At 56.4% G+C, this 51,075-nt stretch carries 45 protein-coding genes and 2 pseudogenes; 35 read left to right on the plus strand and 12 right to left on the minus strand.

Annotated features, from left to right (window positions below; genetic code table 11):
* Positions 1–75: 75 nt before the first annotated feature.
* Together HVA01_RS15640 and HVA01_RS15645 are read right to left on the minus strand one after the other, a co-directional pair.
* Positions 76–282, minus strand: coding sequence for an RpnC/YadD family protein (locus tag HVA01_RS15640; protein ID WP_146876343.1), 207 nt, complete (start codon positions 280–282; stop codon positions 76–78).
* 53 nt (positions 283–335) lie between these two features.
* Positions 336–515, minus strand: a pseudogene (locus HVA01_RS15645) (IS630-like element ISHsp2 family transposase); the annotation flags it as partial.
* Between HVA01_RS15645 and HVA01_RS15650 the strand changes: the two are divergent.
* The 3 genes from HVA01_RS15650 to HVA01_RS15655 all read left to right on the plus strand — a co-directional run bounded on the left by HVA01_RS15650 (position 514) and on the right by HVA01_RS15655 (position 3,238).
* Positions 514–1,263: an Rpn family recombination-promoting nuclease/putative transposase gene (locus HVA01_RS15650; protein WP_146876344.1), complete on the plus strand. Its 750-nt coding sequence runs from the start codon at positions 514–516 to the stop codon at positions 1,261–1,263. The pseudogene HVA01_RS15645 and the gene HVA01_RS15650 sit on opposite strands and share 2 nt — an antisense overlap.
* A gap of 16 nt (positions 1,264–1,279) precedes the next feature.
* Positions 1,280–1,423, plus strand: coding sequence for a hypothetical protein (locus tag HVA01_RS17415; protein ID WP_170243532.1), 144 nt, complete (start codon positions 1,280–1,282; stop codon positions 1,421–1,423).
* A gap of 390 nt (positions 1,424–1,813) precedes the next feature.
* Entirely contained in the window at positions 1,814–3,238 is a 1,425-nt protein-coding gene (locus HVA01_RS15655) for an MBL fold metallo-hydrolase RNA specificity domain-containing protein (protein WP_146876345.1), read from the plus strand.
* 54 nt (positions 3,239–3,292) lie between these two features.
* On the opposite strand, the pseudogene HVA01_RS15660 reads toward HVA01_RS15655, so the two are convergent.
* Positions 3,293–3,424, minus strand: a pseudogene (locus HVA01_RS15660) (IS630-like element ISHsp2 family transposase); the annotation flags it as partial.
* Positions 3,425–3,499: 75 nt separating this feature from the next.
* On the opposite strand from HVA01_RS15660, the gene HVA01_RS15665 reads away from it, so the two are divergent.
* Positions 3,500–4,273 (plus strand): Rpn family recombination-promoting nuclease/putative transposase, encoded by a 774-nt coding sequence (locus tag HVA01_RS15665; RefSeq protein ID WP_146876346.1) that lies wholly within the window; start codon positions 3,500–3,502, stop codon positions 4,271–4,273.
* 396 nt (positions 4,274–4,669) lie between these two features.
* Here the strand turns inward: HVA01_RS15665 and HVA01_RS15670 are convergent, their stop codons facing one another.
* Together HVA01_RS15670 and HVA01_RS15675 are read right to left on the minus strand one after the other, a co-directional pair.
* The gene (locus HVA01_RS15670; protein WP_146876385.1) at positions 4,670–5,185 is read right to left on the minus strand and encodes a FlgO family outer membrane protein; all 516 of its coding nucleotides are present in this window, start codon (positions 5,183–5,185) and stop codon (positions 4,670–4,672) included.
* Positions 5,186–5,264: 79 nt separating this feature from the next.
* Positions 5,265–5,930, minus strand: coding sequence for a hypothetical protein (locus HVA01_RS15675; RefSeq protein WP_371860162.1), 666 nt, complete (start codon positions 5,928–5,930; stop codon positions 5,265–5,267).
* Positions 5,931–6,188: 258 nt separating this feature from the next.
* On the opposite strand from HVA01_RS15675, the gene HVA01_RS15680 reads away from it, so the two are divergent.
* The 3 genes from HVA01_RS15680 (at position 6,189) to HVA01_RS15690 (ending at position 9,885) form a co-directional block, all read left to right on the plus strand.
* Positions 6,189–7,163 (plus strand): OmpA family protein, encoded by a 975-nt coding sequence (locus HVA01_RS15680; RefSeq protein ID WP_146876347.1) that lies wholly within the window; start codon positions 6,189–6,191, stop codon positions 7,161–7,163.
* A gap of 566 nt (positions 7,164–7,729) precedes the next feature.
* The gene (locus HVA01_RS15685) at positions 7,730–8,668 is read left to right on the plus strand and encodes an HAD-IIB family hydrolase (RefSeq protein WP_146876348.1); all 939 of its coding nucleotides are present in this window, start codon (positions 7,730–7,732) and stop codon (positions 8,666–8,668) included.
* Entirely contained in the window at positions 8,665–9,885 is a 1,221-nt protein-coding gene (locus HVA01_RS15690) for a glycosyltransferase family protein (protein WP_146876349.1), read from the plus strand. The genes HVA01_RS15685 and HVA01_RS15690 overlap by 4 nt, the downstream gene beginning before the upstream one ends.
* Before the next feature lie 146 nt (positions 9,886–10,031).
* On the opposite strand, the gene HVA01_RS15695 is transcribed toward HVA01_RS15690, so the two are convergent.
* Positions 10,032–11,648, minus strand: a complete 1,617-nt coding sequence (locus HVA01_RS15695; RefSeq protein ID WP_146876350.1) for a methyl-accepting chemotaxis protein — start codon at positions 11,646–11,648, stop codon at positions 10,032–10,034.
* A 177-nt stretch (positions 11,649–11,825) separates the two neighbouring features.
* Positions 11,826–13,592 carry a sugar phosphorylase gene (locus tag HVA01_RS15700; protein WP_146876351.1) on the minus strand — a complete coding sequence of 589 codons (1,767 nt, stop codon included), beginning with the start codon at positions 13,590–13,592 and terminating at the stop codon, positions 11,826–11,828.
* A gap of 223 nt (positions 13,593–13,815) precedes the next feature.
* On the opposite strand from HVA01_RS15700, the gene nrdR reads away from it, so the two are divergent.
* From nrdR to HVA01_RS15770, 14 genes are all read left to right on the plus strand, one after another.
* A complete protein-coding gene (gene nrdR / locus HVA01_RS15705) occupies positions 13,816–14,301 on the plus strand; it encodes a transcriptional regulator NrdR (protein ID WP_146876352.1) in 486 nt (161 codons plus the stop codon).
* A complete protein-coding gene (gene ribD / locus HVA01_RS15710; protein WP_146876353.1) occupies positions 14,298–15,455 on the plus strand; it encodes a bifunctional diaminohydroxyphosphoribosylaminopyrimidine deaminase/5-amino-6-(5-phosphoribosylamino)uracil reductase RibD in 1,158 nt (385 codons plus the stop codon). The genes nrdR and ribD overlap by 4 nt, the downstream gene beginning before the upstream one ends.
* Before the next feature lie 98 nt (positions 15,456–15,553).
* On the plus strand, positions 15,554–16,720 hold the full coding sequence (ribBA, locus tag HVA01_RS15715; RefSeq protein ID WP_146876354.1) for a bifunctional 3,4-dihydroxy-2-butanone-4-phosphate synthase/GTP cyclohydrolase II: 1,167 nt from the start codon (positions 15,554–15,556) through the stop codon (positions 16,718–16,720).
* 61 nt (positions 16,721–16,781) lie between these two features.
* Positions 16,782–17,264 (plus strand): 6,7-dimethyl-8-ribityllumazine synthase, encoded by a 483-nt coding sequence (gene ribH, locus HVA01_RS15720; protein ID WP_146876355.1) that lies wholly within the window; start codon positions 16,782–16,784, stop codon positions 17,262–17,264.
* Entirely contained in the window at positions 17,261–17,755 is a 495-nt protein-coding gene (gene nusB / locus HVA01_RS15725; protein ID WP_146876356.1) for a transcription antitermination factor NusB, read from the plus strand. The genes ribH and nusB overlap by 4 nt, the downstream gene beginning before the upstream one ends.
* Before the next feature lie 36 nt (positions 17,756–17,791).
* Positions 17,792–18,781 carry a thiamine-phosphate kinase gene (thiL, locus tag HVA01_RS15730; protein ID WP_146876357.1) on the plus strand — a complete coding sequence of 330 codons (990 nt, stop codon included), beginning with the start codon at positions 17,792–17,794 and terminating at the stop codon, positions 18,779–18,781.
* On the plus strand, positions 18,778–19,251 hold the full coding sequence (locus HVA01_RS15735) for a phosphatidylglycerophosphatase A family protein (protein WP_146876358.1): 474 nt from the start codon (positions 18,778–18,780) through the stop codon (positions 19,249–19,251). The genes thiL and HVA01_RS15735 overlap by 4 nt, the downstream gene beginning before the upstream one ends.
* Before the next feature lie 111 nt (positions 19,252–19,362).
* Complete coding sequence (locus tag HVA01_RS15740) at positions 19,363–20,616, plus strand: DUF945 family protein (RefSeq protein ID WP_146876359.1); 1,254 nt, start codon at positions 19,363–19,365, stop codon at positions 20,614–20,616.
* 512 nt (positions 20,617–21,128) lie between these two features.
* Entirely contained in the window at positions 21,129–21,557 is a 429-nt protein-coding gene (locus HVA01_RS15745) for an REP-associated tyrosine transposase (RefSeq protein ID WP_146876360.1), read from the plus strand.
* Positions 21,558–22,164: 607 nt separating this feature from the next.
* The gene (gene lon, locus HVA01_RS15750) at positions 22,165–24,657 is read left to right on the plus strand and encodes an endopeptidase La (RefSeq protein ID WP_146876361.1); all 2,493 of its coding nucleotides are present in this window, start codon (positions 22,165–22,167) and stop codon (positions 24,655–24,657) included.
* Between the two features lie 167 nt (positions 24,658–24,824).
* Complete coding sequence (locus HVA01_RS15755; protein WP_146876362.1) at positions 24,825–26,990, plus strand: methyl-accepting chemotaxis protein; 2,166 nt, start codon at positions 24,825–24,827, stop codon at positions 26,988–26,990.
* A 168-nt stretch (positions 26,991–27,158) separates the two neighbouring features.
* The gene (locus tag HVA01_RS15760) at positions 27,159–29,327 is read left to right on the plus strand and encodes a methyl-accepting chemotaxis protein (protein WP_146876363.1); all 2,169 of its coding nucleotides are present in this window, start codon (positions 27,159–27,161) and stop codon (positions 29,325–29,327) included.
* A 110-nt stretch (positions 29,328–29,437) separates the two neighbouring features.
* Positions 29,438–30,493, plus strand: a complete 1,056-nt coding sequence (locus tag HVA01_RS15765) for an oxidoreductase (protein ID WP_146876364.1) — start codon at positions 29,438–29,440, stop codon at positions 30,491–30,493.
* A 10-nt stretch (positions 30,494–30,503) separates the two neighbouring features.
* Entirely contained in the window at positions 30,504–30,698 is a 195-nt protein-coding gene (locus HVA01_RS15770; protein ID WP_146876365.1) for a hypothetical protein, read from the plus strand.
* A 332-nt stretch (positions 30,699–31,030) separates the two neighbouring features.
* On the opposite strand, the gene nudE is transcribed toward HVA01_RS15770, so the two are convergent.
* A complete protein-coding gene (gene nudE / locus HVA01_RS15775; RefSeq protein ID WP_146876366.1) occupies positions 31,031–31,660 on the minus strand; it encodes an ADP compounds hydrolase NudE in 630 nt (209 codons plus the stop codon).
* Positions 31,661–31,738: 78 nt separating this feature from the next.
* Between nudE and yrfG the strand changes: the two genes are divergently transcribed.
* The 6 genes from yrfG to HVA01_RS15805 all read left to right on the plus strand — a co-directional run bounded on the left by yrfG (position 31,739) and on the right by HVA01_RS15805 (position 37,592).
* Positions 31,739–32,413: a GMP/IMP nucleotidase gene (yrfG, locus tag HVA01_RS15780; RefSeq protein ID WP_146876367.1), complete on the plus strand. Its 675-nt coding sequence runs from the start codon at positions 31,739–31,741 to the stop codon at positions 32,411–32,413.
* Positions 32,414–32,445: 32 nt separating this feature from the next.
* Positions 32,446–32,835: a ribosome-associated heat shock protein Hsp15 gene (gene hslR / locus HVA01_RS15785; protein ID WP_146876368.1), complete on the plus strand. Its 390-nt coding sequence runs from the start codon at positions 32,446–32,448 to the stop codon at positions 32,833–32,835.
* Positions 32,836–32,924: 89 nt separating this feature from the next.
* A complete protein-coding gene (gene hslO / locus HVA01_RS15790) occupies positions 32,925–33,800 on the plus strand; it encodes an Hsp33 family molecular chaperone HslO (protein ID WP_146876369.1) in 876 nt (291 codons plus the stop codon).
* Between the two features lie 298 nt (positions 33,801–34,098).
* Positions 34,099–35,655, plus strand: coding sequence for a phosphoenolpyruvate carboxykinase (locus HVA01_RS15795; protein WP_146876370.1), 1,557 nt, complete (start codon positions 34,099–34,101; stop codon positions 35,653–35,655).
* A gap of 157 nt (positions 35,656–35,812) precedes the next feature.
* Positions 35,813–36,310 carry a peptide-methionine (R)-S-oxide reductase MsrB gene (msrB, locus tag HVA01_RS15800; protein WP_146876371.1) on the plus strand — a complete coding sequence of 166 codons (498 nt, stop codon included), beginning with the start codon at positions 35,813–35,815 and terminating at the stop codon, positions 36,308–36,310.
* Between the two features lie 52 nt (positions 36,311–36,362).
* On the plus strand, positions 36,363–37,592 hold the full coding sequence (locus tag HVA01_RS15805) for an alpha-hydroxy acid oxidase (protein WP_146876372.1): 1,230 nt from the start codon (positions 36,363–36,365) through the stop codon (positions 37,590–37,592).
* A gap of 365 nt (positions 37,593–37,957) precedes the next feature.
* On the opposite strand, the gene HVA01_RS15810 is transcribed toward HVA01_RS15805, so the two are convergent.
* The gene (locus tag HVA01_RS15810) at positions 37,958–38,818 is read right to left on the minus strand and encodes a LysR substrate-binding domain-containing protein (RefSeq protein ID WP_146876373.1); all 861 of its coding nucleotides are present in this window, start codon (positions 38,816–38,818) and stop codon (positions 37,958–37,960) included.
* A 121-nt stretch (positions 38,819–38,939) separates the two neighbouring features.
* Here HVA01_RS15810 and HVA01_RS15815 point away from each other — a divergent pair, with 121 nt between their 5' ends.
* From HVA01_RS15815 to rsd, 5 genes are all read left to right on the plus strand, one after another.
* Positions 38,940–39,170, plus strand: a complete 231-nt coding sequence (locus tag HVA01_RS15815) for a DUF1127 domain-containing protein (RefSeq protein WP_146876374.1) — start codon at positions 38,940–38,942, stop codon at positions 39,168–39,170.
* Between the two features lie 79 nt (positions 39,171–39,249).
* A complete protein-coding gene (locus tag HVA01_RS15820; RefSeq protein ID WP_146876375.1) occupies positions 39,250–41,604 on the plus strand; it encodes a Tex family protein in 2,355 nt (784 codons plus the stop codon).
* Positions 41,605–41,762: 158 nt separating this feature from the next.
* Complete coding sequence (gshA, locus tag HVA01_RS15825; protein WP_146876376.1) at positions 41,763–43,406, plus strand: glutamate--cysteine ligase; 1,644 nt, start codon at positions 41,763–41,765, stop codon at positions 43,404–43,406.
* Entirely contained in the window at positions 43,403–43,903 is a 501-nt protein-coding gene (locus HVA01_RS15830) for a disulfide bond formation protein B (protein ID WP_146876377.1), read from the plus strand. The genes gshA and HVA01_RS15830 overlap by 4 nt, the downstream gene beginning before the upstream one ends.
* A 221-nt stretch (positions 43,904–44,124) precedes the next feature.
* Positions 44,125–44,613 carry a sigma D regulator gene (rsd, locus tag HVA01_RS15835; protein WP_146876378.1) on the plus strand — a complete coding sequence of 163 codons (489 nt, stop codon included), beginning with the start codon at positions 44,125–44,127 and terminating at the stop codon, positions 44,611–44,613.
* Positions 44,614–44,854: 241 nt separating this feature from the next.
* On the opposite strand, the gene HVA01_RS15840 is transcribed toward rsd, so the two are convergent.
* On the minus strand, positions 44,855–47,917 hold the full coding sequence (locus HVA01_RS15840; protein WP_146876379.1) for an efflux RND transporter permease subunit: 3,063 nt from the start codon (positions 47,915–47,917) through the stop codon (positions 44,855–44,857).
* Positions 47,901–49,022, minus strand: coding sequence for an efflux RND transporter periplasmic adaptor subunit (locus HVA01_RS15845; protein WP_146876380.1), 1,122 nt, complete (start codon positions 49,020–49,022; stop codon positions 47,901–47,903). Before HVA01_RS15845 ends, HVA01_RS15840 begins: the two co-directional genes overlap by 17 nt.
* Positions 49,023–49,263: 241 nt before the next feature.
* On the opposite strand from HVA01_RS15845, the gene HVA01_RS15850 reads away from it, so the two are divergent.
* The gene (locus tag HVA01_RS15850) at positions 49,264–50,238 is read left to right on the plus strand and encodes a malate dehydrogenase (RefSeq protein ID WP_146876381.1); all 975 of its coding nucleotides are present in this window, start codon (positions 49,264–49,266) and stop codon (positions 50,236–50,238) included.
* Between the two features lie 74 nt (positions 50,239–50,312).
* Here the strand turns inward: HVA01_RS15850 and HVA01_RS15855 are convergent, their stop codons facing one another.
* A complete protein-coding gene (locus tag HVA01_RS15855; RefSeq protein WP_146876382.1) occupies positions 50,313–50,522 on the minus strand; it encodes a hypothetical protein in 210 nt (69 codons plus the stop codon).
* A gap of 112 nt (positions 50,523–50,634) precedes the next feature.
* Between HVA01_RS15855 and HVA01_RS15860 the strand changes: the two genes are divergently transcribed.
* A complete protein-coding gene (locus HVA01_RS15860; protein WP_146876383.1) occupies positions 50,635–50,868 on the plus strand; it encodes a hypothetical protein in 234 nt (77 codons plus the stop codon).
* A partial coding sequence (locus HVA01_RS15865; protein WP_146876384.1) for a PIN domain-containing protein occupies positions 50,858–51,075 on the plus strand: 218 nt, incomplete at its 3' end. The genes HVA01_RS15860 and HVA01_RS15865, both read left to right, overlap by 11 nt.

The following is a 51,075-nucleotide window of genomic DNA, read 5'->3' on the forward strand; positions in this document are numbered from 1 at the left end:
GACCTCAGCTGCACGTGCTTTGGTGGAGACGCAGAGCCCTTGTAGGAGCCAGACTTGTCGGGCGATGGGGTTGGCTCAGCGCTTGAGATCTGCTTGCAACTGGGCAACGTCTTCTACCGATAATCCCGTAGCCTCAGCAATTTGCTCTTTGGTGAGTACACCAAGTGCAAGTAGGTTGCGAGCCGTTGATTGTTTGGCTTCTAATTGCCCCTCTTTACGACCTTCTTGACGACCTTTTTCTTCCCAGCGTTCGGGCCATTGTTTAATGCGTTCTGCCAACATGTTATGTACTTCCTATGGCTTGCCGATAGCGCTCATGCATAGGGTACAGATTAGGACTGCGAGAAACCTGACTCATCGAAGTAGTACAACTCGTGCTCGCCTCGATCTTCTCGCTCCTGGAGCACTTTCAGAAGGCTCTGCGTATTGCGAAATTCGCCTCATCACGCTGGCCCTTCAGTGAGTGCCGGATGCGCTTGAAGCTATCTTGATTTTTTCAATGCCCGGCGCAAGGTGTCGAACATTGAGGCGGCAGAGCTGACCGGCAAGTACATCATCCTTGACGTGTTGGCCCGCGATGGCGAAGGCAACTGCTACAATGTTGAGGTGCAGGTACGCCGTTATGGCGCGTGGCATAAGCGTGGGTTGTTCTACCTGACCCGCACGTTGGGGGGTCAGCTGAGCGCCGGGGAGGACTACGAGGAGCTGCGCGCCTCGGTGGGCTTGCACTTGCTGGACTTCGACCTGTTCACGGAAACAGTGGCCGAGCGCGAGCAGGCAGTATGGCGTTTTGAAATGCGCGATGAACGCCAGCCCAAAATTTCGCTTGGGAACGTTTTGCAGATGAACCTGATCGAACTCAACAAGGCGGATCGCCTGGGCTTGCCAGAAGGCCCTCTGCGCGCCTGGATCACCTTCTTTAAGCACTGGCAGGAGGAACTCACCATGGCCAATGTCGCCCATGAACCAGTCAAGCGTGCCATGAGCCGTATCCGTGAGCTCAGCGCAGATGAAGAGACCCGTCGCCTCGCGTTTGTGCGGGAGAGAGCGTTGCGGGATGAAGTGTCTTTGCTAAATGACGCGAAGCGAGAAGGAGAGATGACAGGAGAGCGTCGCGTTCTACAGCGCCTACTGAGGAAACGTTTTGGTGAGTTACCCGCCTGGGTAGGTGAAAAACTGGAGAGGGCGGATACTAAGCAGCTAGAAGCCTGGACAGATGAGATACTTACTGTCGACAGCTTTGATGAGCTATTCAAGCACTGAGGTGGCCAAGAAATAGATGAGCCGTATTCGCGAACTCAGCGTGGATGAAGAGACTCGCCGACTTGCCTTCGTGCGGGAGCGTGCGCTTCGGAATAAAGTATCGTTTTTGGATGATGCGAAGCGGGAAGGTGAGCAGCTGGGTATCGAAAAAGGGCGATAGGAAGAGCTCAGGAAGCGGAGCAACGTGCGTTAGAAAGTAAACGCAACACCGCTCGTAAGTGTTAATAGCACTGACCGAAATGAATGACCAACTAATCGCGGAAATAGAAGAGTTGCCGGTGGACGAAGTGGAAAAGCGGTGTGCCGAGACGCAGCACTGATCCTGCCTTCCCGCGTGACAGATTCAGCTGTAGAGTTCAAAAACTCAGGTTTAAGCGGCCTTCAACCATTTTAATGGCGTGGGAAGGCCCCCCCGGTGTCAGGTATAGAGCATTGCTGATCGCGCAACAAGTTGTGCTCCTACGACCCCCGCCTGCACCTGCTCTGTCAGGCGCTTTTTAATTTTATATGATACGTTTCTTATTTAGATTTTTTAGATAAGGAAATGCAGATGGATACGCGAGAAACGTGGCCGGAGATACGTCATCATGGTGGGGCAGGCGGGGTAACGGGCAGTTGTCATCAGTTGATTGCCAGCAGTGAGCACTCGCTACTAGTGGATTGCGGGTTGTTTCAGGGGGAAGACGCCGCTGAAGATAGCCTGGCGCAGCTTGAAGTGGGCTTTGATATCAGTACGCTGAAAGCGCTGGTGATTACCCATGTGCACATTGATCACGTTGGCCGTTTGCCTTATTTGCTGGCCGCGGGGTTTGATGGGCCGATTATTTGTTCCAAGCCTACCGCCTTGCTTCTGCCACTTGTCATTGAGGATGCGCTGAAAATCGGCTTTACCCGTAATGCCCGCCTAATCGAACAGTTTCAAGCCAAAGTACAGCATCAGCTGGTGCCACTTAAGTACGATGAGTGGCATAGCGTGGTTGATTCCGCTGATGTGGCGATGCGGGTGAAACTAAAGCGGGCCGGGCATATTTTAGGTTCCAGCTACGTGGATGTGGCGCTAAACGATAAGGCGAAAGGCACCAAGCAGCGGGTGGTGTTTTCCGGTGATTTAGGCGCGCCGCACACGCCGTTGCTTCCGGCGCCTAAATCACCGTATCAAGCGGATGTGCTGGTCCTTGAGTCGACCTATGGCAACCGCAACCATGAAGGCCGTCGCGAGCGGGGCGAGGCGTTGAAAAGGGCCATAGAGCAAGCGCTGACTAACCGGGGAACGGTGATTATTCCGGCGTTTAGTATTGGCCGCACGCAAGAGCTGCTGTATGAGTTGGAAACCATCGTGCATACAGCGCCGCCCTCGTCTGATTGGCGTGCCTTGGAAATCATTGTTGATTCGCCATTGGCGGCGCGCTTTACGCAGGTGTATCGGCAATTGAAACCCTACTGGGATGATGAGGCGCAACGCCGTTTGCGCTCAGGTAGGCATCCGCTGAGTTTCGATAATGTGTATACGGTGGATGAGCATGAAACCCACGAGCAAACCGTGCGCTATCTTGCTGAAAGCGGCCGTCCCGCGGTGGTGATTGCCGCCAGCGGTATGTGTGCGGGCGGGCGCGTGGTGAACTATCTAAAGGCAATGCTTGGCGACCCACGTCATCAAGTGTTGTTTGTGGGTTATCAAGGGGCGGGTACGCCAGGGCGCGATATTCAGCGTTACGGGCCTGGGGGTGGTTGGGTCGAACTGGATGGCGAGCGGGTGGATATTCGCGCCGGTATCACCACCATCAGCGGGTATTCGGCGCACGCCGGGCAGCGCGATTTGCTTAATTTCATCAAGCGGATGCGCCGCTGGCCGCGGGAGGTCCGTTTGGTTCATGGTGATGACCAGGCCCGCGAGGCGTTTAAAGCATCGATTGAAGCAGTGGCCCACAAAGCCGGGCGGCCCATCAGTGTTGTTTTGCCTGTGGTGTATGAGTGATTTTTGGTGGCGGGATAGTTGCTGATCGCGCAACAAGTTGCGCTCCTACGCTCCCGCCTGCACCTGCTTTAGCTTGCCGATAGCGCTCCATGCATAGGGTACCGATGAGGACTGCGAGAAACCTGACTCATCGAAGTAGTACAACTCGTGATCTTCTCGCTCCTGGAGCACTTTCAGAAGGGCTTCGCAAAGCATTACTTCCTCTGCAGACACGTTCCCCGCCTTACGCACAAAAAAGGACAGTCCCGGTGGCTGCCCTCTGTGTATCTGCCTGACATTGCCTCGGTGGAAATTCTCAACCCGAACATTGAGGCGGTAGAACTGACCGGCAAGTACATCATCCTCGACGTGTTGGCCCGCGATGGCGAAGGCAACTGCTACAATGTTGAGGTGCAGGTACGCCGTTATGGCGCGTGGCATAAGCGTGGGTTGTTCTACCTGACCCGCACGTTGGGGGGTCAGCTGAGCGCCGGGGAGGACTACGAGGAGCTGCGCGCCTCGGTGGGCTTGCACTTGCTGGACTTCGACCTGTTCACGGAAACAGTGGCCGAGCGCGAGCAGGCAGTATGGCGTTTTGAAATGCGCGATGAACGCCAGCCCAAAATTTCGCTTGGGAACGTTTTGCAGATGAACCTGATCGAACTCAACAAGGCGGATCGCCTGGGCTTGCCAGAAGGCCCTCTGCGCGCCTGGATCACCTTCTTTAAGCACTGGCAGGAGGAACTCACCATGGCCAATGTCGCCCATGAACCAGTCAAGCGTGCCATGAGCCGTATCCGTGAGCTCAGCGCAGATGAAGAGACCCGTCGCCTCGCGTTTGTGCGTGAACGGGCGCTACGGGATGAGGTGTCGTTTTTAAACGATGCTCGGCGGGAAGGTGAGGCCCATTTACTTTCCAAGCTAGCTAAGATGAAGTTTGGTGAATTACCTGAGTGGGCGCAGCAACGTCTAGAGCAGGCTAATAGCAATCAATTAGATAAGTGGTCTGATAAAATTCTCACTGCTAATTCTCTTGAGGAGCTATTCAAACACTGAGGTGTCAAAGAAAGTGATGAACCGCATCCGAGAGCTCAGCGCGGATGAAGAAACTCGCCGCCTAGCCTTTGTGCGTGAGGCTATTCGTCATCTAATGTGGATTTAAGATTGATCGGCTATTTTGTATCTCACGATTCAGATCGCAACCACTAAGCCAGCTATCTGTTGTGGGGGGCCGCTTCAGCGTGGTCCGACAATTCGGTGGTCCGACATCTCGGCGAAGGGTGCCGGAGGTACCCCTTAGATTCAGCTGGCTGGTAGCCTGCACGGTCGCGAGCTAAAGCTACCTCCCACAAGTAGCTTTTGGCATCAGTGCAGAGTTCAGGCTACCTCCCACAATAATAAGAGCGGTAATCAGGTTGGCAGCCAAATGCATCGCGAGCCTATTGTCAGTCCTCACCAGCTCCCTTGGCCTTCTAACAAACTGCGCGTGTTGTTATTCAACGGCAGGCGGAAATCGGCGCTGCCTAGCACCATGGCGTCGCTTGAGCGGACGACGCGGGCGCTGACATAGATATAGTCCTGGCCTTGTGCATAGGTGCCCATCAATATCGAGCGGGCATTATGCTGGGCGCTTAAACGCTGAACTTGGCGGGAAAGAATCAACTCGCCCACGCTCTCTTCGATAAACATGCTGTCGCGCATTTTGACTTCGCGAACCTGCATGCCCTGGCGGGATAGCGCTGAGGCCATGATTTCCGAGCTGATGCGGCCAAGCGTCGACGATTGGCTGAGATTGTCGATGCTTACGAAGGTGGCGGCAATCATCGGGCTGTAGCGGGTGAGCTCCGGATTGCCGGCAACCATCTGTTCGGCGGCGGCGTGAACCAGTTCAGAAAGATCAGGTTCCGGTTCGGCGGCCATGTTGTTAGCATTGCCCAGCGCGCTACAGCCTGCCAGCAGGAGTAGCATTATGCCGGTCGCCGCCGCACGGGTTGAGCGGTTGATAAAGCGAGCGCGCCATCCAGTAAAAAGTGTCATCAGCATGAAGTTACCAGGTATCAGTAATTGAAACGGACGGTGTTGTCGGCGCCTGAGGCACGCGTTGAGGGGCGTATTGACGGCGATCACCGGCATTGATGTAGTAAATGTTGGAGGAAGAGTAGAGAATTCGTTCGCCATCGATAATTTGCGTGGTCACAATGATCTCTTCGTTACCGGTATGGGTCCAGCTGCCACTGGTGGTGTCGGCGAGCATGGCGGCGGGGATTAACCCCAGGGCAGGCTCGGCCCAATGATTAATGGGGATGGTAGCCACCGCGATACCAGCGGTTAAGGCGGTAAACGCCCCAGCGGGTGGGCGGACAAAATCGCGATCGCGATGCTCGACGACTTCAACATCAATGCTGATGTTAGCGCTGTTTGCCGTGGGGACAGTGGTGAGATTGGCGCCCCGCGATACCAGCTCACTGGTCAGCAGCGTACGAAAGCCCCGCTCAAACTCACCCCCGCTGTAAGCATGTAATGCCTCTTGGTCGGCCGGGTCGATATGTAGATCGCGATTGCGGACGCGTTCGCGTTGCAAAATGCGGGTTGCTTCGTGGCGGGCGAGCACATCCCAGTGGTGGGCTGCCTGCATACGCTGCTGTTCGGTGTAGGGAAATGTTGTGGCGATGGGCGCCTGTGAGGTATTGGCATAAAAGCAGCCGCTGAGCATTAAGCTCGCCAGCCCCAAGCTAACAGGGCGTACGAAATAAGCTAATTGACAAGATAGGGGACGGGTGCGCACCTGCGGGTTCCTTTTTCGCTACAAAACGGCTTTTGATAGACTGTATGGCTTGCTTGGTTCGTAATGCCAGGCTCGCAATGTTTGGTTAGTAATGATTAGTTTGCCACGCCTGATTTGACGTGCCTAATTAGATGTTAATAGCTAGATCGGCCACGAGGTTAAAAACTTGAATGAGCGATAATACCCATGCTTGAAGATCACCGCCGCGGTCCGCGCCATGATTCGCTAATGTCGGCGTATCATGAAAGCGATAATAATAGCGGTTGGATGATCAGCTATCTCGATATCATGACGCTGCTGGTGGCACTGTTTGTAGTCATTCTAGCGGCTGCAGGGGCAACAAACCCTGATTGGCTGGCAGGAGGCTCCCCCGGTGATGATGACCAGCCGTTGCCAGCTACGCTGGAAGTACCTTTGCCTGCGTCATTATCTCAGGCCATGGCCATGCGTGAGGATTCTATGCGTGCCACATGGCGTGGCTCGGGATTAAGCCCGGTGGCGATTAGCACGGCGTTAGGTGTGGCTGGGCTGCCCCGGCGTATTAGGGTGGGTGTGCCGCCGTTATTAGCCGCACCGTCGCGTTCCCTGCCTAAATTGCTGATGCCTGCGGGCAGCGATGATTTTTCGTCGCCCCTTGCTGATTATATGGTGGTGTTAACCGATCGGCCCCCGGTGAATGTACAGGCGGTAAGCGATGAGTCGGTGTCCGGTGCGCTGGCCTTGAATCAGGCGCTTTCCCAGCGTGTTGAAGAATCGGCTTACTTGCCCGACCTGGATGGCGTTGAAGTGTCGCGAGTGGAGGAGGGAATTAGCCTGCGCGTGCAGGATAAACTGCTGTTTCCTTCAGCAACGGCCGAGCTAACCGACGAGGGGTCGTCGTTAGTGGGCAGTTTGCTTGAGACCATTCAGCGCTACGATGGCGAAGTCTGGGTAGAAGGTCATACGGATAGCCAAACGATTAGCACCGATGAATTTTCGTCTAACTGGGCGCTGTCTAGCGCCCGGGCCATTGCCATTGTAGAAGCGTTGGAAGCCGCCGGTGTCGATGCTGAGCGCCTGCGCGCGGTGGGCTTGGCCGCTACGAAGCCATTAGCCAGTAACGATACGGCGGAAGGGCGGGCAAGAAATCGCCGAGTGGAAGTCGTGATCCATGTTGAGTAGCTGGATAAATCGGTAGCAAATAAAGCTACATTTCATAGGGCCTGCTACTTTGACGTTATTTATATAAAAAAGCCGTCACATAAAAAAAGCCCGCCGGGGGAGGCGGGCATCAAAGGGCTTGGCTCACTGCAGCCCGCTGGAATCAGGTGAGGGGGTGTACAGGATCACCAGCGGGTACAATTTCAGTATAGCTATTTATACGGCGCTGCCAAGTGCTGTGTCACTTTTTTTTTACTTTTATCTGTCTTTTTTCGCTTGGCCCTGCGGTAACAAGGTAAACGGCGCGCACCGTTCTGCTTCATGCACTTTAATGGTGCAGTTTGGGCGCCTTATTTTGGTGCCATCGCGTATTGATAAACTAAGCACCGTTTCCAGGGCATGTAACCGCTTGCTGAAAAAGTACTTCTCGGTTTTGGCGTGTAACTTGCTCTGTATAAATTGCTAATTGCTATAGTCAATAAGCAGCGTTAATAGGTAACGTTGGATAGGTAACGTTGATAGGTAATCCCGTTAGGCTGTCTTAACGCCATTTCATAACAGCGTTGCGACCGAAAAGAGGTAGTGCTATGCCTGAATCCGCTAATCTTTCAGTGCTGCTTTCTCCGGCAGACCCTGCTTCGCAGCCGCGTCTGGTCGTCACCGATTTAGATGGCTCGCTGTTGGATCACCACAGCTATGACTTTGCCCCAGCGGCACCGTGGCTCGCCGAACTGAAGCAGGTGGGGGTGCCGGTGATACCGGTGACCAGTAAAACCCGTGCTGAGTTACTCCCCCTGCGTGAAGCGCTGGGCCTCACTGGCACGCCGTTTATTGCTGAGAATGGCGCGGTGATTGGTTTGCCACCGGGCTGGTGCCATGCGCGTTTAGACCGCCCAGGAAGCGGTCGTGATGGCATGGTTATCAAGCACCCTGGCGTTGATATTGGCTTTATTCGTGCCCGTTTGAACATATGGCGTGAGCGTCTCGACGTGCGTTTTTTACGCATGGGCGAGATGCGCTTGCCGGAGGTAATGGAGCTCACCGGGCTTGACGGCGCTCGAGCGCGTGATGCGCGTCAGCGGGAGGGCAGCGAGCCGCTGATATGGCAAGACAGCGATACGGCGTTGGCAGCTTTTCGAGCGGCCTTGGAAGGCGATGGATTGCAACTGACCCAAGGTGGGCGTTTTTGGCATGTGATGGGGCGCTCGGCCGATAAAGGCAACGCCGTTGAGTGGCTGATAAAACGCTTTACCGCTTTACGCGGCTGCCATCCGCGTTCGCTTGGCCTGGGCGATGGGCCTAATGATGTCTCGATGCTTGAGGCGGTCGACCAGGCGGTGGTGATCCGTGGCTGTCACGACTTAGCAGTCGAACCGCGTAATACGTCGCTCTATCGCACGCAAGCAACCGGACCTACCGGCTGGGCTGAGGGGGTGGCCCACTGGTGGGGGCGAGATGACCGCCGTTTAGCGGCGGCGGGAAAAAGGGATAGCGTGATTAATGATTTCAGGGAGTTAAGCGCATGAGTGACTTTCATCAAAACGGTATCATTACCGATTTTCACAACCTGACTCGGCGCTCGGTAGAGGCGCTTGAGCAGGAGCTATGTCAGTTCTCGCGTCGCCGCCCGATGGGCTTGATTCTGCCCTCGCTCTTTTCGGAGCTGGAAGGGCCGGCGTTGTCGGCGATTGTTGATGAGCTGGTTAAAGTGCCTTATCTCAGTGAGATCGTGATTGGCCTGGACCGCGCTGATCGTGAGCAATTTTTATATGCCCGCGATTTTTTTTCGCGGTTACCGCAGCATACGCGCATTTTATGGAACGATGGCCCACGGCTCAGCGCTCTGGATGCGGAGCTGGCAGAACACGGGCTGGGTGCGCAAGAGCCCGGCAAGGGGCGCAATGTGTGGTACTGCGCGGGGTATATGTTGTCCTCAGGCCGCTCGACGGTGGTAGGGCTGCACGACTGTGATATTTTGACCTACGAGCGGGGCTTGCTGGCGCGCTTGATGTATCCGGTGGCCCATCCGAGCTTTCACTACAGTTTTTGTAAAGGCTACTACCCGCGCATCGCGGAGGGAAAGCTAAACGGCCGGGTTGCACGGCTGTTGGTGACGCCGTTGCTGCGTGCGCTGAAAACCGTTTGCGGGCCGCTGCCTTATCTCGACTATTTGGATAGTTTTCGCTACCCGCTCTCGGGCGAATTTGCCATGCGCAGCGAAGTGCTGGAGGGCATTCGCATTCCCGCTGATTGGGGGCTTGAGATCGGCGTTTTGTCGGAGTTGCAGCGCAACTATTCATTGCGCCAGCTGTGCCAGGTCGATATCGCCGATGCCTATGATCACAAGCATCAGCCGGTCAGCGAAGATGACCCAAATAGCGGCTTAAACCGCATGAGTCTGGATATTTCAAAAGCGCTTTACCGTAAATTGGCGACCCAGGGTGTCACGTTTAGCAGCGAAGATTTCCGTACGCTTAAAGCGACCTATTACCGCTTTGCGTTAGATTTGATTGAAGCCTATGACCACGATGCCACCATGAATGGTTTAAAGCTTGACCGCCACAGCGAAGAGCAGGCGGTGGAGCTATTCGCCAGTAACCTACTCGAAGCGGGCAATTTGTTTCTGGACAACCCCCGCGAGCGGCCTTTTATCCCCAGTTGGAACCGCGTACAGGCCGCCGTACCGGACCTGCTCACGCGCATGCATGAAGCCGTTGAGCTGGATAATCAAGGTAAGGTGTAGCGCTTCAGGTTTATCCCAAAAAAGCCTATCTCAATGAAAAGGCCAGCTACCCGAAGGTAGCTGGCCTTTTTAAGGCTCTGTTTCTAATTTTATGACACTTACTTTAAGTGCTTAGCTTTAAGTGCTTGGCGATTAGTAGCTAGGCGCTAGAAATCGCTGTGCTGGTGGGACGCCTGTGAAGCAGCGGGCGCGGCTGGCAGGTTAGCCTGAGCGCGGCTTTCGCTCTGGTTAATGCGGAAGTGGGCGACCAGTTGGCGCAGCTGATCGCTCAGCTGGGCGAGCGATTGTGTCGCCTGGGTGCTTTCTTGCACCAGGCTGGCATTTTGCTGGGTCATTTGGTCCATTTGCGTTACCGCTTGGTTGACCTGCTCGATACCGCTGCTTTGCTCAATGGTGGCGGCAGAAATATCCTGAACCAGCGTACTGAGCTGTTTAATGTCATTCACCATGCTGTTGATGACATCGCCGGTATCGCGGACCTGGCGGCTGCCTTCCGTGACTTTGTTGTCTGACGCCTCGATCAGGGTTTTGATCTCTTGAGCGGCGGCAGCCGAGCGGCTGGCTAGCTGGCGCACTTCATTGGCAACCACCGCAAAGCCACGCCCTTGCTCACCGGCCCGTGCGGCTTCCACCGAGGCGTTAAGCGCCAGGATATTGGTTTGGAAGGCGATACCATCAATGGTGTTGACGATGGTGCTCATTTGCGTGGCACTTTCGTTAATCGTCGCCATGGTGGAAATCACGTTGGACATGGAGTCACTGCCGCGCTGGGCGCTGTCTGCCGTTCGGGTGGCCAGCGTGCGGGCATGATCGGCATGGTCGGCGTTCTGCTTCACCGTGGCGGTGAGCTGTTCCATACTCGACGCCGTTTCGGCTAAAGAGGCCGCCTGTTGTTCGGTACGCGTGGAAAGCTCTTCGTTAACGCCCACGATCTGCTCAACGCCACTGTTGACCTGGTCTGCGCCGTGGTAGATATCGCCAATCGTCTCGGCGAGGGTTTTACGCATGCGGTTGATATCAAACAGTAAACTTTGCTGGTCTTTGGCCGAAAGCTGAGTGACTTGGGTAAGATCGCCATCGGCGATATGCCGCACTACACTGGCGGCGTAGCGAGGGTCACCCCCTAAACGACGAGAAACGTCGCGAATAACCCAGCCCATCAGCAGCGTCACCGGTAGCCCAATAATCAGCAGTATCACAATCGAGCGAATCAAACCGGCAATAAAGGCTTCATTAATGTCGTCGACATAAACGCCCGTGGCGAGCGACCACTGCCACTCAGGAAGATAGGCCACGTAACTGGTTTTCGGCACCTGTTCATCGCCCGTTATACGGCGTGAGTAGTAGTCAACGTGCCCACCGCCGGCTTTTGCAGCCTCACGGAAAGCGGCGTAAAGATCCATGCCACTGGCATCCTGGTAGGCGCTCATGTCTTCACCGCGGGGGCGGTTGGGGTGAGAGACAATTTGTAGGTCGTCGTTGAAGGCGAAAATATATTCTCCGTCGCCAAAACTGACGCTAGCCATATTATCGATGGCGCGCTGCTGGGCTTCTTCAAGGCTGAGTTCACCCGCGGCGACCCGTTCTTGCAGGGCGGCAAGCTGCGCCTGCACGCTTTCTACCACGTACTGAATGCTGTCGCGGCGTTCGCTCTCAATCGTTTGCCGGTTCTCCCAGGCTAGCCAGCCCACTAGCAATAGCATGGCGATCCAGATAATCCCCAGTGTTCCCCACAGCTTTTGTGTCGTCGTTAAGCGTGTCATGTATTTCCTGTTTGGTTTTAGGTGACATCAGTGAGCCGTGCTTGCTCGATTTATCCCACCTATTTCATCGGCCTTTTCGGCAAGGACGTTAGCGAGAAACGCCACATTGCCGTTATTTTTTTGTTTATTGTGTTTTTAACAGCGTTTTTAAGAGCGTTTTTAAATTCCATCGTCCGCTTAGCGAGTAGCTACCAGCCAGCGTACCGCGTAAGGCGGAAGGGCGCCGTTAGCTTCCCACGGGTTAGCGGGGTCGAGTGCTTGCCAGTCGTGTTTGCTAAGCGCTTGGGTCACCGCCTCGCCCACCTTTTCTAGGGGTAGCGGAAGGTCGGTGACGTTATACAGCGCGAGCAGGCGACGTCCATCCTTTAACGGGCCGCGCTCTACGGCTAACAATGCCGGAGAAGAGTCCAGCACTCGCTGAGCCGCATTGGGGTGAAAGCAGGGCTCTTGGCGACGTTGATCCAATAAGCGATTTAACGCGCGGAAAACATCGTGGGTGGGTGTGGAAGGGCTGTCGATGAGTAGCTCTAGCTCGCTGCGCTGCCAGCGCCGCCGGTTGATCGAACGCAGGCGACCGCTGCGCTCAACGCCTTCTACATCGTTCAGCGTACCGGTGAGCGTGTGGATATACAGCGCGGGTATGCCTTGCAGGCTGAGCATAATCGCCTGGCTGCACAGAAAACGAGCGATCTGCCAGGGGTCAGGGCCGCGACGGGTGCCACGCATGGCTTCAAACCAGGTAATGTTAATTTCATAAGGCGTGTCGCTGCCGTCGGGGTTGCTGCGCATGCTGACAAAGCCGCCGAATTTATGCATCAGTTCTAGCAGTGCATCGCGCTCGTGGTCGGGCAGCAAGCCTTCCAGCGGGCGTACGCCAATGCCATCGTGGCTGGCGGTAAAGTTCAGGTAAGTACAGTGGGCGGGCAGCACGGGCAGGCTAGCAAGCCAGGTTTGCAGGGTGCTGGCTTCTCCCCGGGTTAAGGTATGTAGCAGCAGGGGCGGCAGGGTGAATTGATAAATCATATGCGCTTCATCCGGCGGCCCCTTGGGCAGCCGCTGCAGCCCTAAATAACTGATGTTCTCCATATGGGGTACATTGGTTTCGGTCACCAATAAGGTCCCCGGGGCGACATGGTCCACAATAGCGCGTAATAGCCGCACGACGGTGTGGGTTTCTGGCAGGTGGATGCAGGCGGTGCCCAGGCGTTTCCACAGAAAGGCCACCGCGTCCAAGCGGATAATGCGTGTGCCTTGCTCTAGGTAGAACAGTAAAATACCGATGAATTCCAGCAGCACATCCGGGTTTTCAAAGTTGAGATCCAGCTGGTCTTCGGAAAATGTGGCCCATAAATAGCGTGTGCCGCGCCGGGTGGCAACAGGGACTAACAGCGGGTTACTGCGCGGGCGTACTACCTGGGACACATCGGTATTGGGGTCAACTTCGATAAAGTAGTCGCGGCCGGGCAGGCTGCCGCTCAGGTAATCCACGAACCAAAGCGATTCCCGCGAGACGTGGTTGAGGACTAGATCCGCCATCAGGTCGTAGTGGCTGGCCAGTTCGCGGATATGCGACCAGTCGCCTAGCTCGGTATTGACTTCCCGGTAGTGAATGACCGAAAAACCGTCGTCGCTGCTCCAGGGAAAGAAAGGCAGCACGTGCACACCGCTGATGCGATCGCCCAGGCGCTGCTGGAGAAAGTCGCTGAGTACCGCCAGCGGTGGCGTGCCTTCCTGAATAATCGAGTCGCCATAGCTGATGACCCACTGGTCTTTTTCGCTCCATGATGGTGCATTTTTTGCCGATACCTCGGTGGGAGCGGAAGAAAGCGGGGCAAGCGGTTGAAAGTGCTCAAGACGTTGGTTTAAGCGCCGTTGCACCTCGCCAGCTCGATGGCCATAAAGGTGGCTAAGGTAGTCGTGAACGGTCTGCTCGAAAGGGGACATGGATAACTCCTGATAAACAATCTGCCACAAACGCTGCAGCTTGTGTGCCAAATCGTTACAATGCGAGGTTGGTACCGCGTTTAAACGCTGGGCTAGCGTTTTTACTAGTTTAGCATTGGGTGATCATAACCCGTATAAACGCCATTAATAGCACACACATTGATAGGTATAACACGCTAACTCGTGCGGTACACCGACACGGGCTGACAACAGGTTGACCGCTATGCATTGCCCTTTTTGTAGTGCAAACGATACCCGAGTGACTGATTCGCGTTTGGTTGCCGACGGCGACCAAGTACGCCGTCGTCGCCAGTGTGCGAACTGCCAAGAGCGCTTCACTACTTACGAAACCGCTGAGCTGGTGATGCCGCGGGTGGTGAAATCCGACGGTTCCCGAGAGAGCTTTAATGAAGCCAAACTGCGGGCAGGCATGCTGCGTGCGCTGGAAAAGCGCCCGGTCAGCGCTGAAGCGATTGAGGCGGCGGTAGAGCGCATTCGTCAAACCTTGCGCGCGCGGGGCGACCGCGAAATCAACGCCCGTGATATTGGCGAGTCGGTCATGCGGGCGCTTAAAACCCTCGACCATGTGGCTTACATCCGGTTTGCTTCGGTGTATCGCAAGTTTCAGGACCTGGACGAATTTCGCGCTGAGATCGATCGACTTTCTCAAGAACCCTCTCAAGAACCGTCTCAAGGGCCGTCAAAATGAGCGGTGTTTTTAGCCAGGCCGACCATTATTACATGGCCCGGGCGCTGCAGCTGGCGGAAAAGGGCTTGTACACCACTGACCCCAACCCGCGGGTGGGCTGTGTCATTGTGCGCGATGAGCAGGTTGTCGGCGAAGGTGCTCACCTGCGTGCCGGTGAACCCCACGCCGAAATCCACGCCTTGAAGGCCGCCGGTGAGCAGGCCCAGGGCGCGACCGCCTATGTGACCCTGGAGCCCTGTTCGCACACTGGCCGAACCGGCCCCTGTGCGGTGGCGCTGCGGGACGCCAACGTAGCGCGGGTAGTGATTGCGATGGTAGACCCTAACCCCCAGGTGAGCGGTCGCGGTATTGGCATCCTTGAAGAAGGCGGTATCGAGGTCAAAGTGGGTTTGCTGGAAAGCCAGGCGCGCGCGCTCAATCCCGGTTTTATTGCCCGCATGTCACAACAACGCCCCTTTGTGCGCTTGAAAATGGCGATGAGTTTAGACGGGCGCACCGCGATGGGGTCGGGGGAGTCGCAGTGGATCACCGGGCCCGAAGCGCGCTGCCACGTCCAGCGCTTACGAGCGCGCTCCAGTGCGATATTAAGCGGCGTCGAATCGATCATTATGGACGACTCGCGGCTGACGTTACGCGCTGACCAGCTACAGCTCGACAACGCTGAGGAAGTGGTTCGCCGCCAGCCGCTGCGGGTGATTTTAGACACTCGGCTGCGCTTACCCTTGGCGGCGGCCTGTTTGAGCGAGCCGGGGCGCACGCTGATCATTACCACCTCCGACCACGCTGCTGAAAAGCGCCAACGGCTAACTCAGGCGGGCGCCGAGGTCCAGGTGTTGCCCGCCGGTAGCGACGGCCGTATCGATTTAGTGGCCATGCTGCAGTGGTTAGCCGAAAATGAGCAGGTTAACGAACTGCTGGTGGAAACCGGCGCCACCTTAGCGGGCGCCATGCTGGATGCCGAGCTGGTTGATGAACTGCAGCTGTTTGTTGCCCCCACGCTGCTAGGCGGCGAGGCGCGGCCGCTGTTTGCGCTGCCAGGGCTCTCGCGTATGGCCGATCAGCGGCGTTTAATCATTCACGATATGCGGGCGGTGGGGCGCGATTGGCGCATTATCGCTTCCCCTAGCGCAAGCGGCGATAGCAAGGTACCCTGACGCGCTAAATCACCGCTAACGTGACGCCCTTTCGCGACTGCCGTTTTCGTGACAACCGTTCGTGACAACCGTTTGTGAAAACATTAATTGGAGATTCCATGGCGCACCCCTCCTCTAGAGGCCTAGCCCCTATCGCCGAGCTGGTGGACGATATCCGCCAAGGCAAAATGGTGATTCTCATGGACGACGAGGATCGCGAAAACGAAGGTGATATCATCATGGCCGCCGAAATGGTGCAGGCCGAGCATATCAACTTCATGGCCCGTTTTGCCCGCGGCTTGATTTGTATGCCGATGACCCGCGCCCGCTGTGAGCAGCTTAATCTGCCGCTGATGGTGCGCGATAACGGTTCCGGCTTTGGCACCAAATTCACCCTCTCGATTGAGGCCACCGAAGGCGTTACCACGGGCATTTCTGCTGCGGATCGGGCCAGAACCGTCCAAGCGGCGGCCGCGCCCCATGCCAAGCCGACCGACATTGTTCAGCCAGGGCATATTTTCCCGCTGATGGCTGAACCGGGTGGCGTGCTGCGTCGTGCCGGGCATACCGAAGCCGCCTGCGATTTGGCGTCTTTGGCGGGCTGTGATCCCAGCGGCGTGATCTGCGAGATCATGAACGATGACGGCAGCATGGCGCGTCGCCCAGAGCTTGAAGCCTTTGCTCATGAGCACGGGATTAAAATCGGTACCATCGCGGATTTGATTCACTACCGTATCGTTAACGAGCAGACCATCGATCATGTGGAAGCGTCAACGGTGATGACCTCCCAGGGTGAGTTAGCCTTGCACGTGTTTCGCGACCGTATCCAGGGCGCTCACCATTTGGCCCTGGTCAATGGTCAGCCAACGCCTGAGCAATCCACCACGGTACGCGTGCATCTTAGCGATACACTGCGCGATGTGATGGGGTTGATGAAAGGCGAGCAGTGCCGCTGGGACGCCCACCGGGCGCTCGAAGAGATCGCCGGTTCAGCGCCGGGTGTGTTTGTGCTAATCGATGATGCCCGCCCGCATCAGGATTTAAAAGACCAGCTCGATATCTTTTTGGAACGCGTGCGTCAGCCGCGCACTAGCGACTCTGACGGCGCCGGTAACTACTTGACCATCGGCACCGGTTCGCAGATTCTGCGCTATTTGGGCGTGGGTAAAATGCGCTTACTTAGTTCACCGTGGAAGTTCTCGGCGCTGTCCGGCTTTGATCTCGAAGTCGTTGAGCTCCTGGGCCCTAATGACACGGCGTATGAGCCAGCTAATCATCAGGACTAACTGAGCAGAGCTAACTCAACAGAACTAACTTCGCAGAACTAACTCAGCAGGACTAAATTTAATGCAATCCCTTTCTCAAGTTGAAGGTACGTTTGTTGATGTCGATGGCCGCTATGTCATCGTGGTGGGGCGGTTTAACCATCACGTGGTAGATAGCCTGGTGGAAGGCGCCGTCGACAGCCTGACCCGCCACGGCGTGGATGTAGAGCATATCCATATTGTTCACGTGCCGGGTGCCTGGGAGCTGCCGCTGGCGGTTAAACGCGTGCTAAAGGTGATGAAACCCGACGCGGTGATTGCCTTGGGCGCGGTGATTCGCGGTGGCACGCCCCACTTTGAGTACGTGGCAGGTGGCTGCAATACGGCGATTAATCACTTGCAGCTTGAGTTTGATACGCCCATCGCCAACGGCGTATTGACCGTTGAAAGCATTGAGCAAGCGATTGAGCGTGCGGGGACCAAAGCCGGCAATAAAGGTACCGACGCCGCCATGGCTGCGATGGAAATGGTCTCTCTGCTGCGCGCTCTGGGAGACACCCAATGAGCGAGCGCAAAGCCTCTGCCGCTCAGCAGAGCCGCCATGCCGCGCGTGAGTTAACCGTGCAGGGGCTCTATCAGTGGCAGATGACCGGTAAGTCTATTACCACGATTGAAGCCGAGTTTCGTAGCCAAGTCGCCGATGACGATCTGGAAGATCATGAAAACTGGGTAAAAGTGATGGAAATCGCCGATAAGGCGCTGTTCCATGAGCTGCTCCATAACACGGTGCGCTTCAAAGCGGAGCTGGATCGTGATATTTCGCCGCTGTTAGATCGCCGCCTGGAAGACCTTGATGCGGTAGAGCTGGCGATCTTACGGCTTGGCGCCTATGAGCTTTCCCGCCGTATGGAAGTACCCTATCGTGTGGTCATTAACGAAGGCGTTGAGTTGGCGAAGTCATTTGGTGCCACCGACGGCCATAAATACGTGAACGGCATTCTCGATAAGCTGGCGATTCGCCTGCGCAGTGCCGAGGTCAGCGCTCGTCGTCTTTGAACGCGCGCGTCATGACAATGCGTTTAAGGGGCCTTTGTGCTTGCCGAATTTGATTTGATTCGACGCTACTTTATGTCGTCGCAGGAGGCGGCGACCGCGTCAAACGGCGTCACACTAGGATGTGGAGACGATGCCACGCTATTGTTACCGCCCGCTGGCCAACAGCTGGCGGTGAGCGTTGATACCTCGGTGGTCAATGTGCACTTTCCTCACGATGCCCCGGCGTTCGCGGTGGGTCACCGTGCCTTGGCCGTCGCGCTGAGCGATTTAGCCGCCATGGGGGCGACGTCGCGCTGGTGTTGGATGGCGTTAACCCTTGATCAGCGTGAGTTCGCCGACGACGAAGCGACCCACGCTTGGCTGACTGACTATGCGCGTGGTTTTCATGCGCTCAACCAGCAGCACGCCACTGGCTTAGTGGGCGGCGACGTTACCTCCGGCGCGCTTTCCATCGGCGTGACCGTCATGGGCGAAGTCCCGGTGGGCGAAGCGCTGACCCGCAGCGGTGCTCAGGCAGGTGATGTTATTGCCGTCACCGGTGCGCTTGGCGGCGGGGCAGGCGGCCTTGCCCTCTGGCAACGCGGTGAACGCGATCTATCCCATCCACTGCTAAGCCGTTATTTGCTGCCTCAACCGCGTTTGGCGGCTGGCGTGGCATTGCGCGGCCTGGCCACCGCCGCGCTGGATATTTCCGATGGGCTCCTGGCCGACTTGGGGCATCTTCGCGAGGCGTCCCAGGTAGGCGCGGTGCTGGATCTGGACGCCTTGCCGTTGGCCGATGGCTTGGAGGACGCCTTAGGTCGCAACGCGGCCCTGCAGGCCGCGCTGTGCGGTGGCGATGATTATGAGCTGCTGGTGACGCTAAGCGCGGATAATGTATCCGAAGCGCAGCAGCGTTTAGCGGCATTAGGCCTGTCGCTTACGGTCATCGGTCGTTGTCGTCGCACGTTGGGGGTTAGCGCCACCGATAAAACCGATATAAGCGGCTACGTTGGCTGGCAGCATTTTAGTGGGGAAGCGCCATGAATCGTGCACCGAAAAGTGTCTGGCACCGCCCAACGCATTTTTTTGCCTTTGGCTTAGGTAGCGGTACCGTCCCTTGGGCGCCCGGCACCTTTGGTACCCTAGCGGCGATTCCTTTCTACTGGATCATGGCGGATTTACCGCTAGGGTGGTTTTTAGGTATCTGCTTCGTGGCCTTTGTTGTCGGGGTGTGGCTATGCGACAAAACCTCCCACGACTTAGGGGTACACGATCACTCGGGCATCGTGTGGGATGAGTTTGTCGGCTACTGGCTGACGATGGCCGCCGTGCCCTTCTCATGGGAAGCCGCACTATGGGGGTTTGTGGTATTTCGCATCTTCGATGTGTTTAAACCCTGGCCGATACGTTGGGCAGACCGCCGCGTGGCGGGTGGTTTTGGCATTATGATCGATGATGTGATGGCAGGGGCCTATGCCTGGAGTACTATGCACCTGTGGTTCTGGTTGCATTAAGCGTAGATTCTGGCTGCCTTAAGGCGGTTCTCGATAGTATGGATACCAAGCTCTACCGATTGATGGCGCCCTTCGGGTGCGTTGGCTTTAAGGCGTTGGCAAGGAGGTAGCATGCGCAAGGAACGTCTAATTGTCCCCATACTGGCGTTTCTCGCCATTGTCTGGATGGCTGCGCAGCTCCTCTCAAGCGTGCTTTTTGAGCGCGGCCTGCGCCAGGCGCTAGAGGATTTAGAAGCGCGTGGCGAATGGCGCGTCACCCGCACGGAAAGCCAACAGGGCTGGTTAACGTCCCGGGGCCGATTGATTCTATCGCCGCTTTTGGGGCGCCCGTGGCGCCTTGAACTTACCTACAACGCGCGGCACGGTATTTTAAGTACCGATGTTGAAGGCTCGTTATTACCCCGCCTGGATACCGTATTACAGCAAGCCGTTGGTGAAGTGACGGCGCCCTCCGTGCCACGCTGGAAAGGTCGCTACAACACGCTTAGCGGCCACACTGAGCTGCGCCTTTCCCTGGCGCCCTTTGTGATTCAACAAAATGGCCGTGAATTAGCCGTTCGCGGTGGCAGGCTGCGCGTAGAAGGCGTATTTGGTGACTGGCATCTGCGTATGTTGTTAGATCAGCTCACGCTGACCGATGGCATGGCCCAGCTCACGCTGGGGCCAACAGAGCTTGCAAGCCGCTACACTTATATTGATGACGCCTACCACTTTACTCAGCGCGATCATCTGCATATCGAAACGCTGCAGCTGCATTACCCCGCTTATGATTTGCAACTTTCGCCGTTAGATTTGCACAGCCATATGGAACTCGACGAGAGCGAGCTGCGTATAAATGGTGAGTTAGTGGTAGGCGATGTGATGATTCCTTCGGAGGCGCCGGAAACGCCCTTGCTCAACGGCCGAATAGCGATGGAATTGTCACGCTTGAACGCCGATGCGGTGCGCCAGGTGTTTCGGCGCTTGCGCCAGGAAGCCTCATGGGGCGATGCCAGCCTGCCGATGGCGGAAGGGTTGCTAGCCCGCCTTGAGCCAGATTTGCGCCAAATGCTCACCGACTCGCCGCGTTTAGACGTGACCACCATCGCGATAAATAGCCCGCTATTAGGCCTTCGAGTGGATGCCGATGGCGCGCTATTTTTCGATGCCCGCGATTTGGATGAGTTGAGCGTTACCGACTTGGGTGAAGAAAAAGAACAGGCGAAATGGCTTGAGCGAATTGACGGCGACTTCACCTGGCACGACGCGCCCGCCGTCGCAGCGCTCTGGTTAGGACTACCGCTGGGCACCCGCGAATTAGAGTTTGATGTAGTGCGCGGAGTATGGCGAATTAATGGCAGACCCATGCCCGAGCTGTGGCCTTAAATCCATTGATCGCGAGCTGAAGCTCCCTCCCACAAGGACTATCAGCACCCCTGCAGGTTATCAGGTTATCAGGCTAGCAGCCCAACAATTCGCGAGCTAAAGCTCCCTCCCACAAGGGCTGCAACCAAGCAGATGACCATTGTAGGAGGGTGCTTCAGCGGTGGTCCGACATTTCGGCGAAGGGTGCCGAAGGCACCCCTTAGTTTCATCAGGCTAACAGCCCCAACCATTCGCGAGCTAAAGCTCCCTCCCACAAAGGGCTATCAGCACCCCTGCAGATTATCAGGCTAAGAGCCCAAGCATTCGCGAGCTGAAGCTCCCTCCCACAAGGGCTATCAGAACCCCTGCAGGTTATCAGGCTAAGAGCCCAACCATTCGCGAGCTAAAGCTCCCTCCCACAAGGGCTATCAGCACCCTTGCAGGTTATCAGGCTGGAAATCCGAATTTATTCTAGTTAAATTAGAATTTAAAGATGTTGCCAAGTGTGTTTGGCGTTTGGGGGATATAAAAATATGCATAAAAGCCATGCACTGCGTAAAGGAAGGAACTCCATGGCTGGCGGCTATTACTTGGTCACCGTTGCTACGCAAAAACGCTGCCCCCACTTTCTCACTTTTGAGGATGCCTGCTGTGCTTCCAGAAGCTTCTATCATCCCCGTGTTGCTGACTCAGCCACCACGCTTTCATTTGTGGTAATGCCGGATCATATACATTGGCTTCTGCTTCTTAACGGCAAGCTTTCAGAGGCCGTACGATGTTATAAAAGCTATGTCTCTTTAGGAGTGGGTGAGCGTATTTGGCAGGATGGATTTCATGACCGTATGATTCGCCAAGAGGAGGATCTGAAAGCTGTTGCCCGGTACATTGTAGGTAATCCACTAAGAGCAGGACTCGTCTCTAATATTAACCACTACAGTTTTTGGGATGCAGCTTGGCTTTAAAATCTAGTTGGGCTAGAAGCATGAACGGTCGCGAGCTAAAGCTGCCTCTACACAAATGAATATCAGCACCCTTGCAGTGATCAGGCTAACAGCCCAACCATTCGCGAGCTAAAGCTCCCTCCCACAAGGGCTACCAGCACCCCAGTGATCAGGGGCTCAGGACTATTGTGGGAGGCCGCTTCAGCGGGCGAAGGGTGCCGAAGGCACCCCTTAGTTTCATCAGGCTAACAGACCCAACCATTCGCGAGCTGAAACTCCCTCCCACAAGGACTATCAGCACCAATGCTGGTATCAGGCTAACAGCCCAACCATTCGCGAGCTAAAGCTCCCTCCCACAAGGGCTATCAGCACCCGGGCAGGTATCAGGCTAGCAGCCCAAGCATTCGCGAGCTGAAGCTCCCTCCCACAAGGACGATCAGCACCCTTGCAGGTATAAGGCTAAGAGAAATAATCGGAGAGCTGAGTCTCCCACCCACAAAACAGGCCTCAAGGAGCGGTTTAAACCGACTGTTCTATTCGGGTAGGGTTGAAGTTTCAGCGCAGTGCCCGCATTCCATGGACATCAGTTGGCGGTTACTACCGCCGGTATCGGTTCATTGGAGGATGCATGAGCGACCAGGATTACGACCACGATGGTGAACACCTTGACTGGCAAAGTGACGAGGAAGTGTCATCCACAGCGGATGACACTCACGACACCGATGAGAACGGCGCTGATCAGGGCAACGGTGAAGATTTCCGCTCAGATGGTGAACGGGTAAATTCGCTAGTGCCTGCCAGCGAAATGCTCCCCGAGCGCATCTATTTACTGCCTATTCATAACCGCCCGTTTTTCCCTGCCCAGGTACAGCCCTTGGTGGTTAACCGTGAGCGCTGGGAAGAAACCATGCGCCGTGTGGGCAACACGCCTCACCATACCTTGGGCGTCGCCTTTGTGGGTGAACAGGGCGTTACCTCGCTGGACCACGAAGGCTTTCCTGAGATTGGCACCGCCGTTAAAGTGCATAAGTTAAAGGGCGAAGACGAGGAGATCCAGTTTATTGCCCAGGGCATCCAGCGCTTTAAAATTACCCGCTGGCTGTCTAAAGAGCCACCCTATTTAGTCGAAGTGACCTACCCTAAAGAGCCGGTTGACGCGGAGAATGAAGAAACCCGCGCCTATGCCATGGCGATTATCAACGGCATTAAAGAGCTGCTACCGATCAATCCGCTGTACGGCGAAGAGCTCAAGCACTATCTCAACCGCTTTAGTCCACATCAGCCGGGACCCTTGACCGACTTTGCCGCGGCGATTACCTCTGCCAAAGGCCCCGAACTGCAGGACGTGCTGGACACGCTGTCGGTAGAAGAGCGGATGCAAAAAGTGCTGCCGCTGCTGCGTAAAGAGATCGACGTGGCGCTGCTGCAAGGCGAGATCAGCGAGCAGGTCAATGCTCAGATGCAGGATCGCCAGCGAGAGTTCTTCCTGCGCGAGCAGCTCAAGGTCATTCAGCGTGAGCTGGGCATCTCAAAAGACGATCGCGAGAACGATGTTGACACCTTTAAAGCGCGCCTGGAGTCGCTGGTGGTGCCGGAGCGTGTTCAGTCACGTATCGATGATGAGCTGAATAAGCTCAGCGTGCTGGAGACCGGCTCGCCTGAGTATGGCACCACGCGTAATTACCTCGACTGGCTAACCTCGCTGCCATGGGGGGTCACCAGCCAGGACCAGCTGGATCTACCCCATGCCCGCCAGGTGCTCGACCGTGATCACGACGGCCTGACCGACGTCAAAGAACGCATTATCGAGTTTCTTGCCGAGGGCACCTTTAAGGGCGATGTGGGCGGTTCCATTGTGTTGCTCGTGGGCCCGCCTGGGGTGGGTAAAACCTCGATTGGGCGCTCTATTGCCGAGGCGCTGGGGCGCCAGTTTTACCGCTTCTCAGTCGGCGGTATGCGCGATGAGGCGGAAATCAAAGGCCATCGGCGTACCTATGTGGGCGCTATGCCCGGTAAGTTGGTGCAAGCCTTTAAAGAGGTCGAGGTCGAGAACCCGGTTATCATGCTGGATGAGATCGACAAACTGGGACAATCTTTCCAGGGCGACCCCGCGTCGGCGCTGCTGGAAGTGCTCGACCCCGAGCAGAACGTCGACTTCCTGGATCACTATCTAGACGTGCGCATGGATCTCTCCAAGGTGTTGTTCTTATGCACCGCCAACACCCTTGATTCGATCCCTGGGGCACTGCTTGACCGCATGGAGCAGATTCGCCTGTCCGGCTATATCGCCGAAGAAAAGTTGGCGATTGCCAAGCACCACCTATGGCCGAAGCTGCTCAAGCGCGACAATCTGCCCAAAAAACGCATCAACTTAACCGATGCTGCCTTGAAACAGGTGATAGAAGGCTATGCCCGTGAAGCTGGGGTGCGTCAGTTGGAAAAACAGCTGCACCGCATTGTGCGTAAGTCCGCGGTTAAGCTGCTGGAAGAAGAGCTTGAAACGGTCAAGATTTCGGTCAAAAACCTAGAGGAGTTTTTGGGGGCGCCGATTTTCCGCAAGGAAAAAGTGCTCACCGGCGAAGGGGTGGTGACCGGCCTGGCGTGGACCTCAATGGGCGGGGCAACGCTGCCTATCGAAGCAGGCAAAGTGCACTCGCTGGACCGCGGTTTCAAACTCACCGGGAAATTGGGCGAGGTGATGCAGGAGTCGGCCAATATCGCCTACAGCTATACCCTGGGCCACTTGCAAGAGTATGGTGCCGATGCGGATTTCTTTGACTCGGCGTTTGTGCACCTGCACGTGCCGGAAGGTGCCACGCCTAAAGATGGCCCGTCGGCGGGCGTCACCATGACCACTGCGCTGCTGTCATTGGCCAAGCACCATGCCATTGACCGGCCACTGGCGATGACCGGCGAGCTAACCTTGACCGGCCAGGTGTTACCCGTTGGCGGTATTCGCGAGAAGGTGATTGCGGCGCGGCGCAGCGATATCTTTGAATTAATCCTGCCCGATGCCAATCAGCGTGACTACGAAGAGCTGCCTGATTATCTAAAAGAAGGGGTAACGGTACACTTTGCCAAACGCTACCGTGACGTGGCGGATGTCGTGTTTGGGCGCTGATTGCCCATATAGCCCTTATCTTATATAACCCGTTTATATAGCTTTTAAAGCGCCGTGCGAAAGTACGGCGCTTTTTTACATTTGTTCACTGGTTTGCAAACTGGAATAAAAGAGATAATAGAGTCTCTTTTAATAAAAATTAAGAATATCTAATTTCCGGAGCCCTAATGCGCGATAACCAGCCTGTAACGCAGCGTGAGTATGCCTTGAGCGATGAGACGGTACTCATTTCCCGTTCGGACTTAAAAGGCAATATTACCTACGCCAACCCCACTTTTGTCGAGGTTAGCGGTTACTCACGTGATGAGCTAATAGGCGCGCCTCACAGCTTGCTTCGCCATCCTGATATGCCCGAGGCTGCCTATGCGGACTTCTGGAAAACAATTCAAGCGGGGGCGACGTGGCAAGGGGTAGTCAAAAACCGGCGTAAAAATGGCGATCACTACTGGGTACACGCCACCGTTGCCCCCTTGAGAGACGGCGAACGTCTCGTCGGGTTCACCTCGGTGCGCCGCAAAGCGTCTGCAAAAGCCGTTGACCGGGCGGAAAAGATCTACGCTGAGATTCGTGAAAAGGGTAAATCCCGCCACTACGCACTAGCCAATGGCACGCTGCGGCGTAAAGGTTTGACCGGCATGCTGTCGCGCTTTCAGATCTCTAGCCTCAAAGCCAAACTCACCAGTATGGTCGTGGCATCGCTGCTGTTGCTCTGTCTTTCGGGCGGGTTGGGCGTATATGCGGTGATGGTTTCCGGTGAACGGCTGGAAACCCTGAATCATTCAGGGTTAGGCGAGGTTGCCTCATTGCAGCGGATCGAGCGCTACATTGGCCAAACGGTTGAGACGCTGGAGCCTGCAGTACGCAGTCCCCGTCGGGCTGACTTGGAGGCAGTCAATGCAGATATTGGCCAATACACCGATGCCATGCAGGTGCTGTGGGCGGACTACTATGCGGGTGATGCGGTGACTGCTGAGGCCGCACAGACCTTTGATAGTGCGCTGACCACCTGGGGCACTGCGGTGCAAACGGCCCTTGTGGCGATTGAGGAGGGGAATGGGTTCGCGGCGTTTGAAGCCTTTAATGATATCGTGGTGCCAACCACTGAATCACTGCGCGAAATGAATGACACTCTGGTCGAGCAGGTGCGCGCCGAGGCAGAGGCGTTGGTCACCCAAGCACAAAGCGGGCGTCAACAACTGCTAATAGCGCAGCTGGTGTTACTGGCAGTGGGTTTTTGCGTGATGATTGGCTTAAGCGTGTTGATTCTGAAATCCGTGTTTCGCAGCCTTTCGGGCGCGCGCTACATCACCTTTCAAATCGCCGCCGGTAACTTGGCTGCTCGCGAGCGGCGTCAAACCAACGATGAGCTGGGCGAGCTGCTTTATTCGCTGGACACCATGCGCTTTAGCCTATCCAGTATCGTAGGCGACGTAGAAAGCCGGGTCTCGGTAGTCACGCCAGCCATCCAGCAGATCGCCGCTGAAAATGAGGAGCTTGCTTCGCGTACTGAACAGCAGGCATCGTCGCTCCAGCAAACGGCATCGAGCATGGAAGAAATGACCTCTACGGTGCAGCAGAATACCGATAATGCCCGCCAGGCGACCGATCTGGCGGCGCAAAACGCGGTGAGCACCCGGGATACCGGGCAGCAGATGCAGCAGTTGGTGGAACGCATGCAGCGTATTGCCCAGAGTGCTGGAAAGATGACCGAGATGATCAGCGTGATCGACGGCATTGCTTTTCAAACCAATATTCTGGCACTCAATGCCTCGGTTGAGGCTGCTCGTGCTGGCGAACACGGCCGGGGTTTTGCGGTCGTTGCCAGCGAGGTACGCAATTTAGCCGGGCGCAGCGCCGATGCTGCCCAAGAAATTCGTAAGATGATTGACAGTACCACCCAGGAAGTCAGTGGCGGCCGTAGCGCGGTCGAGCAAGCGGAGCGAGCGATTGGAGATGTCTCACAACAGGTCGAGCGCGTTAGCGAGCTAATGGCATCGATCAGCATGGCTTCTACCGAGCAGAGCAGCGGTATTGGCCAGATTAATTCGGCGGTGGCTGAGATGGACCATGTCACCCAGCAGAACGCGTCTAAAGTGCAGTCCATTGCGGCCTCTGCCGATAACCTTTCCCTTGAAGCCTTTGAACTCGCCAACGTGGTCGATGCGTTCCGCCTGGAAGGGGCTAAAGACGAGAATATCAAAGACGCCCGGGCGAAATTACAGCGCGCTAATCAGGCCCTCAGCAAAGCAACACGCGGCCTATCCGCCCCTTCCGAACAACCTGCCAAGCCAGCCTTAGCGCAACCTCGCGCCGACCAGTGGGAAGAATTCTAGCCCTGCCGGTAGTGCTTTAGGTACTTGATTTGGCGCTATTCGTTTTAATGATATGCCACCCGATTGGGTGGCATATTTCATGCATTACCTCTAATTGAAAAGACTTAGTGCAAGGCAGCCGCTAAGTCTAACGATGGCGCAAGCCTTCAATAAACGTAGGGGGTTCAAATGCATAATGCCGAACAAGCAGCATCCGCTGTTTATGAGTTAGCCGATGACGACGTGCTGATTTCACGCTCTGACCTTCAGGGTCGAATCACTTACGCCAACCAGACGTTTGTGGAGGTAAGCGGCTACTCGCTAGAAGAAATAATGGGCCAACCCCATCGTTTGTTCCGCCACCCGACGATGCCAGCCGCCGTTTTTCAAAACCTATGGGAAACCATCGAGGCTGGGAAAACCTGGCAGGGACTGATCAAAAACCGCCGCCAAAGCGGAGAGGCGTATTGGGTAGATACCACCATCGCGCCGCTACTCGATGGCGAGCGCGTGGCAGGCTACACGTCTATCCGCCGAAAAGCGTCAACCGATGCGATTGCCCGCGCGGAACGTGTTTACGGCGCTATGCAACAGGGCAAAACACGCGGCTTTAAGCTCCATTATGGTGCGTTACGTCGCACCGGTGTACGCGGTTGGGCCAAGCGCTTTAGTTTCAGTAGCATCCAGGCCAAGTTAATCGGGATGGTGTTAGCGTCTATCGTTTTATTGGTGATGGCGGGGGCAGCAGGGGTTTATGGTTTGACCAGTTCGGCTGATCGGTTACGCACTCTCAATCAAACTGGCCTTGAGGGCATCTCCGATCTTCAGAAAATTGACCAACGCGTGAGCCAAGCGACCCAAGCGCTTGAGCCTGCCGTGCGCAACCCGCGCCGTGCGGACCTCGAACTTCTTGAAACGCAATTAACCACCATGAGCGCCAACATTGAGCAGTCGTGGCAAGGTTTCACTGCACAGCGTGAAACGGGGAGTGTGCAGGAGGGCCTGACAGCGCAACTAACCACCTTTATTGAAAGTGCCGATATCACCCTAACCGCGATCGTTGACGGCAATGGATTTGCCGCCTTTGAAGCGTTTAATGACACCGTGCAGCCTACTGCTGAAAATATTAGCGCCACTGTTAATTTATTGGTGGACCAGGAGAGAGCCGCGGCCCAAGCGCTAATGGAAAACGCAGAACACCAGCAACACGTGCTGCTATACGGCCAGCTGGGTGTTTTGCTAATCGGTATTGTATTGATGATCGGGCTCAGCATGGCGGTACTCAAATCGCTGATTAAATCGCTCAACGAAGCGCGCCGGGTCACCTTTCAAATAGCGGCGGGCAACCTGGCCAATCGCGTTACCTTAAAGCGCAATGATGAACTGGGCGAGTTGCTGAATTCGCTGGAAACCATGCGCGCCAGCCTGTCGGGGCTAATCACCGAAGTGGGCAATAAAGTCGATGTGGTCACCCCAGCGTCTGAGCATATCAGGCAGCAGAATGAAGACTTGGCGTCGCGCACCGAGGAGCAGGCGTCATCGCTGCAGCAAACGGCGTCCAGCATGGATCAAATGACCGCAACCGTGCAGCAAAACAGCGAAAACGCTCGTCAAGCCAATCAGCTGGCGATGCAAAATGCTACCACTAGCCGTGAAACCGGCGAGCGCATGCAGGCCCTTGTCGAGCGTATGGAACGCATTGCCGCCAGTGCCAATAAAATGACCGATATCATCAGCGTGATCGACGGTATTGCGTTCCAAACCAACATCCTGGCCCTCAATGCGTCGGTAGAAGCGGCACGGGCAGGCGAGCAGGGGCGTGGTTTTGCCGTCGTGGCCAATGAGGTGCGCAATTTGGCTGGGCGCAGTGCCGATGCCGCCGGGGAAATTCGCCGCTTAATCGATACGTCTTCCCAGGAAATCAGCGGGGGCGCAGAAGCGGTCAAAGAAGCCGAAGCCGCTATCGAGCAGGTTGTCACCCAGGTGATGAAAGTCAGCGACATCATGGAAGAGATCAGCAGTGCCTCCGATGAACAGAGCAGCGGTATCGCGCAAATCAATACCGCCGTCTCCGAGATGGATCACGTCACCCAGCAGAACGCTTCCAAGGTGCAGTCGATTTCCAGCGCCGCCCAAAACCTCACCCGCGAAGCCTTGGGGCTCGCCAATGTCATTGCCGCCTTCCGCTTAGAGGGCGCAGCAGAGGAGAGCAGTGAAACCACGCGTGGGCGTTTGCTCAAGCTAGCCGGGCTCGATTCATTAGCGGTTGCAGCGCCTCAGGTGCTAACGTCTCCCCAAGTCAAACAATCGTCGCCATCCTCTACCCAGCCAGCTCAAGAGGAGTGGGAGACGTTTTAAACTGAGCTGCATCCCTTTATGAAACTTGATTGATGTGGCTAAACTTACCCATAAGTACGTATGTATACTTACTTAGCCATACGTCGCTGTTATCAATTTGAAGGAATGCAATGCAGGCAATAATAAACGTTGGATTAATAGGCTACGGTTTCGCTAGCCAAACCTTCCACGCGCCGCTGATTCAAGCCACGCAAGGCTTGGATTTAGTCGCGGTGTCTTCAAGCGATGCCGCCAAGGTTCAGGCATCGCTGCCCAATGTAGAGGTGGAAGCTCAAGCGCTGGCGCTGTGTCAGCGCAGCGATATCGATCTGATCGTGATTCCCACCCCTAACGATACCCACTTTTCGCTCGCTAAAGCGGCGCTGTCGGCGGGTAAGCACGTGGTGGTCGATAAACCCTTCACGGTCACTTTGTCAGAGGGCAGGTTGCTTAAAAAGCTGGCGAATGACAAAAATTGCCTACTATCGGTGTTTCACAACCGCCGTTGGGATAGCGATTTCTTAACCATTAAGGCGCTGCTTGAGGCGGGTACGTTAGGGCGGATTGTCAACGTTGAGTCACGTTTTGATCGCTTTCGGCCGGAGGTGCGTGACCGCTGGCGCGAAAAAGCTACCCTGGGCGGTGGTATCTGGTTTGACCTGGGGCCACATTTGCTGGATCAAGCCTGTGAACTGTTTGGCATGCCCCAAGCGATTTTGCTGGAGTTGGGAACGCGTCGAGACGCTGCTGAAGCCGACGACGACTTCCTGGCGCTACTCGACTACGAAAGCTTTCGCGTTAGCTTGTCGGCGGGCACGCTGATAGCCGAACCGACACCGCGCTTTCGGCTGCATGGTACCCAAGGCAGCTTCGTCAAGTATGGTTTAGACCCACAGGAAGACCGTCTCAAAGCCGGTGAAACACCCGCGCCGCAGTGGGGCGAGGACACGCAGCTGGGTACGCTAACGCTGCGCGACGGTGAGGGTGAAAACGCCTCGCTGGTGCAACGCGAGCACGCTTCTTTGCCGGGGGATTATCTTGCCTACTACCAGGGAATGGCGGCAGCTATCCGTGATAAGGCACCGCTACCCGTTAGCGTAGACGACGCCCTGCGCGCAATGGCGTTATTAGAAGCGGGGCTGGATAGCCACCGCCAACGGCGCTGGATAGCACTGAAAAGCCATTGATGCAGAGGGGGTGAAGGTTTTCGTAGCGCGGCGTAAGCGTCAGCGCACCCGCGACGGCGGCCCGGCGCGGGCGCAGCGCGCAACGGTGCCGGGTTTTGGCTGCGGTGCCATTGGGCGTCGTACCGCCGCCACCCGCGGGTGCCTCAAACGCTCGCGGAACTCGCATTCTCGTTACCACGCGCTACGGGTTCATGCACAAAGTTGAATCGAGGGGTTTGTAGCGCGGCGTAAGCGTCAGCGCACCCGCGGGAGCATCGCGCAGCGGTGCCAGGGTTGGTTGGGTGCCACTGGGCGTCGTTCCGCCGCCACCCGCGGGTGCCTCAAACGCTCGCGGAACTCGCGTTCTCGTTACCACGCGCTACGCGATGTGCATGAAGTTGGATCGAGGGATTTGTAGCGCGGCGTAAGCGTCAGCGCACCCGCGACCCGGCGCGGAAGCATCGCGCGCTGCCGGGGTTGGTTGAAGGTGGCATGGGGCGGCTGCCTTGCTACCACGCGCTAATTTTCAGTCCTTACCCCTTACCATTCACTGTCCTCTCAAAGCAGTTCTGTGGCGCTATTGCGCTTCGCTTCGCGCATTCTATCCCTGGCGATATAAAGGGCTGCAATGGCGCGGCCTTCGTGAAAATCATCGCGCATTAACAGCGCCGGTAGCTCCTCTAATGCATGGGTTTCCACAATTAACGGCTCGGGTTCATCGCCCGGCAGGCGTTTAGGGTAAAGGTCGGTCGCTAGCAGCACTTGCATACGGTGGCGCATATAGTTAGGCGCCAACGAAAGCTCTACTAGCGGCTCGATACAATGGGCCCCAAAGCCACACTCTTCCATCAATTCACGGTTGGCCGCGGTGATAATGTCTTCACCGGGGTCGACCAGCCCCTTGGGAAGCGTCAGCACGTAATCCTCAAACCCGGCGGCGTATTCACGAATAAGCAGCACGTGTTCTGGGTCAGGCATGGCCACAATCATCACGGCACCACGGTCAGCGCCGGTTAAACGCTCAAACTGACGCTCTTCACCGTTGGAAAAACGTAACGCTAACGATTCCACCTGAAATAGGCGACTTTGCGCTACGCATTCACGCGATAAAATTTGCGGTTTACGCAAGTAGCCGGAAGCGCCATCGTGCTTGGCTTCAGGGTGGTTAAACGTCGGCGGGGTGGACATAAACGTCTGCCTCCATGGCTGGTAAAAGGCGGTTAAGCTACAATAGCATGCTTATTCCTTAAAGCGACCGGAGCGGCGATGATTGATTGGCGCGAGATAGACACCGTTCTATTGGATATGGATGGCACGCTGCTGGACTTACACTTCGATAGCCATTTTTGGCTGGAGCATTTGCCGCGGCGTTACCGCGAGTTGCACCAATTGGACCAAGCTTCCCAGGACGCGCTGCGTGAGCGAATTATGGGCGAGCAGGGTACCTTAAACTGGTACAGCCTAGCCTACTGGAGCCGCGAGCTTGGGGTGGATATCGTTGCCCTGAAACGCGAAGTGCAGCACCTGATTGGGCTGCGTAGCGACGCGCTGGATTTTCTTAAATGGCTTAAACTGGCCCACCCTCGCGTGATTCTTGCCACCAATGCGGATCGCGCTAGTCTTGCGCTTAAATTGCCGCTCACCGGCTTGGAAGATTACCTGGATGTAATTGTGTCGTCCGAGGACGTGGGGGCCGCTAAAGAGGAGCAGGCGTTCTGGTTTGCCCTACAGGATATCGAGGCCTTTGACCCCGCCCGCACACTGTTTATCGACGACAACGCCCGGGTGCTAGAGAGTGCCCGTGAGTTTGGTATTAAGCATTTATTGGGCATTAAACAGCCCGATAGCCAACGGCCGGAAAAACAGTTGCAGGCGTTTATCGCCCTCGACCGCTTCGCTCACCTGTTGCCCGAGCAGTTGCCTGAGCAGCCGTTGAGTTAATAAGCAGTCGATGAGACAACCAGGAGGCGTCAATGAGTGAGAGTGTTCGCTTGGATAAGTGGCTGTGGGCCGCGCGGTTTTTCAAGACCCGCGCGCTGGCCAAGAAAGCCATTGAAGGTGGCAAGGTGCAATACGACGGTGCTCGTGCGAAAACCAGCAAGCAGGTTGAGCTGGGTGCGCTTATTCGTGTGCCCCAGGGCTGGGATATCTATGAAGTAGAGGTGTTATCGCTTTCTGATCAAAGGCGCGGCGCGCCAGAAGCCCGTGCGCTCTACGCAGAAACGCCGGAGAGCATCCAGCGTCGAGCTAAAGAGGCCGACGTTCGGCGGCTCAATAACGAGGTGATGCAGCATCCACTCAAGCGCCCCGACAAAAAGCAGCGCCGGGATATCCAGCGTTTCCAGCGCCATCAGGGCGAGTAGCCTCATGTCATTAAAACCCCGTTAAACGTTAGCTGTCCTTAAATACTCACTTTTAAATACCCGTTGTTAAATACTTAGGTTGCCAAATTATGTCCGATCAAATTCAACGCTTTATGTTCGATCACACCAATGTGCGTGGTGAAATCGTCACCCTGGCGGCCGCCTACCATGAAGTGTTGGATCGCCATGCTTACCCGCCTGCGGTGAATGAGCTGCTAGGCGAGCTGCTAGCCGCCGTGGCGTTGCTAACCGATACCGTCAAGCTGGATGGCACGCTAAGTATCGAAGTGCGTGGAAAAGGCGTGTTGTCACTGTTAATGGCGGAGTCAAACCCCGGCGGCGAACTGCGTGCCATTGCGCGCATTGGCGAAGAGGCCGCGCTACCCAATGAGTACGCTAGCTTCCGCGAGCTAGTGGGGGAAGGCCAAATCGTGATTACCCTCGACCCTCGTGAGGGGAACCGCTACCAGGGCATCGTGGCCCTCGACCAAGACTCCTTGAGTGGCTGTTTGGAAGCTTACTTCAGCCAATCCGAACAGCTGCCAACCCGGCTATGGCTGGCAGCAAACGGCGAGCGCGCGGGCGGGTTACTGCTACAGCGTCTGCCCGAAGCGTCGCAAAACCAAGACGTCGATGCCTGGGACCGCAGTGTGCAATTAGCCGACACCATCAAAACTGACGAGCTGCTGGGGCTTGAACAACGCGAAGTGCTTTACCGCCTCTATCATGAAGAAACCGTGCGTGTTTTTGAGCCCAAAGCGCTGCGTTTTGGTTGCACCTGCTCGCGGGAGCGGATGAGCTACGCGCTGCACTCGCTGGGCAAAGAAGAGTTGCAGGATATTTTGCGCGAACAAGGGTCGATTGAGACCCAATGCCACTTTTGCCACACGAAATATCACTACACAGCGGCCGATATTGAAACTTTATTAGACGACCCCGAGTCGCCGTCGCCGACGATTCACTAGCGGTGTAGTCGAAGCTGTTTGCTTGTACTGACTTGGGCACTGCTAGGAGGGCTTGTATATTCAATGGATTTATCGTTTCAGGCAAACGACTGTTTTAATTTTTACTGCGCTGCAACACAAAATGTAGTGGTCATGTAGTAGTTTAACTACAAGATATTTGCTCTTCGCCCCCGTTTCCCGGGGGCTTTCTTTTTGCCATAATGCGCGGACTTCAGCGCACCTAGCCAATTTTGTAGTGGCTAGGATGAATTTTAAAGGCGTCGGTGACGCCCGGTAAATTAGATACCCAGGAATCGACATGACCACGACTCAAGCCGCTCCCCAAGCTCACGTCAATCTCAGCAGCGCCGAACTGATCGAGCGCGCCGTGGTACGTGGTGAAGGCCGCCTGTCGGCCAACGGTGCTCTGGTAGTAAACACGGGCCAACGTACTGGGCGTTCACCGAAAGATCGTTTCATCGTCGACGAACCCACCACGAACAGCCAAATCGACTGGGGTAGCGTCAATCAGCCCTTTGATGGCGACCGGTTTACTGCTTTGTGGAACCGCGTGAACGATCACCTGCTCAGCCAGGACAATTTCGTTTCCGAGCTGCATGTAGGCAGTGACCCAACGCACTACTTGCCCGTTCGCGTGACCACCGAAACCGCGTGGCAGAACCTGTTTGGGCGTACCATGTTCGTGCGTCCTGATGCCTATAACCCCGCTTTTAAAGACGAGTGGACGATTCTCAATGCCCCAGGCTTTGTATGTGATCCCTCGCGCGATGGCACAAATTCCGACGGCTGCGTGATTCTTAACTTCGCCGAGCAAAAAGTGCTGATCGCCGGTATGCGCTACGCTGGCGAAATGAAAAAGGCCATGTTTTCGGTACAAAACTTCCTGCTACCGGCTGCCGACGTGTTGCCCATGCACTGCTCAGCCAACGTGGGGGAAGACGGCGAGACTTGCTTGTTCTTCGGCCTTTCTGGCACGGGTAAAACCACCCTGTCGGCTGATCAGGCGCGCTTTTTGATTGGCGACGACGAACACGGCTGGGGCGACGGCACCGTATTCAATATGGAAGGCGGCTGCTACGCCAAGTGTATCGACCTCTCTGAGAAGAATGAGCCGGTTATCTGGAACGCCATCAAGTTTGGCACCGTACTGGAAAACGTGCTTCTGGATGATCGCCGCGAGCCAGACTATGCCGACGACAGCCTGACGCAAAACTCACGTGCCGCCTACCCGTTAGAGCACGTTGAAAAGCGCGTTGCGGAAAACCGTGCCGGTGAGCCGAACGCCATCGTATTTTTGACCTGCGATATGTCCGGCGTATTGCCACCGGTTTCCGTGCTGTCTAAAGAAGCGGCGGCTTACCACTTCCTGTCGGGCTACACCGCCAAAGTCGGCTCCACCGAAATGGGCTCCTCCGAAGGCTTGGCCGCCACGTTCTCCACCTGCTTTGGCGCGCCGTTTTTCCCGCGCCCAGCCCGCGAGTATGCGGACCTGCTGATTAAGCGTGTGGCAAAACAAGACGCCCAAGTGTATTTGGTCAATACCGGCTGGACCGGCGGCGCTTACGGTGAGGGCGGCGCGCGGTTCTCCATTCCGACCACGCGTGCCATTATCAGTGCGATTCAGTCAGGCGTGCTACGCGAGATTGAGACCAAACACATCGATGGCCTTAATCTGCAAGTGCCGGTCACGGTGCCGGGCGTTGACGCTAGCCTGCTTGACCCCCGTGAAACCTGGGAAGACGGCGCTGCCTACGACCGCCACCTTAAAGAGCTTGTGTCCAAGTTCGTTGATAATTTCAAAAAATTTGAAGGCGTTAGCGAAGCGATCATTAAGGCAGGGCCTCAGTTGGCGTGAGCTCAGCGGGTGTCAAATACATCACGCCCAGGCAAGTCGCCGAACATAAGCAACGCTTAGTAGTCATAAATGGGACAGTGCCGCGGCGCTGTCCCATTTTTATTGGCGTAGCAATGCGCCAATACTACCCTTGCCGATGATTGGGAGACCGACGCTGATGAAACGACGTCACTTTTTAGGCCTGGCAGGACTAACCGGCGTAGTAGGCGCTTTGCCGGGTCTCTCGTTTGGCTTTCCACGGCTTGATCTAGAGGCCGCGCCCGGATTGGAGAAACTCGAGCTTAGCGAAGCCGAGTGGCGTGAACGGCTTTCTGACGAAGCCTTTGAAGTGCTGCGTGAACATGGCACTGAACCCGCTTTTTCAAGCCCGCTGGATGACGAGTCGCGCGAAGGCGAGTACCGCTGTGCTGGCTGTGACCTTTTGCTGTTCACGAGTGACATGAAGTACGACTCTGGCACCGGCTGGCCTAGCTTTTTCGAGCATGTGGAAGGGCATTTACTCACCGAGCTCGATTTTAAAATGCTCTGGCCACGCACCGAATACCACTGCGCCCGCTGCCACGGTCACCAAGGCCACGTATTCGAAGACGGCCCTGACCCCACCGGCCTGCGTTGGTGTAATAACGGTGTTGCCTTAAGGTTCGTGCCAGCTTAAACGAGCGCGCCTGAAGGGGAGAATGGTAAAAAACGATCATTAGGAGCGCTGCGTGAAAGGATGGTTGCAACGACGGAGTAGTCAAAAGAAGCTCGCCGGTATTCATAATCTTCACGACGTTGAGCGGCTGGCGCGGCGTAAACTGCCCCGGCCAATTTTTGGCTATATCGACCATGTTGCCGAGGATGGGCGGACTCATCACGCAAACCTGAGCGCTTTTGACGCGTATTACTTTTTACCCAAAGCGTTTGTTAACGTTGCGCAGATTGACCTGCACACCGAGCTTTATGGCAAACGCTACACAGTCCCGTTCGGCATCGCCCCCATGGGTATCAGTGCCCTGTCGGCTTACCAGGGCGATTTAGTGCTGGCGCGGGCAGCGGCGACGCACAACCTGCCGATGATTATGAGCGGTTCGTCGTTAGTACCCATGGAAGAGGTGGCCGACGTGGAGGGGGCCGACTGGTTCCAGGCGTATCTGCCGGGAACCCCAGAAGGTATCGAGGCGCTGCTGGCGCGTATCCAAAGGGCGGGTTTCAAGAAACTAGTCGTGACGCTCGATTACCCGGTACCTCCTAACCCGGAAAATCTTCGCCGTTCGGGGTTTTCTTCGCCGCTGGAGCCAAGTTTGCGCCTAGCCTTCGATGGGTTGATGCGCCCGGGCTGGCTGTGCAATACCTTTCTGCGCACCTTGTGGAAGCAGGGTATGCCGCATTTCGAAAACAATCATGCCGAGCGAGGCGCGCCCGTCATCTCACGCCGCGCCGCGCGGGATTTTTCGGGGCGGCGCCATTTTGACTGGGGCTACCTCGATCTGGTGCGGCGTCTATGGCCCGGTGTACTGATCGTTAAGGGCGTGCTCAACCCTGATGATGCGGTACGTGCTCGTGAGGCCGGGGTTGATGGCATTATTCTTTCTAACCACGGCGCTCGCCAGTTGGACTGCACCATCTCTCCACTCCAGGTGCTGCCTGAGATTAAACGACGTGTTAGTGACATTCCGATTATGATCGACAGTGGCTTTCGGCGGGGTACTGATGTCATCAAGGCGCTAGCGCTGGGGGCTGATTTTGTCTTCGTAGGGCGCCCCTTCAACTATGCGGCGGCCTGCGCGGGGCAAGCCGGAGTAGAGCATGTCGCCGATCTCTTGCAGCGTGAGATCGAACGCAATATGGCGTTGCTAGGGCTGACCAGCCTCTCACAGCTAGACCATTCCTGCCTCTACCAGCCGACAACCGGTGAAATTCCACAGGCGTTGCCCATGCCTCAAAACGTTCGTTGAACTCGCGTTCTCGTTACCATGCGCTACGCGTGCCACAAAGCTGAATCAGTGGGGTTTCGTAGCGCGTGGTAAGCCTAAGGCGCACCCGCGACGGCGGCCTGGCGCGAAAGCAGCGCGCAGCGGTGCCGGGTTTTAGCTGAGGTGCCATTGGGCGTCGTTCCGCCGCCTCCCGCGGGTGCCTCAAACGCTCGCTGAACTCGCATTTTCGTTACCACGCGCTACGCGTGCCATAAAGCTGGATCGGTGGGGTTTCGTAGCGCGGCGTAAGCGTCAGCGCACCCGCGGAAGCATCGCAAAGCGGTGCCGGGTTGTGGCTGCGGTGACATTGGGCGTCGTTCCGCCGTTATCCACTGGAGCAATGCTGACTAAAGCCTGAACCCTTCAACAATATGCTCGGCCAAGCTATCGATAATCGGTGACTGGGTGGAGGCGGTGCGCAATAGCACGATGGATGATTCGGGTAATTCGGGAAACCCCTCTTTTTCACCCAGTATCTGCATATCGGCGGTGACTAGGCTGCGCATCCAGGCGGAAACGGCCAACCCCGCACCAACAACGGCTTGTAGCGTTGCCAAGCTCGGGCTGCTATAAGCGACACGATAGGCCCGATCTGCGCGGTCAAGCGCGTTGCAGGCATGGCGTCGACAAAAGCAGGGGGCTTCAAACAGGGCAAGCGGTACCGGTGTCTGTAAATGGGTGCTGTGGCTCTCAGCCGATACCCACACGGTCGCCTCACGCCTTAAGATGGTGCCAATTTCATCGCCTATCTCGCGCGTCATAATGATCAGATCCAGGCTCCCCTGCGGCTGCTGTGAGAGCACCGAAGAGGGTGCGCAGTGAACATCCACATCCACCAGCGGCCACGCCTGGGAAAAGGTTTTGAGAATGCCGGGCAGAAAGCGCATTACATAGTCATCTGGCACGCCTAAGCGTACGCGGCCCACCATATCGGGTTGGCGCAGAAGCGTTAGCGCCTCTCCCTGCAGCGATAAAATTTTACGCGCATAGCCAAGCAGCGTGTGGCCTTCGCTGGTCAGTTGCAGCGGTTTGCTCTGGCGCACAAACAGCGGACGCTGAATAACGTCCTCTTCAAGCCGCTTGATCTGCATACTCACGGCCGATTGGGTGCGGTTCACCGTTTGAGCGGCGCGGGTGAAGCCGCCTTGGTCAACGATGGCAACAAAGGTACGCAGCAGCTCATGATCGATGGTGGGTAGTGTGGCCATGGGTATCAATATTTCTGATGTTGTTTATAAGCAGTATTCGTTGGATTGATTGTAGGCGCTGTTCAATACTTCCTTCAACACTTATTCACGCCGCCGTATCTAGCGGCGAAGGGAGGTTGAAATGGAGCGCTCGTTACACTATTCGCAAAACCAACAGTGCCAGTCGATTGAGAAACGGCAACCGAGAGTCACATGGCGGGAAAGGCTCTATCGCTGGCAGCAGCTGCGTCGTGAGCGTGAGACCTTGCGTCATTTAAGCGACGATATGTTGAAAGATATTGGTCTTAGCCGCAAAGACGTTCAGCGCGAATCGCGCCGGCCGTTTTGGGACGACCACGGGTGGCGCCGCTAATGCTCAAGTCATGCCAGTCATCGCGGGTTTGTGATACCTTGTGGACACTTTAAAATGCTGCATGAGTTAGTTGCAATTTATGGATGTCAATCAGCGTATTATTTCCCGCCTGGCCACTGAGCTTGGTGTGCGTCCCGAGCAAGTATCTGCCACGGTGGAGCTACTGGATGGCGGTGCCACCGTGCCGTTTATTGCCCGTTACCGTAAAGAAGTCACCGGCGGGCTGGACGATATCCAGCTGCGCCAGCTGGATGAACGCCTGCGCTATCTACGCGAGCTGGAAGAGCGTCGCGCAGCAGTGCTTGCCACCATTGATGAGCAGGGCAAGTTGGACGGCCCGCTGAAAGCGAGCATTGACGCCGCCGAGACCAAGCAGCGGCTGGAAGATTTATACCTGCCGTTCAAGAAAAAACGCCGCACCAAAGCGCAGATCGCCCGCGAGGCCGGGCTAGAGCCGTTAGCCGATGCACTGCTTGCCGACCCAAGTCTCGAGCCTCAAAGCGAAGCGGCAAACTATCTGCGCTCGGCAGAGGGCGATATTCCCGCCATCGACGATGCCAAAGCCGCCCTGGATGGCGCCAAGCAGATTTTGATGGAGCGCTTTGCCGAAGACCCCGAGCTGATTGGCCAACTGCGCGAGCGGCTATGGCAAGAGGGCGAGCTAAGCGCCCGCGTATTGGATGGCAAACAGCAGGAGGGCGCAAAGTTTTCCGACTACTTCGAGCACGATGAGAAACTCGCCAAAGCGCCGTCACACCGCGCCTTGGCAATGTTCCGGGCGCGCAATGAGGGCGTGTTGAGCCTTTCGATTCGCTTGCCCGGCGAAGACGAAGCGCCTATTCACCCCGCCCAGCTAGCGATTGCCAAACAGTTTGGCATTAGCGACCAGGGGCGCCCAGCGGATAAGTGGTTGGCCGAAGTTGTACGCTGGACCTGGCGCGTGAAGCTCTACACCGCGTTGGAAACCGAGCTATTGGGTCGCCTGCGCGAACAGGCCGAATTGACGGCAATTGAAGTGTTTGCCGCCAACCTAAAAGATCTGCTGCTGGCCGCACCTGCAGGACAGAAAGTGACGCTGGCTATCGACCCCGGTCAGCGTACCGGCTGCAAGGTCGCGGTGATCGATGCGACCGGACAGTTTGTCGATCACACCGCTATTTACCCTCATGCGCCGCAAAACCGCTGGGATGAGTCGCTGGCCGTGCTCGCCAAGCTGGTCAAACAGCACGGCGTCGAGCTGATTGCGGTAGGTAATGGCACCGCCAGCCGCGAAACCGACAAGCTGGCCGGCGAGCTGATTAAAGCGCTGGCCCCCGCGCAACGGTTAAGCAAAGTAATGGTCTCGGAGGCGGGCGCCTCGGTCTACTCAGCTTCTGAATATGCCTCACGGGAAATGCCCGATCTCGATGTCACGGTGCGCGGCGCGGTGTCTATTGGCCGTCGCCTGCAGGATCCGCTGGCCGAGCTGGTTAAAATCGAACCCAAGTCGATTGGCGTGGGCCAATACCAGCACGATGTCTCCCAGGTGCAGCTCTCGCGCAGCCTGGAAGTGGTGATTGAGGACTGTGTGAACGCCGTGGGCGTCGACCTCAATACTGCCTCCAGCGCCCTGCTTTCACGGGTGGCCGGGCTGAGCGCTGCGCTGGCTGAAAACATCGTTGCCCAGCGCAATGCCAAAGGTGCCTTCAAAAGCCGTAAAGAGTTGTTAGCCGTTAGCCGCCTGGGGGCCAAAACCTTTGAACAGTGCGCCGGTTTCCTGCGTATTCACAATGCTGAAAACCCCTTGGATGCCAGCGCCGTTCACCCGGAAGCCTACCCGCTGGTGGAGCGCATCGCCCAGCAGAACGGCCGTGAAGTACGCGGTTTGATCGGCGATAGCAGCGCGTTAAAAGCCTTAAAGCCCGCTGACTTTGCCGATGAACGTTTTGGCGTGCCCACGGTCACTGACATCTTGAAAGAGCTGGATAAGCCCGGCCGCGACCCGCGTCCGGAATTTAAAGCCGCCGAGTTCCGTGAAGGGGTCGAAACGCTGAAAGACCTTAAGCTTGGGATGGTGCTTGAGGGCACCGTGACCAACGTGACGCACTTCGGCGCCTTTGTGGATATCGGCGTCCATCAAGACGGTTTGGTGCACATTTCGGCACTGTCTGATCGCTTTATCGACGACCCGCGTAGCGTGGTGAAGGCAGGCGATATCGTCACCGTGAAAGTGATGAGCGTGGATATTCCCCGCAAGCGGGTGGGGCTGTCGATGCGCCTGGATGACCAGCCGGAAGCTGAAAACGATGCTAAGAGCGATGGCTCGCCTAGAGATCAGCGTAACGCCACCCGCAAGCCGTCTCGGAGTCAGCGTAGCAGCGCTAAGCCTGCCGAAGCACCGGCTCCGATGGGGGCGTTAGGCGCGGCCTTGTTAAAAGCGCGTGGCGACAAATAGTCGCGTGATTCGAGCGTGTCTTGAAAAAACGGTATCTTGAAAAACGATTGTTGCCGCCATATCCTGCTGTCTATTTTCCTAAACAGCGATGATGGCAATGTCACTTGATTACACCAAGGCCCGCTTTCGGCGGGCTTTACTGACAAGGAGTGTTCACCTTGCCTGAACCACTCACTGTGCCATCCGCGCTGACTGCGCAAGTTGAGCGCCTGATTCCCAGTGCGCGCCTTGGCCGGTTAGGCCGCCTGCGGCGTGGGCTCGAAAAAGAGGGATTGCGGGTGGATGCCAATGGCCACATTGCGCAAACGCCGCACCCGCACGCGCTAGGCTCCAAGTTAACCCATCCGCATATTACCACCGACTACTCAGAGTCGTTGTTAGAGTACATCACGCCGGTTTACTCGGAACCTAAAGAGGCGTTGAGCTTTTTATCGGACCTGCATACCTTTACCTATCACCATTTGCAAAACGAGTGGATATGGCCGGGTAGCATGCCGTCCAAGCTGTCCGGCAATGACAGCGTGCCGATTGCCGACTATGGCAGCTCCAATGTGGGCACCATGAAGCATATTTACCGCAAAGGGTTGGACATGCGTTACGGCCGCATCATGCAGGCGATTGCGGGCGTTCACTACAATATGTCGTTGCCGGATGATATGTGGCACGCCCTGCGCGAGTTGGAAAAAGCCACCAATATTCCCTTTAATGATTACCGCTCCACCCGCTATTTCGGCATGATCCGTCATTTTCGCCGCCATAGCTGGTTACTGCTCTATCTATTTGGTGCTTCGCCAGCGATTGATAAGAGCTTTTTGCCGGAAGGCAAAAAAGTCCCCGAAAAGCTGCAGTCTCTCAGCGACGACACCTACTACGCGCCCTACGCAACCACGCTGCGTATGTCCGATCTGGGCTATCAGAACAAAGTCCAGTCGCAGCTTAAAATCTGTTTTAACTCGCTGTCTAACTACGTTAATACCCTGCGTCACGCCATCTCTTCACCGTGGCCGGACTATGAAAAAATGGGCGTCAATGAGGCCGGCGAGTGGCGTCAGTTAAACGCCAATATTCTGCAGATCGAAAACGAGTACTACAGTGATATTCGCCCCAAACGGGTTGCCAAGCACAACGAAACGCCTAGCCAGGCGCTTGAAGCCCGCGGCGTCGAGTACATCGAAGTACGCTGTTTGGACCTGAATCCTTTCGACCCCCTCGGCGTCACTGAAGATCAGATGCGTTTTGTGGACACCTTCTTGATGTGGTGCCTGCTTAGCGACAGCCCGTGGATTTCTGACGAAGAGTGTGACCGTTTAGACGATAACCGCCGCTGGGTGGTAGAGCGTGGCCGCGATCCTGAGCTCAAGTTATATAATCACGGCGCATCCACCTCGGTGCGCGAGTGGGGTGAGCAGATATTCGCCGAAATGGGCGAAGGGGCTCGGCTTCTTGATGCTGTCGAGGACGGTAGCCCTCACGCTGATGCGCTGGCAAACCTAGCGCCGCGCCTTGCAGACCCATCGCTGACGCCTTCCGCCCAGGTGCTTGAACGGTTAAATGACCACGGCGGTTCGCTCAGCGATTTGATGCTCAGCTTGGCCAAAGAACAGGCCGCGCAGTTAAAAGCCGAGCCTATGCAGCGTAGTCGAGAAGCGCTGCTTGCTGAACTGATTGCCACCTCGCACCAGCAGCAACACGATATTGAAGGCGCTGACCAAGAGACATTTACTGAGTTCTTGCAGGCTTACTTTTCAAAAGCACGTGAATCCCGCGCGTTGTCGCCGCTACCGTCTGAGGTGGGTCAATGATGAGCTACTCCTTTCGTTCGGTTGCCCTGGCTGGTTTAGCCTTCTGCGTTTTGATGATGGCGGTGGCGCTAGGCCTTGAACACATCGGCGGCTTTGCGCCTTGCCCGCTGTGTATCTTCCAGCGTGTGGCGGTGATCGCTGCGGGCATCGTGTTTGCGATTGCTGCTATCCACAGCCCCGCTGGACGTGTGGGTAAGGTCATTTATGGCCTGCTGTCGCTAATCGCGGTGGGAACGGGTGCCTTTATCGCCGGACGCCATGTGTGGCTACAAGGCTTGCCAGCCGATGAAGTCCCTTCCTGTGGCCCTGGGCTCGATTACATGATGGATATCCTGCCCATGCAGGACGTGGTGGCCATGGTGTTAACTGGTTCAGGGGAGTGCGCTAATATCGATTTTTCCCTCCTAGGCCTTTCATTGCCCGCCTGGACACTGCTGGGTTTTTTCATCTTGGCAATCGCCCCGCTTAGGCTCTTATGGCTTGCGATGAAACGCTAACTGATTGTCAGCGCTAAAGTAGCAGTCATTTGCTAAAAAGTTGCTAAATAGTACCAAGGAAAACCGTACTGCTCGGGATTGACAGGGATAGGAGGAGGCGCGACTCTAAGCCTATTCGCTGTCTGGCACTAAGCCACGTTTAACACGTTGTTAAGAACACCACATCGTTAAGAAAACGCAGCTAAAAATTTAGCTACAAGGTGAGTTTAAGGAGAAGCCCCATGCTCGAAGATTGTAAAAATGCCCTGGAGCGCTGGGGAGGCGTGCATACCCTGATCGACCGCTGGCTTGATCAGCGCCGTCAGCTATTAGTCAGCTTTATCGAGTTGAAAGAAGCGTGTGATGCAGAACTGGAAGCAGTGAGCAAAGCGCCCATTGATACCTTCAGTGAAAAGCTAATGGATTACATCAGCGCTGGTCACTTTGAAATCTATCCCCAGCTGTCGGAAGAGGCGCGGGCCTTTGGTGATGAAGGCGGACTGGTTATCGCAGAAAAATTGCTTGAGCGTTTGGACATGTCCACCGAGATGGTGTTGGAATTTGACACCGATTTTGGCTCCACGCAAAGTTGCGAACAAAATATTGCCCGGCTGCCTGCCTGGATTGACCGTTTGGCCCGCGGCCTCACCGAACGCTTCGCGCTGGAAGACCAGTTAATCGCACGCTTACACGCCGCTCATAGCCCGCAGCAAACCAAAGCGCCTGCCTAAGAAGCAGCCCGGGTTTTGTAGGAGCGCAATTTATTGCGCGATCAGGAAGGATCGTGACGCCGACGTTTATCGCTCGTAGAGAGTCTGATCGCCCGACAAGTCTGGCTCCTACGAGGCCTGGGTGCTTGCACCGGGTTTTGTAGGAGCTCAATTTATTGAGCGATCAGGAAGGATCAAGCCGCCGTAGGCAATTGCTTGTAGACGGTCTAATCGCCCGACAAGTCTGGCTACTACTGGGCGTTTAACGACGTTTACCCCCAAGCACCAACATGCAGGGCGTAAGCAGCAGCGTTAAGGCGGTAGCAAAGGTGAGGCCGCCGGCAATGGCGCTGGACATCTGCGTCCACCACTGGGCAGAGGGCGCGTTAAAGCCTAGCGCGGGTGTGAACAGGTCAACATTGATTCCCAGCACCATTGGCATCAGCCCCAACACCGTGGTGATCGCCGTTAGCAACACCGGACGCAGGCGTAGGCAGCCTGCTTCCAGGGCGGCTTCGCCGGGCGTCATGTTTTGCCCGCGTAGCTCATTATAGGTATCGATCAAGACGATATTGTTATTAACCACAATACCCGCCAGGGCAATGACCCCCATGCCTACCATGACGATGCCAAACGCTTGGCCGGTAATCAGCAGGCCCATCAGTACCCCCGCCGTCGAGAATACAATCGCCGAAAGCACCAGCCCCGCCTGATAAAAGCTGTTGAACTGGGTCACTAAAATCAGCGCCATCAAGCCGATCGCCACCAAAAACGCACTGGTTAGGAACTGCATCGATTCCTGCTGGTCCTCCTGCTCGCCTGCCACATTGACCATGAGGCTATCGGGCAAGCTATCGCGGCCAGCGTCGAGCAATGCGCGCAGGCGTTCATCGGCGAGATACCCAGGGGCCAGGTCGGCATCCAGGGTAATCGCCCGCCGACCATCAATGCGATTAAGTGTGCCGACCTTAGGCGCAGGTTCCAGGGTCACAAAGTGTGAAATGGGCACCTGGCCCCGCTGGGTATTGATGGTTAAGCGTTCTAACTGATCAAGCGAGCGCCAGCTGTGTGGCAGCCGCACACGAATATCCACTTCGTCGTTGACCTCGGGCGGGCGGTAACTCGCCACCTGAAGCCCGGTGGTCAGCAATTGTACCGCGCTGCCGATGGTCGTTACGTCGGTGCCCATGCGCGCGGCGGCTTCGCGGTCCACGTTAACCCGCCACTCTACGCCTGGGAGGCTGCGGTTATCCTGAATATCCTCGAAGCCGCCCAGCTCGCGCATTAACTGAGTCAGTTGGTTAACCCCGGCATCGGCAACGTCGGGATCGCTGGCGCTGACTTCTAGTACTATGGGCTTGCCGCCGCCGGGGCCCATCTCCTGCTCTTGAAACTCTAGCGTAATGCCGGGAATATCGCCGGCGCGCTCGGCCATATCGTCCAGGATAGCCTGAGCCGGGCGGCGCTCATGCCAGTCGATAAACTGAAACTGCAGCATGCCGATCACATCGTTACCCATCTGCTCGTTAGGCACCGCAAAAGAGCGCGCGTACAGCGCTCTGACTTCGCTCATGCCGGACAGCTTGGTTTCTACTCGCTGGACGATGGCGTCGGTTTCTTGCGCGGAAAAATCCCCCCGGGCGCGCACTAGCACCTGAGCGCTGTCGGGTTCCACGTTGGGAAAAAAGTCGACGCCGTGGTTGAAGCGGGCATAGCCGGTATACAGCAGTGCCATTAACAGTACAGTGATCAGCAGTACCCAGGCCGGGTGCTTGAGCAGCCTGGCGAGCAGGTGGCGATAGCCGCGCCCAAAGGCTGTCGTGCCTTCTTCATGGTTGGCTGCTAAAGGCGTCGCTGCAGTCCGTGTGAATAATCGGCCCAAGGTGGGCAAAAACACCAGCGCCATGGCAAGCGACGCCAGCAGGCACAAAATCACCGTGGCGGGCAGGTACTTCATAAACTGACCCACCACGCCGGGCCAAAACAGCAGTGGAACAAACACCGCCAGCGTCGTCGCGGTGGAGGCAATCACCGGCCAGCTCATGCGTGAGGCGGCATTCAGCCACGCCTGGTGGGGCGTCTGGCCATTGCGCAGGTGGCGGTCGGCAAGCTCGCTGACCACAATCGCGCCGTCGACCAGCATGCCCGCGACTAGAATCAGTGCAAACAGCACCACGATATTGAGCGTAAAGCCAAGCGCCCAGACCAGCAGGATCCCGGTCAGGAAGGCGCCGGGAATGGTAAGACCGACCAGCAAAGCCATACGCCAGCCCATCACCGCAACCACCACAATCAGTACCAGCACCACGGCGGTCAGCACGTTGTTGAGTAGCTCGGAGAGCATGTTTTCGACGGTGGTCGACTCATCCAGAATGGTGGTAAAACGAAGCTGTTCGGGAAGCAGATCATCGGCTTCGGCTAAGCGCTCACGTACCGCGGCAATGGTGGCGATGATATTGGCCCCGGCGCGTTTGGAAACTTCCAGCACCACCGCGGGTTGGTCATCAATGCGGGCAAAGCCTGCGGGGTCTTTGTAAGTGGGGTTGATCCAGGCCACGTCGCCAAAGGTAACCACGCGATCTTCCTCGACCTTGACCGGCATGTTCATCACGTCGTTAAGCGAGGCGATAATGCCGGGTACTTTCAAGGCCAGGCGGCCCGCGCCGGTATCCAGGCTGCCCGCCGCGACCAAGCGGTTATTGCGCGATACCTGATTAAACAGCGCGTCAAAATCGACGCCGTAGCTCTCCAGCACCAGCGGGTCAACGACAATTTCCAGCAGGTCCTCACGCTCGCCGGCAATATCGACTTCAAGCACATCGGCGATGCCTTCGATTTCTTCCTGCAGGCGCCGGGCAATCGTCATGCGTTCGCGGGTGTCCAACTGCCCCGAGAGGCCGATGGTTAAGACCGGAAACTCGGAGACATTGACCTCCATTACCCGCGGCTCATCGGCCTCGTCAGGCAGCTCGCTGCGGGCGATATCGACCCGATCGCGCACATCGGTGAGCGCGATGTCGGGGTCAAAGCCGGGGTCGAACTCAAGCGTTATCGAGCCATGGCCTTCGCTGGATTGAGCGGTGAACTTGCGCAACCCTTCAATCCCGCGCAGCTCCTGCTCCATGGGGCGAATCAGTAATCGCTCGCCGTCTTCGGGGCTAACGCCCTCCAGCGACAGCGAGACGTAAATCATCGGGATCGTGACGTCAGGGTTGGCTTCCTTGGGAATAGTCTGCCAGGCAACAATGCCCGCCAGAAATAAACTCACCAGCAGCAGTAACGTCGTGCGTGTATGGGCTAACGCCGCACTAATTAACTGACGCATTAACGCTATCCTGATCAGATGACGGTTGTGAAATGATGGCCTCTTCTACGGCAACGGGTTCCACCGTTTCGCCGGTTTCCACCATGCCAGCGCCTAGCGTAATCAGGCGTAGCGGGTTGGGCAGGCCGGTCACATAGGCGCGCTGCGTATCGGCACTGACGAGCTCGATGGAGGTCTGCTGGACCTGGTCGTTGTCATCCAGGTGCTTGACCGCCAGTTGGCCCTGGCTATTCAAACTGAGCAGCGCGGGCGACAGGGTATGCACCTGACGGGGCGGCAGGGTAATGGTCAGCTCCGCGCTGCCGCCTGCCAAGCGTTTACCGGCTGGGTTATCCAGCGTCGCTTCGATATAAAAACTGCGCGTGGCCTCTTCGGCACGGTGGCTAATAAACGTAAGCTCGCCTTTCAGGTGGTCACCGTTTAGCAGCCGCGCCGTCACCGGCAGGCCCTCGCTTAAATCGCCTACCTGTTGCTGGGAAACCCAGGCAGCTCCTTTCAAACGGCGGTCGTCGACTAGCTGGGCCCACTCCTCGCCGGGCTGCAGCAGATCGCCTAGCTCCACCTGAACACGGTTCAGCACGCCATCAAACGGCGCGCTGGGGCGGCTGTCCTCGAGCTGCTTTTGCAGCTGTGCCACCGACGCGGCGCTAGCGCTCAATGCGCTTTGCAGGCGCAGTAGCTCCGGCTGCGAAATCAATTCCCGCTGGCGCAGGTTGCGTGCGCCGGCATACTCCGCCTCGGCCACCGCGAGCTCATCCTGGGCCTGCTGCAGTTGCTCGGGTAGGGCGTCGTTATCCAGCACTAGCAGGGTGTCACCGGCCTTAACGCGGCTGCCTTGGGCCACCGGCTTTTCGGCCACAAAGCCCGCCAGGTTGGCACGCAAGGTGGTCTCGCGCTCGGCGGTCAGCTGCCCCTGAATGATCTGCTGGGGAATAAAGGGGGTGCTCTGCTGGTTGACAATTTCAACGCGTGTTGCCGCTTCGCTAGAAGAAGCGGTAGCCGGCGCAGTGGTTTGAAAACGCTGAAAATCACCAAAAGCGAGCCATATCACCAGCGCCAACACCAGCAGGCTAGCCAAGGCATAAGAGAACGGAATTTTTCGCATGAGGGCGTTCATGTCCTTCGCAACACAAAAAGGAGGGGGTAAAACCGTGGGTACCATAGCGCAACTCAACCTTTTCAGCGAGTCGCCAAGCGCTGTGTGAAGAGTAGGAATATCAATTGGCAAGTAGTCTCATGTCTGATTGAGTTTTCGCCTCACTGGGCATACCATCTTTGCGTCTTGAGTTCTGTTGAGCCATTCTCAGGCGAGAACCATCCCTAGGCGAACCAATCAAGGAGCAATGATGAAAGATCCCGTACGTATTGCGATTACCGGCGGTGCCGGTCAGATCAGCTACTCTCTTATTTTCCGCATCGCCGCTGGCGACATGCTGGGGCCGGATCAGCCAGTCATTCTCCAGCTGCTGGAAATTCCCCAGGCAATGGACGCCCTGAATGGCGTGGTGATGGAAGTCAACGACTGTGCCTTCCCGTTAGTACAAGACATCGTTGCCACCGATGATCCTAATACTGCGTTCAAAGACGCTGACTTTGCCCTGCTGGTCGGCGCCCGCCCACGTGGGCCCGGCATGGAGCGTAAAGACCTGCTTGAAGCCAACGCCGCGATCTTCTCTGTACAGGGTAAGGCGCTTAACGATCACGCCAGCCGTGATGTGAAAGTGCTGGTGGTCGGTAACCCGGCCAACACCAACGCGCTGATTGCATCCGCAAACGCGCCGGATATTGACGCAGGCCAGTTCACTGCCATGACGCGTCTGGACCACAACCGTGCGTTGACGCAGCTGGCTCAAAAAACCGGCAAGCACGTCACCGACGTTGAAAACATGATCATCTGGGGCAACCACAGTGCCACCCAGTACCCGGATCTGGCCCAGTGCAAAGTCGACGGCAAAGCAGCGTTCGATCTGGTTGAGCGCGACTGGTACGAAACCGACTTTATCCCCACTGTACAGCAGCGCGGTGCGGCAATCATCAAAGCGCGCGGTGCCTCTTCTGCGGCGTCTGCGGCGTCTTCCGCCATCGACCACATGCACGACTGGGCGCTGGGTTCAAAAGGCATCGTCAGCATGGCGATTCCGTCTGACGGCAGCTACGGCATTGAGGAAGGCATCATCTACTCCTACCCAGTGCGCTGCCAGGGTGGTAAGTATGAAATCGTTCAAGGTTTCGAGCTTGACGAATTCAGCCAAGAGAAGATGAAAGCCACCGAGAAAGAGCTGCGCGAAGAGCGTGCCGCGGTCGAGCACCTGCTCGGCTAAACGCGCCCGCTGGCGGCTTTAGATAAACGCCAGTCAACGCCAATCCCCGTAAGTGTGATGCTTGCGGGGTTTTTTTATGGGTGGGTGAAAATATTTAACAGGTGGTTTTTGTAGCGCGGTGTAAGCGTCAGCGCACCCGCGACGGCGGCCCGGCGCGAAAGCAGCGCGAAGCGGCCGGTATTGGCGGAGGCGCCACTGGGCGTCGTTCCGCCGCCTCCCGTGGGTGCCTCAAAACGCTCGCTGAACTCGCGTTCCTCGTTACCACGCGCTACAAGTACCTGCATCAGTTGGGGGTCATAGCGCGTGGTAAGCGTCAGCGCACCTGCGGGACTCGAATTTTGCGTAAAAAGAGTGTCCAATATATAAACGAGTTACTGGGGTATAGAGGAAGTCACGATGCAGGCGATTGAATTTGAGGCAGATATTCAAAATGGGGTAGTGAAAATCCCCGACGAATATGGGTATTTAAAGAACAGACATGCCAGAATTGTTGTGCTGTATGAAAATACAACAGAGGAATCGAACGTCTCCGCTAGCCAGGTCGGAATAGATTTCGCATCTGTCAAAGCTCCATCCCTGGCTGCTCATGATGGAGTCGAATACCAAAGGAAACTACGGGATGAGTGGTAGTTACTTACTTGACACCAATGTCTTTATTAATGCCATTGAACGTCAGTTACGTTTACCTGCCGCTCATTACGCCTATTCTGTCATCACTGAGCTTGAGCTACTGGCTTTTCCCGGTTTGGTCCCAGAAGAAGAGCAGGCCATTAAAGCGATATTGGTTCAGTTAACCAGAGTAGAGCTGGATCATCAGGTCAAAACGGAAACCATCAA

The sequence above is a fragment of the Halovibrio variabilis genome (assembly GCF_007991175.1).
Taxonomy (GTDB): Bacteria; Pseudomonadota; Gammaproteobacteria; order Pseudomonadales; family Halomonadaceae; genus Vreelandella; species Vreelandella variabilis.

Excerpts from the sequence above, each read along its gene's own strand:
- HVA01_RS15640 (WP_146876343.1), bottom strand. The coding sequence starts at position 282 with ATGTTGGCAGAACGCATTAAACAATGGCCCGAACGCTGGGAAGAAAAA.
- HVA01_RS17415 (WP_170243532.1), top strand. The coding sequence starts at position 1,280 with ATGAGCCGTATTCGCGAACTCAGCGTGGATGAAGAGACTCGCCGACTT.
- HVA01_RS15655 (WP_146876345.1), top strand. The coding sequence starts at position 1,814 with ATGGATACGCGAGAAACGTGGCCGGAGATACGTCATCATGGTGGGGCA.
- HVA01_RS15670 (WP_146876385.1), bottom strand. The coding sequence starts at position 5,185 with ATGCTACTCCTGCTGGCAGGCTGTAGCGCGCTGGGCAATGCTAACAAC.
- HVA01_RS15675 (WP_371860162.1), bottom strand. The coding sequence starts at position 5,930 with ATGCTCAGCGGCTGCTTTTATGCCAATACCTCACAGGCGCCCATCGCC.
- HVA01_RS15680 (WP_146876347.1), top strand. The coding sequence starts at position 6,189 with ATGCTTGAAGATCACCGCCGCGGTCCGCGCCATGATTCGCTAATGTCG.
- HVA01_RS15685 (WP_146876348.1), top strand. The coding sequence starts at position 7,730 with ATGCCTGAATCCGCTAATCTTTCAGTGCTGCTTTCTCCGGCAGACCCT.
- HVA01_RS15690 (WP_146876349.1), top strand. The coding sequence starts at position 8,665 with ATGAGTGACTTTCATCAAAACGGTATCATTACCGATTTTCACAACCTG.
- HVA01_RS15695 (WP_146876350.1), bottom strand. The coding sequence starts at position 11,648 with ATGACACGCTTAACGACGACACAAAAGCTGTGGGGAACACTGGGGATT.
- HVA01_RS15700 (WP_146876351.1), bottom strand. The coding sequence starts at position 13,592 with ATGTCCCCTTTCGAGCAGACCGTTCACGACTACCTTAGCCACCTTTAT.
- nrdR (WP_146876352.1), top strand. The coding sequence starts at position 13,816 with ATGCATTGCCCTTTTTGTAGTGCAAACGATACCCGAGTGACTGATTCG.
- ribD (WP_146876353.1), top strand. The coding sequence starts at position 14,298 with ATGAGCGGTGTTTTTAGCCAGGCCGACCATTATTACATGGCCCGGGCG.
- ribBA (WP_146876354.1), top strand. The coding sequence starts at position 15,554 with ATGGCGCACCCCTCCTCTAGAGGCCTAGCCCCTATCGCCGAGCTGGTG.
- ribH (WP_146876355.1), top strand. The coding sequence starts at position 16,782 with ATGCAATCCCTTTCTCAAGTTGAAGGTACGTTTGTTGATGTCGATGGC.
- nusB (WP_146876356.1), top strand. The coding sequence starts at position 17,261 with ATGAGCGAGCGCAAAGCCTCTGCCGCTCAGCAGAGCCGCCATGCCGCG.
- HVA01_RS15735 (WP_146876358.1), top strand. The coding sequence starts at position 18,778 with ATGAATCGTGCACCGAAAAGTGTCTGGCACCGCCCAACGCATTTTTTT.
- HVA01_RS15740 (WP_146876359.1), top strand. The coding sequence starts at position 19,363 with ATGCGCAAGGAACGTCTAATTGTCCCCATACTGGCGTTTCTCGCCATT.
- HVA01_RS15745 (WP_146876360.1), top strand. The coding sequence starts at position 21,129 with ATGCATAAAAGCCATGCACTGCGTAAAGGAAGGAACTCCATGGCTGGC.
- lon (WP_146876361.1), top strand. The coding sequence starts at position 22,165 with ATGAGCGACCAGGATTACGACCACGATGGTGAACACCTTGACTGGCAA.
- HVA01_RS15755 (WP_146876362.1), top strand. The coding sequence starts at position 24,825 with ATGCGCGATAACCAGCCTGTAACGCAGCGTGAGTATGCCTTGAGCGAT.
- HVA01_RS15760 (WP_146876363.1), top strand. The coding sequence starts at position 27,159 with ATGCATAATGCCGAACAAGCAGCATCCGCTGTTTATGAGTTAGCCGAT.
- HVA01_RS15765 (WP_146876364.1), top strand. The coding sequence starts at position 29,438 with ATGCAGGCAATAATAAACGTTGGATTAATAGGCTACGGTTTCGCTAGC.
- nudE (WP_146876366.1), bottom strand. The coding sequence starts at position 31,660 with ATGTCCACCCCGCCGACGTTTAACCACCCTGAAGCCAAGCACGATGGC.
- yrfG (WP_146876367.1), top strand. The coding sequence starts at position 31,739 with ATGATTGATTGGCGCGAGATAGACACCGTTCTATTGGATATGGATGGC.
- hslR (WP_146876368.1), top strand. The coding sequence starts at position 32,446 with ATGAGTGAGAGTGTTCGCTTGGATAAGTGGCTGTGGGCCGCGCGGTTT.
- hslO (WP_146876369.1), top strand. The coding sequence starts at position 32,925 with ATGTCCGATCAAATTCAACGCTTTATGTTCGATCACACCAATGTGCGT.
- HVA01_RS15795 (WP_146876370.1), top strand. The coding sequence starts at position 34,099 with ATGACCACGACTCAAGCCGCTCCCCAAGCTCACGTCAATCTCAGCAGC.
- msrB (WP_146876371.1), top strand. The coding sequence starts at position 35,813 with ATGAAACGACGTCACTTTTTAGGCCTGGCAGGACTAACCGGCGTAGTA.
- HVA01_RS15810 (WP_146876373.1), bottom strand. The coding sequence starts at position 38,818 with ATGGCCACACTACCCACCATCGATCATGAGCTGCTGCGTACCTTTGTT.
- HVA01_RS15815 (WP_146876374.1), top strand. The coding sequence starts at position 38,940 with ATGGAGCGCTCGTTACACTATTCGCAAAACCAACAGTGCCAGTCGATT.
- HVA01_RS15820 (WP_146876375.1), top strand. The coding sequence starts at position 39,250 with ATGGATGTCAATCAGCGTATTATTTCCCGCCTGGCCACTGAGCTTGGT.
- HVA01_RS15830 (WP_146876377.1), top strand. The coding sequence starts at position 43,403 with ATGATGAGCTACTCCTTTCGTTCGGTTGCCCTGGCTGGTTTAGCCTTC.
- rsd (WP_146876378.1), top strand. The coding sequence starts at position 44,125 with ATGCTCGAAGATTGTAAAAATGCCCTGGAGCGCTGGGGAGGCGTGCAT.
- HVA01_RS15840 (WP_146876379.1), bottom strand. The coding sequence starts at position 47,917 with ATGCGTCAGTTAATTAGTGCGGCGTTAGCCCATACACGCACGACGTTA.
- HVA01_RS15845 (WP_146876380.1), bottom strand. The coding sequence starts at position 49,022 with ATGCGAAAAATTCCGTTCTCTTATGCCTTGGCTAGCCTGCTGGTGTTG.
- HVA01_RS15850 (WP_146876381.1), top strand. The coding sequence starts at position 49,264 with ATGAAAGATCCCGTACGTATTGCGATTACCGGCGGTGCCGGTCAGATC.
- HVA01_RS15855 (WP_146876382.1), bottom strand. The coding sequence starts at position 50,522 with ATGCAGGTACTTGTAGCGCGTGGTAACGAGGAACGCGAGTTCAGCGAG.
- HVA01_RS15860 (WP_146876383.1), top strand. The coding sequence starts at position 50,635 with ATGCAGGCGATTGAATTTGAGGCAGATATTCAAAATGGGGTAGTGAAA.